General features: G+C 38.1%; 58 protein-coding genes and 3 tRNA genes (2 of these 61 running past the window's edge). 40 read left to right on the top strand and 21 right to left on the bottom strand.

Annotation, left to right across the window (positions count from 1 at the left end; translation table 11 throughout):
• The 3 genes from I6J02_RS19855 to I6J02_RS19845 all read left to right on the top strand — a co-directional run.
• Positions 1–85: the 3' portion of a DUF4401 domain-containing protein gene (locus I6J02_RS19855; RefSeq protein WP_201679496.1), read on the top strand. The gene continues 995 nt to the left of window position 1, outside the view; 85 of the gene's 1,080 nt are visible here — the last part of the coding sequence; the start codon falls outside the window, past its left edge; it ends in the stop codon at positions 83–85.
• Positions 72–566, top strand: coding sequence for a GDYXXLXY domain-containing protein (locus tag I6J02_RS19850; RefSeq protein ID WP_201679495.1), 495 nt, complete (start codon positions 72–74; stop codon positions 564–566). The genes I6J02_RS19855 and I6J02_RS19850 overlap by 14 nt, the downstream gene beginning before the upstream one ends.
• 566 nt (positions 567–1,132) lie before the next feature.
• A complete protein-coding gene (locus tag I6J02_RS19845; RefSeq protein WP_201679494.1) occupies positions 1,133–2,629 on the top strand; it encodes a glycoside hydrolase in 1,497 nt (498 codons plus the stop codon).
• Between the two features lie 92 nt (positions 2,630–2,721).
• On the opposite strand, the gene I6J02_RS19840 is transcribed toward I6J02_RS19845, so the two are convergent.
• Positions 2,722–3,030, bottom strand: a complete 309-nt coding sequence (locus I6J02_RS19840) for a hypothetical protein (protein ID WP_201679493.1) — start codon at positions 3,028–3,030, stop codon at positions 2,722–2,724.
• Positions 3,031–3,394: 364 nt separating this feature from the next.
• Here I6J02_RS19840 and I6J02_RS19835 point away from each other — a divergent pair, with 364 nt between their 5' ends.
• The gene (locus I6J02_RS19835; protein ID WP_201679492.1) at positions 3,395–4,579 is read left to right on the top strand and encodes a hypothetical protein; all 1,185 of its coding nucleotides are present in this window, start codon (positions 3,395–3,397) and stop codon (positions 4,577–4,579) included.
• Between the two features lie 705 nt (positions 4,580–5,284).
• Here the strand turns inward: I6J02_RS19835 and I6J02_RS19830 are convergent.
• From I6J02_RS19830 to I6J02_RS19820, 3 genes are all read right to left on the bottom strand, one after another.
• Positions 5,285–5,833: a GNAT family N-acetyltransferase gene (locus I6J02_RS19830; protein ID WP_201679491.1), complete on the bottom strand. Its 549-nt coding sequence runs from the start codon at positions 5,831–5,833 to the stop codon at positions 5,285–5,287.
• 204 nt (positions 5,834–6,037) lie between these two features.
• Positions 6,038–6,122: transfer RNA gene (locus I6J02_RS19825), tRNA-Ser, on the bottom strand.
• A gap of 91 nt (positions 6,123–6,213) precedes the next feature.
• Positions 6,214–6,741 (bottom strand): YceI family protein, encoded by a 528-nt coding sequence (locus I6J02_RS19820; protein WP_201679490.1) that lies wholly within the window; start codon positions 6,739–6,741, stop codon positions 6,214–6,216.
• Positions 6,742–6,958: 217 nt separating this feature from the next.
• Between I6J02_RS19820 and I6J02_RS19815 the strand changes: the two genes are divergently transcribed.
• Positions 6,959–7,032: transfer RNA gene (locus I6J02_RS19815), tRNA-Arg, on the top strand.
• A gap of 169 nt (positions 7,033–7,201) precedes the next feature.
• Positions 7,202–7,501, top strand: a complete 300-nt coding sequence (locus I6J02_RS19810; protein ID WP_201679489.1) for an antibiotic biosynthesis monooxygenase family protein — start codon at positions 7,202–7,204, stop codon at positions 7,499–7,501.
• 74 nt (positions 7,502–7,575) lie between these two features.
• On the opposite strand, the gene I6J02_RS19805 is transcribed toward I6J02_RS19810, so the two are convergent.
• From I6J02_RS19805 to I6J02_RS19765, 9 genes are all read right to left on the bottom strand, one after another.
• Entirely contained in the window at positions 7,576–8,478 is a 903-nt protein-coding gene (locus tag I6J02_RS19805) for a hypothetical protein (RefSeq protein ID WP_201679488.1), read from the bottom strand.
• A 230-nt stretch (positions 8,479–8,708) separates the two neighbouring features.
• Positions 8,709–9,059, bottom strand: coding sequence for a PKD domain-containing protein (locus tag I6J02_RS19800; protein ID WP_201679487.1), 351 nt, complete (start codon positions 9,057–9,059; stop codon positions 8,709–8,711).
• 116 nt (positions 9,060–9,175) lie between these two features.
• Positions 9,176–11,542: a TonB-dependent receptor domain-containing protein gene (locus tag I6J02_RS19795; protein ID WP_236582189.1), complete on the bottom strand. Its 2,367-nt coding sequence runs from the start codon at positions 11,540–11,542 to the stop codon at positions 9,176–9,178.
• 94 nt (positions 11,543–11,636) lie between these two features.
• Positions 11,637–12,377, bottom strand: a complete 741-nt coding sequence (locus I6J02_RS19790) for a phosphatase PAP2 family protein (protein WP_201679485.1) — start codon at positions 12,375–12,377, stop codon at positions 11,637–11,639.
• Positions 12,378–12,428: 51 nt separating this feature from the next.
• On the bottom strand, positions 12,429–13,715 hold the full coding sequence (locus tag I6J02_RS19785; protein ID WP_201679484.1) for a sensor histidine kinase: 1,287 nt from the start codon (positions 13,713–13,715) through the stop codon (positions 12,429–12,431).
• Positions 13,712–14,386 carry a response regulator transcription factor gene (locus tag I6J02_RS19780; protein WP_201679483.1) on the bottom strand — a complete coding sequence of 225 codons (675 nt, stop codon included), beginning with the start codon at positions 14,384–14,386 and terminating at the stop codon, positions 13,712–13,714. The genes I6J02_RS19785 and I6J02_RS19780 overlap by 4 nt, the downstream gene beginning before the upstream one ends.
• A 182-nt stretch (positions 14,387–14,568) precedes the next feature.
• The gene (locus I6J02_RS19775; protein ID WP_201679482.1) at positions 14,569–14,982 is read right to left on the bottom strand and encodes an EamA family transporter; all 414 of its coding nucleotides are present in this window, start codon (positions 14,980–14,982) and stop codon (positions 14,569–14,571) included.
• Positions 14,983–14,998: 16 nt separating this feature from the next.
• Positions 14,999–16,090 carry a DKNYY domain-containing protein gene (locus tag I6J02_RS19770; RefSeq protein ID WP_201679481.1) on the bottom strand — a complete coding sequence of 364 codons (1,092 nt, stop codon included), beginning with the start codon at positions 16,088–16,090 and terminating at the stop codon, positions 14,999–15,001.
• 50 nt (positions 16,091–16,140) lie between these two features.
• Entirely contained in the window at positions 16,141–16,800 is a 660-nt protein-coding gene (locus I6J02_RS19765) for a hypothetical protein (protein WP_201679480.1), read from the bottom strand.
• Positions 16,801–16,978: 178 nt separating this feature from the next.
• Here I6J02_RS19765 and I6J02_RS19760 point away from each other — a divergent pair, with 178 nt between their 5' ends.
• From I6J02_RS19760 to I6J02_RS19740, 5 genes are all read left to right on the top strand, one after another.
• Positions 16,979–17,461, top strand: a complete 483-nt coding sequence (locus I6J02_RS19760) for a GNAT family N-acetyltransferase (RefSeq protein ID WP_201679479.1) — start codon at positions 16,979–16,981, stop codon at positions 17,459–17,461.
• A 154-nt stretch (positions 17,462–17,615) separates the two neighbouring features.
• A complete protein-coding gene (locus I6J02_RS19755; protein WP_201679478.1) occupies positions 17,616–18,338 on the top strand; it encodes an AAA family ATPase in 723 nt (240 codons plus the stop codon).
• Positions 18,335–19,069 (top strand): YggS family pyridoxal phosphate-dependent enzyme, encoded by a 735-nt coding sequence (locus I6J02_RS19750; protein WP_201679477.1) that lies wholly within the window; start codon positions 18,335–18,337, stop codon positions 19,067–19,069. The genes I6J02_RS19755 and I6J02_RS19750 overlap by 4 nt, the downstream gene beginning before the upstream one ends.
• Positions 19,070–19,082: 13 nt before the next feature.
• Positions 19,083–19,805 carry a glutamine amidotransferase-related protein gene (locus I6J02_RS19745; RefSeq protein ID WP_201679476.1) on the top strand — a complete coding sequence of 241 codons (723 nt, stop codon included), beginning with the start codon at positions 19,083–19,085 and terminating at the stop codon, positions 19,803–19,805.
• Positions 19,806–19,904: 99 nt separating this feature from the next.
• Entirely contained in the window at positions 19,905–20,534 is a 630-nt protein-coding gene (locus tag I6J02_RS19740) for a DUF2306 domain-containing protein (RefSeq protein WP_201679475.1), read from the top strand.
• A 12-nt stretch (positions 20,535–20,546) separates the two neighbouring features.
• Here I6J02_RS19740 and I6J02_RS19735 read toward each other — a convergent pair whose 3' ends face one another.
• Positions 20,547–21,449 (bottom strand): class I SAM-dependent methyltransferase, encoded by a 903-nt coding sequence (locus I6J02_RS19735; RefSeq protein WP_201679474.1) that lies wholly within the window; start codon positions 21,447–21,449, stop codon positions 20,547–20,549.
• Positions 21,450–21,611: 162 nt separating this feature from the next.
• On the opposite strand from I6J02_RS19735, the gene I6J02_RS19730 reads away from it, so the two are divergent.
• The 7 genes from I6J02_RS19730 (at position 21,612) to I6J02_RS19700 (ending at position 28,240) form a co-directional block, all read left to right on the top strand.
• The gene (locus I6J02_RS19730) at positions 21,612–22,184 is read left to right on the top strand and encodes an RNA polymerase sigma factor (RefSeq protein ID WP_201679473.1); all 573 of its coding nucleotides are present in this window, start codon (positions 21,612–21,614) and stop codon (positions 22,182–22,184) included.
• Entirely contained in the window at positions 22,181–23,575 is a 1,395-nt protein-coding gene (locus I6J02_RS19725) for a hypothetical protein (RefSeq protein WP_201679472.1), read from the top strand. The genes I6J02_RS19730 and I6J02_RS19725 overlap by 4 nt, the downstream gene beginning before the upstream one ends.
• A gap of 223 nt (positions 23,576–23,798) precedes the next feature.
• Positions 23,799–24,653 carry a DUF5694 domain-containing protein gene (locus tag I6J02_RS19720; RefSeq protein WP_201679471.1) on the top strand — a complete coding sequence of 285 codons (855 nt, stop codon included), beginning with the start codon at positions 23,799–23,801 and terminating at the stop codon, positions 24,651–24,653.
• Between the two features lie 151 nt (positions 24,654–24,804).
• On the top strand, positions 24,805–25,452 hold the full coding sequence (locus I6J02_RS19715; protein WP_236582188.1) for a Crp/Fnr family transcriptional regulator: 648 nt from the start codon (positions 24,805–24,807) through the stop codon (positions 25,450–25,452).
• A gap of 80 nt (positions 25,453–25,532) precedes the next feature.
• Entirely contained in the window at positions 25,533–26,231 is a 699-nt protein-coding gene (locus I6J02_RS19710; RefSeq protein WP_201679470.1) for a CPBP family intramembrane glutamic endopeptidase, read from the top strand.
• Between the two features lie 94 nt (positions 26,232–26,325).
• Positions 26,326–27,204 carry an aspartyl protease family protein gene (locus I6J02_RS19705; protein ID WP_201679469.1) on the top strand — a complete coding sequence of 293 codons (879 nt, stop codon included), beginning with the start codon at positions 26,326–26,328 and terminating at the stop codon, positions 27,202–27,204.
• 124 nt (positions 27,205–27,328) lie between these two features.
• Positions 27,329–28,240, top strand: a complete 912-nt coding sequence (locus I6J02_RS19700; RefSeq protein ID WP_201679468.1) for an NAD(P)/FAD-dependent oxidoreductase — start codon at positions 27,329–27,331, stop codon at positions 28,238–28,240.
• A gap of 202 nt (positions 28,241–28,442) precedes the next feature.
• Here I6J02_RS19700 and I6J02_RS19695 read toward each other — a convergent pair whose 3' ends face one another.
• The 3 genes from I6J02_RS19695 to I6J02_RS19685 form a co-directional block, all read right to left on the bottom strand.
• Complete coding sequence (locus I6J02_RS19695; RefSeq protein ID WP_236582187.1) at positions 28,443–28,889, bottom strand: putative quinol monooxygenase; 447 nt, start codon at positions 28,887–28,889, stop codon at positions 28,443–28,445.
• A gap of 217 nt (positions 28,890–29,106) precedes the next feature.
• A tRNA-Ser gene (locus I6J02_RS19690) sits at positions 29,107–29,193 on the bottom strand.
• A gap of 124 nt (positions 29,194–29,317) precedes the next feature.
• Positions 29,318–31,447, bottom strand: a complete 2,130-nt coding sequence (locus tag I6J02_RS19685) for an HD family phosphohydrolase (RefSeq protein WP_201679467.1) — start codon at positions 31,445–31,447, stop codon at positions 29,318–29,320.
• A 162-nt stretch (positions 31,448–31,609) separates the two neighbouring features.
• On the opposite strand from I6J02_RS19685, the gene rpe reads away from it, so the two are divergent.
• The 3 genes from rpe (at position 31,610) to I6J02_RS19670 (ending at position 35,832) form a co-directional block, all read left to right on the top strand.
• Positions 31,610–32,290 (top strand): ribulose-phosphate 3-epimerase, encoded by a 681-nt coding sequence (gene rpe, locus I6J02_RS19680; protein ID WP_003006245.1) that lies wholly within the window; start codon positions 31,610–31,612, stop codon positions 32,288–32,290.
• A gap of 326 nt (positions 32,291–32,616) precedes the next feature.
• Entirely contained in the window at positions 32,617–34,884 is a 2,268-nt protein-coding gene (locus tag I6J02_RS19675; RefSeq protein WP_201679466.1) for an aconitate hydratase, read from the top strand.
• 63 nt (positions 34,885–34,947) lie between these two features.
• Complete coding sequence (locus tag I6J02_RS19670) at positions 34,948–35,832, top strand: hypothetical protein (RefSeq protein ID WP_201679465.1); 885 nt, start codon at positions 34,948–34,950, stop codon at positions 35,830–35,832.
• A 62-nt stretch (positions 35,833–35,894) separates the two neighbouring features.
• Here I6J02_RS19670 and I6J02_RS19665 read toward each other — a convergent pair whose 3' ends face one another.
• Both I6J02_RS19665 and I6J02_RS19660 read right to left on the bottom strand, forming a co-directional pair.
• A complete protein-coding gene (locus I6J02_RS19665) occupies positions 35,895–36,731 on the bottom strand; it encodes an MBL fold metallo-hydrolase (RefSeq protein ID WP_201679464.1) in 837 nt (278 codons plus the stop codon).
• A gap of 59 nt (positions 36,732–36,790) precedes the next feature.
• Positions 36,791–37,690: a LysR family transcriptional regulator gene (locus tag I6J02_RS19660; RefSeq protein WP_201679463.1), complete on the bottom strand. Its 900-nt coding sequence runs from the start codon at positions 37,688–37,690 to the stop codon at positions 36,791–36,793.
• Positions 37,691–37,779: 89 nt separating this feature from the next.
• Between I6J02_RS19660 and I6J02_RS19655 the strand changes: the two genes are divergently transcribed.
• The gene (locus I6J02_RS19655) at positions 37,780–38,493 is read left to right on the top strand and encodes a class I SAM-dependent methyltransferase (protein ID WP_201679462.1); all 714 of its coding nucleotides are present in this window, start codon (positions 37,780–37,782) and stop codon (positions 38,491–38,493) included.
• A 34-nt stretch (positions 38,494–38,527) separates the two neighbouring features.
• Here the strand turns inward: I6J02_RS19655 and I6J02_RS19650 are convergent, their stop codons facing one another.
• Together I6J02_RS19650 and I6J02_RS19645 are read right to left on the bottom strand one after the other, a co-directional pair.
• Positions 38,528–39,205, bottom strand: a complete 678-nt coding sequence (locus I6J02_RS19650) for a hypothetical protein (protein ID WP_201679461.1) — start codon at positions 39,203–39,205, stop codon at positions 38,528–38,530.
• A gap of 12 nt (positions 39,206–39,217) precedes the next feature.
• Complete coding sequence (locus tag I6J02_RS19645) at positions 39,218–40,291, bottom strand: NAD(P)H-dependent flavin oxidoreductase (protein WP_236582186.1); 1,074 nt, start codon at positions 40,289–40,291, stop codon at positions 39,218–39,220.
• 634 nt (positions 40,292–40,925) lie between these two features.
• Between I6J02_RS19645 and I6J02_RS19640 the strand changes: the two genes are divergently transcribed.
• From I6J02_RS19640 to I6J02_RS19555, 18 genes are all read left to right on the top strand, one after another.
• Positions 40,926–41,453 carry a hypothetical protein gene (locus tag I6J02_RS19640; protein ID WP_201679460.1) on the top strand — a complete coding sequence of 176 codons (528 nt, stop codon included), beginning with the start codon at positions 40,926–40,928 and terminating at the stop codon, positions 41,451–41,453.
• A gap of 112 nt (positions 41,454–41,565) precedes the next feature.
• On the top strand, positions 41,566–42,477 hold the full coding sequence (locus tag I6J02_RS19635) for a DUF5106 domain-containing protein (RefSeq protein WP_201679459.1): 912 nt from the start codon (positions 41,566–41,568) through the stop codon (positions 42,475–42,477).
• A gap of 5 nt (positions 42,478–42,482) precedes the next feature.
• The gene (locus I6J02_RS19630) at positions 42,483–43,712 is read left to right on the top strand and encodes an MraY family glycosyltransferase (RefSeq protein ID WP_201679458.1); all 1,230 of its coding nucleotides are present in this window, start codon (positions 42,483–42,485) and stop codon (positions 43,710–43,712) included.
• A gap of 15 nt (positions 43,713–43,727) precedes the next feature.
• Positions 43,728–44,690, top strand: a complete 963-nt coding sequence (locus I6J02_RS19625; RefSeq protein WP_201679457.1) for an NAD-dependent epimerase/dehydratase family protein — start codon at positions 43,728–43,730, stop codon at positions 44,688–44,690.
• 2 nt (positions 44,691–44,692) lie between these two features.
• A complete protein-coding gene (locus I6J02_RS19620) occupies positions 44,693–46,219 on the top strand; it encodes a lipopolysaccharide biosynthesis protein (RefSeq protein ID WP_201679456.1) in 1,527 nt (508 codons plus the stop codon).
• Positions 46,216–47,205, top strand: coding sequence for a glycosyltransferase (locus tag I6J02_RS19615; RefSeq protein WP_201679455.1), 990 nt, complete (start codon positions 46,216–46,218; stop codon positions 47,203–47,205). The genes I6J02_RS19620 and I6J02_RS19615 overlap by 4 nt, the downstream gene beginning before the upstream one ends.
• 37 nt (positions 47,206–47,242) lie before the next feature.
• Positions 47,243–48,118, top strand: a complete 876-nt coding sequence (locus I6J02_RS19610) for a GT-D fold domain-containing glycosyltransferase (RefSeq protein WP_201679454.1) — start codon at positions 47,243–47,245, stop codon at positions 48,116–48,118.
• A gap of 43 nt (positions 48,119–48,161) precedes the next feature.
• Positions 48,162–49,160, top strand: a complete 999-nt coding sequence (locus I6J02_RS19605) for a glycosyltransferase family 2 protein (RefSeq protein WP_236582185.1) — start codon at positions 48,162–48,164, stop codon at positions 49,158–49,160.
• Positions 49,161–49,173: 13 nt separating this feature from the next.
• Positions 49,174–50,478 carry a hypothetical protein gene (locus tag I6J02_RS19600; RefSeq protein ID WP_201679452.1) on the top strand — a complete coding sequence of 435 codons (1,305 nt, stop codon included), beginning with the start codon at positions 49,174–49,176 and terminating at the stop codon, positions 50,476–50,478.
• A gap of 36 nt (positions 50,479–50,514) precedes the next feature.
• On the top strand, positions 50,515–51,168 hold the full coding sequence (locus tag I6J02_RS19595) for a glycosyltransferase (protein ID WP_201679451.1): 654 nt from the start codon (positions 50,515–50,517) through the stop codon (positions 51,166–51,168).
• Between the two features lie 57 nt (positions 51,169–51,225).
• Positions 51,226–51,636, top strand: coding sequence for a glycosyltransferase (locus I6J02_RS19590; protein WP_236582184.1), 411 nt, complete (start codon positions 51,226–51,228; stop codon positions 51,634–51,636).
• A gap of 38 nt (positions 51,637–51,674) precedes the next feature.
• Positions 51,675–52,805, top strand: coding sequence for a glycosyltransferase family 4 protein (locus tag I6J02_RS19585; protein WP_201679450.1), 1,131 nt, complete (start codon positions 51,675–51,677; stop codon positions 52,803–52,805).
• Positions 52,802–53,950 carry a glycosyltransferase gene (locus I6J02_RS19580; RefSeq protein ID WP_201679449.1) on the top strand — a complete coding sequence of 383 codons (1,149 nt, stop codon included), beginning with the start codon at positions 52,802–52,804 and terminating at the stop codon, positions 53,948–53,950. The genes I6J02_RS19585 and I6J02_RS19580 overlap by 4 nt, the downstream gene beginning before the upstream one ends.
• A complete protein-coding gene (locus I6J02_RS19575) occupies positions 53,947–55,077 on the top strand; it encodes a glycosyltransferase (protein ID WP_236582183.1) in 1,131 nt (376 codons plus the stop codon). The genes I6J02_RS19580 and I6J02_RS19575 overlap by 4 nt, the downstream gene beginning before the upstream one ends.
• A gap of 12 nt (positions 55,078–55,089) precedes the next feature.
• The gene (locus tag I6J02_RS19570) at positions 55,090–55,560 is read left to right on the top strand and encodes a S24/S26 family peptidase (RefSeq protein ID WP_201679448.1); all 471 of its coding nucleotides are present in this window, start codon (positions 55,090–55,092) and stop codon (positions 55,558–55,560) included.
• Positions 55,560–55,835 carry a PqqD family protein gene (locus tag I6J02_RS19565; protein WP_201679447.1) on the top strand — a complete coding sequence of 92 codons (276 nt, stop codon included), beginning with the start codon at positions 55,560–55,562 and terminating at the stop codon, positions 55,833–55,835. Before I6J02_RS19570 ends, I6J02_RS19565 begins: the two co-directional genes overlap by 1 nt.
• A 1-nt stretch (position 55,836) precedes the next feature.
• Complete coding sequence (locus tag I6J02_RS19560) at positions 55,837–56,937, top strand: nucleotidyltransferase family protein (RefSeq protein WP_201679446.1); 1,101 nt, start codon at positions 55,837–55,839, stop codon at positions 56,935–56,937.
• Positions 56,934–57,671, top strand: partial view of an ABC transporter ATP-binding protein gene (locus I6J02_RS19555; protein ID WP_201679445.1) — the beginning only. The gene runs 888 nt beyond the window's last position; only the first 738 of its 1,626 coding nucleotides appear in the window; the start codon lies at positions 56,934–56,936; its stop codon lies beyond the right edge, outside the window. The genes I6J02_RS19560 and I6J02_RS19555 overlap by 4 nt, the downstream gene beginning before the upstream one ends.

Genomic DNA, 57,671 nt, shown 5'->3' with positions numbered 1-57,671 from the left:
CATGTTACTGATCTCTTCAGGAATTCTATTTCTGGCGCTCTATTTATTTACCCGTAAAAGCCTGACAAAACATGAAAAAATATAAATGGTTTATCATCTTTTTTAATCTGCTTCTGTTGCTGGGGTATTTTACATATTCGATCCAGGCGAAAGAAGAAATATTGAACGAAGGTCAGTTGGTTTTATTGAAGCTGGCTCCTGTCGACCCGCGTTCACTAATGCAGGGGGATTATATGACTTTGCGTTATGCTATTTCTCAGGATATAGATACGGAAACCGAAAAGTTACCAAGAAGGGGATATTGTGTTATAAAAATTGATCAGCATGGAGTAGGGCAGAAGGTTCGCTTCCAACGGGATCCAAGTCCGTTAAATAAGGGCGAATATCTGATTAAATATACATCGCCGAATGAATGGAATATCAATCTTGGGGCGGAATCTTTTTTCTTTCAGGAAGGTCATGCTGAGAAATATGAAAATGCAAAATATGGTGCATTAAAGGTCGATAAAAATGGCAACAGCCTGTTAGTGGGGTTATATGATCAGCAACTTAAAGAAATAAAATAAAGGTAACTCCTGAAGCCATAATAAGTATACATATCCTTAGCTTATCTCAATCTGTTTTTTTTATCTGAAACGAGGGATGGATAAGAAACTATTCGTGAAATAACCCTTTGGAGAATTTTAATATAATCTTTTGGTCTGAAGATTATCATTATTAAACTCTTATCTCTTCTCCTTATTTAAATCTCTTTTACAGTATTGGTAAATAGTTCAATAGTTGTTGAGCTAATTGTTCAGTATCTGCTTTTTTTATTTGAATATTCGTTTGCTATAAGTCTTTTCTCAGTAGTAAGTCCTGAATTTCATTATCTTAAATCAAAGTTGACTGCCTCTGAACCTGCAGAGGCATATGTTCTTCTATCTCCTTAAATAAAGATTAAATAGTTCAATCAGAATGAGTTAATTATTCAATTTTCGAATGTTCATTTCTTTTAGTTTAGCTCTGCATAATTATTATAATACAACCAATAGATTTTGTCAGGTAACAGAGCCGTGTGAATTTTGATCGTTCGGAAAAGTAAAAATAACAGAAATAGTTAGATAAATAACAAACACGAAATTACAAAATTATGAAAACACAAAAATTAAAGATTGCCCTGGGCTTAGCGTTTGCGATGTCGGTACTGGGCAGTTGCGAAAAAAAAGATTTGGTAAATGATAAACTTCCGAATCCGAATGCTCTTGCTCAGACAAATGGAGTTGTGGATGTTGTACTGGACTGGAATCAGACGTACCAGAAGATTGAGGGATTTGGTGCTTTCGGAGGAAGAATAACTCCGTTTTTTGAATCGGGTAAAAGAGATAGTATAATGGAATATTTATGGGGAAATACCGGGTTGCATCTGAATATGCTGAGAGGAAAAGTATTGCACACGTATCCATTCAATCAACAAACTAAAGTGGTAACGATTCAACCTGTAGGTGTGGATATCAATGTAGATGTAAACAGTACGCAATACCAGGCTCTTACAGAAGATCAGAAGGAACAGCTGGGACAATTGTGGATTCTGAAAACTGCAAAACAGCGTCATCAGGTTCCGATCATTTTTGCCAGTACCTGGACGCCTCCATTGTATATGAAAACCAACCCTAACAGTATAAGCGGTAAGTTTTTTAATGGTTTAAACTTTAATACTTCGTCGACTACATTTGCAAATTATCTAGCCGGATTTACGAAAGCTTATAAAGACGCAGGAATCGATTTTTATGGGATTTCTCCAAGCAATGAACCGGAAAATGTATTTTCAGATTGGGATGCTTCCTATTGGAAGCCAAAAAATCTGGGAGAGTTTATTACAAATAATTTAAGACCGGCATTGAATAATGAAGGACTGCAGAGTGTTAAGATTATTTCTTCAGAAAATGCAGCATGGGGTACTGCAAATAGTTTTCTGTCTTCCATGGATAAATCTAAGGTAGACGTATTGGCAGGACATGGTTATGTGGAAATAGGGGATTTGATTTTTGGACAACGTGGTTTGAATCAGAATCCGCAAATATGGAATTATGCAACCGGCAATAAACCGGTATGGGTGACAGAAGCTTCTGACGATAGCGGGGTGTATGATAATACTATGACCGGAGGATTGAAACTGGCTAAAAATATGCATAAATTTTTGGCGGAATGTAATGTGAACTCCTATGTGTACTGGTTAGGTATGCTGGCTATACGAAACAATGAATCGCTAATCTGTACCAACAGTGACGGGACGCTTGATTTTCCGAAGACATATGACGTCATGGGGCACTATTCAAGATTTATTAATTCGGGATATTACAGATTTAAAGCAACCTCGAATGGAGGAAGTAATATAATGGTATCTGCTTATAAAGATCCGGCTTCAGGCAAATTTACATGCGTAGTAATCAATAGTGGCACTACTGCCGCTAATTGTAAGATCAAACTTCAGGGTTTTGGAACAACCAGTCTGCAGAATTATCAGACAACAGATGCAAGCACTGGCCACTGGACTGCAGGTACTGCTGTAAGTGCGGATGCTGCAGGCGAGTTGTCTGTAACCTTGCCGGCAAAAAGTATAACAACATATACCGGAATTAAAAATTAGGCACAGCCTGTTTAGAATTAAAGCTCAGTTTCCCTATAGAAACTGAGCTTTATATGTTTTAGAAAAGCATCTATAGGATAACGGTCATGTAATCACATAGTTTTATTTTTATATTTCAATTCCAGATTAAGGATAATATCCCGCTTTTTACCTTCTACAAGAGATAAATTGCCAACGACAAATACTCCTTTTTTTCCATTCATTTGGTTCGAAATTCCATATACAGTAGATTCATCATCCGGATTGGATGATCCCTCATACCTGTAGAGATAGTCAATCTGATATTCCTCTGTATTTGTATATATTTCTTCGAATTCTACATTATAATCTATAGTATATCCCTTCTCCTGTAGTTTCGCTAATGCGACATCTGCCGTTTCGTAATTGTGTCTGGTTTCCATATTAATATTGATTGTTCTTTTCTAATAACAATCCAGCGGGCTCTTCTGTTTTGATGCCGATAAAATGGTTGTGGAATTTAATATTAATTTTGTTTTATTTTTGATTTTTTATTTGTGTTAATATATTGAAGAAATTTTTTTGTTATTTTCGGGTATTAAATTTCTTTTATATTTTTGTTTTGTAAATTTAACTTTATATTTACGTATTATGTTAATATAAAGTTAAATTCATATGAGGGTTAAATTTAAATTGTTGGCTTTATTCAGTATAGTGTTACTGAGTATAGCGTGTATGAAAGAAGAGCGTGATAAAGTAAGTCAGGTGGAAATGATCGTTATAAAGACTATTTAAATTATTTGCCAGATGAATCTATCAATACATTATATAAGGCTGTCTGTTTTTATGTTATTTGCAGTAAGCCTGATGCTTTCCTGTTCCAGACAGGATATGAATCCTCCTGATAATCCTGAAGAGAGAGGCATACTACTTGAACTGGATTCTGCAAAATTTCCGGTTGTCAAAAAAGATGCTGTAGTAAGGAGTGTATATGATGTTTTATATCAGTTGGATGGTATGCAGTTCTACATAAAATCACGTGGTAATTTAGTTTTACAGAGCTATGGTAAAGGAAAAAATCTGCTTCTGGAACCTATGGCGCCTAATGACGAATCGCAGTTGTTTTATTTTAGGTTTTCTCCTCCATCTTCCGATAATCCTTATATGCTCTACTCTGTAAAAGAAAATACAGCAATAGGTGTAGGCGCATATGCCAGGAATCCTGATCAGTACTTCCCGTTTACCCAACGAACTGGCAGGCCTTCTTCATTTGGTTTTTCATGGGTTCCGGTTTTAAATGCAGAAAGGACGGGTTATTATTTAGACAGTCGGGGTGTATCAGGTACAAGTATGACAGGAGGGAAGCTAAGGCCATTTAATTATAGTATAAAGGCAGAGTACGGTAGATTGTTTATGGGGGAAAGAGACTTTTTGCAATATCTGGATTTTGTATTTATTCCCAATGAGGAGTTTATATTGGAAAGTGTACAGCTGGACACGATAGGGGGAAAAATTACAAATACAGGCCCAACGCGAATTAAATATGGTTTAAGGTTAAATAACAGGTCTACAGAATTCCGGGAAAATGTCTTGCTGACAGATACTATAAAAAGTGAATTTTCAATTAAGGAAACATTTAATGGAATAGGTTTGAAAAAAAATGAAAATGTTGAATTAGAAACTGATATTCAAAGAATTAATTATTCAGCTGGTGTAGCTTTGTTTGGAAAGAGGGAAAAAGTGAAAATGAATTTTGGGACAGCATCTTACCGCAAAGTAATTTTTAACTATCCTATGGAGATTGTTATACCAGCATACTCTTTGTTTTCCTATGATTTATGGATATTAAGACACACTGTTGAATTAAAATACAATGCTGTATATCGAGGTGTCAAATCAGGTAAGATCATAAATGTTTCAGGCGTTTACAGCGGAAATGATTTTTCTAATCCCTTTTTAGAAGTATCTACAAGACCCTATAAAACAAATTAAAGAAGCCAATAATTGTTCAGACAGTTGAGGAGTTAAAAGATGACTGTTTTTTAGACCTGATACAGCTTTATTAATAGCTATATTTTTTATAATTTTAGAGGATTAGCCCCTAATGGTGGAATGGTAATTATATTTTCACTTAAATAAAAGAGTTATTAATAAGATATGAAGAAAATAATATTTAGGTTTTCACTGATTAATATTCTGCTTGGTATTGTGTTGTTTTTGCTTTACAGAGTTGTTATTGATCGATTAAATCCTTCTGATACAACAACTTTGGGGAAAATCTATACTGTTATGGATATTTTCATGCAGATCATTCTGTCCTCAGTTTATCTTGTTGCAATAGCTGTCAGTTCATTATTGTTTTTTCTAAATCAAGTAGACAGAATCAGGAATAATTCTTATTTGTCTTTTCTGACCTTTTCGGGAGTACCTCTCTTTTTTGTTCTTTTCGTAGGTGTTAATATAGCGCTTGATATTCATCAGTATGATATTATACCCTCTTCTATAAAAATGCTGTTAGGCTTTTCAATACTTTATTTGTTATGTACGATTATTGAATTTTTAATTTTCAGATCAAAAATTAAAAAGCTTCAGATGCAGACTGTTCTTCTTGAAAACAAGTAAGAATAGAGAATATAAAAAAGGTTCAATTTAGTCAATTGAGCCTTTGGAGATCATTTAGGTTTTATTCGCTATATTTTATCCATTTAATTTCGAATAAATGACTGTATCAATAAATTTGCCGTTATAGAATTCACTTTCTTTAAAATATCCCTCTTTAACGAAATTGCATTTCTCTAATACTTTGGCTGAGGCTATATTTTCAGGATCAATCAATGCTTCGATCGAATGCAGCCCCATTTTAGTAAAGCCGTAATTAACAACTTGATTAATTGCTTCGGTAATATAACCCTTTCCTTGAAAATCAGGAAGCAGCATATACCCAATTTCAGCCCGATAATGCTCAGACTTAATATGATAATAGCCGATAGTTCCAATCATTTTAGGATCATCTTTTAGTGTAATTGCCCAATTGATGATCTCATTGCTGCCCATTTTTTCATCGACTATTTTTATATGTTCCGAGACTTCCTCAAGTCCTGTCGCTACAGGTCTGGGAATATATTTCATGATCTGCGGATCAGAACGCAGAGCAAATAACTCGTTGATATCATCCAGATCAGCACGTCGTAGTTTCAATCTGTTAGTTTCCAATTCAGGAAACTCGGAGAAATTTACAGTAAGCATTGTTAGTTTTATATTTGTGTAAAGGTATAGTTTTTTGAGTTGCTACTTTACAGTAATCAGGTTTTGCGTGTTTATTTGCGAAGTTTTTAACCAAAAATCTTTTACCGCTTCAGGTTCGAGTCTGTAATTGCTTTCTATGTTTTGGAATCAGAATACGAAGGGATACTGCATAAAAAAACCTTCATCGAAAGATGAAGGTTTTTGCGGAGAGTGAGGGATTCGAACCCCCGGACCTGTGACAGTCAACAGTTTTCAAGACTGCCGCATTCGACCACTCTGCCAACTCTCCGCGACAAAAGTACAAATTTTCTCTATTCTACCAAATAATATTTTACAATTTATGGCTAAAATATGCATTTAATTATGAATCAAGCTGATTATTAGCTTTTTGAAAATTGAATATCACCTGAGATTTTTACCTCTTCACTCACCATTACTCCACCTGTTTCTAATGCCGCATTCCATGTCAGACCGTAATCGCTTCTGTTTATCTTGCCTGAAAAGGTATATCCGACTTTACTGTTGCCCCACGGGTCCACTGCAATACCTCCGAAATCTACATCCAGTGTAATAGGCTTAGTCACATCCTTGATTGTCAGATCTCCTGTTACTGCAAATTCATCTTCTGATTTCTTTACAATAGAAGTCGATACAAACTTTATTTCAGGATAATTTGCGGCATCAAAAAAGTCTCCGCTTTTTAAATGCTGATCGCGTTGTTCATTTTTAGTATTAATGGAATCGGTTTTGATAGCTGCTTTAATTGTAGCTGCAGACAGATCTTCACCATTCCCTTCTAATTGGATTTCAAAGTCCTGAAAAAGTCCTTTTACATTTGAAATCATCATGTGTTTTACTTTAAACTCCAACTCACTGTGAGCAGAGTCTAGATTCCAGATAGTTGCCATATATTTATTTTAATTTTCTACACAAAAGTAAATGTTATAACATATATTTTTGTTTTTTGTATGTCATATTATAACAAAAAAGATAAAGAAGTTGTTCTGACAGGGGATATAAATAATTGCCTTGACAGGCAATGACTTAATATCGGAGCGTAAAAAAAGTATTCATTTTTTTTGGAAATATAGCGGATTTGAGTAGTTTTGCATCACCGAAAGGGACGCGCCCATAGCTCAGCTGGATAGAGCAACGGTTTTCTAAACCGTCGGTCTCAGGTTCGAATCCTGATGGGCGTACAAAAACCCCACTTAACACTACGTTAAGTGGGGTTTTTGCTTTATTATTGTTTTTAATTTTTATTTTTTTTGATCCGATGCCCCTTGACAAGAGGTGAAAAAATAAAAAAGGGAGTGTTATATTTGAGAATTGTATTCCATGAAGCCTATTCATAATTAATCCATTCATATGATTTTAGAAGTCGCTATATTAAATGTTAAACCGGGACGGTCTGATCAGTTCGAAACTGATTTTCAAACTGCAGGTCAATATATCTCTTCAATTGAAGGTTATATCAAACATACATTGAAAAAATGTGTAGAAATTGAAAATCAATATATTCTTTTAGTCGAATGGGTTTCCGTAAAAGCGCATGAAATTGGATTCAGAGAATCTACCCAATATGTAAAGTGGAAGGAATTGCTGCATGATTATTACGATCCATTTCCACAAGTTCTGCATTATGAGGGCGTGATCGACAACAGTTAAAATGGAAGCTAATGTGAGAATCCTGACATTAGCTATTCTGCATATAACCAGGTTCGCTATTTTAAATCTTTGTATTATTCTACTATAATCTTCAATGAATCGGACTGCACGAGTACCTTATTTTTTGTACGTAGATTTTCATCAGGACCAAGCAGTTCTTCTTTAAAAGCTTCCTCATAGGGGTAAATTTTATACTCAAACCGACTTGGAGGTATTGTAAAAATTCCTTTTTCTTTAGCGGTCATTTTCATGTTGAAGATTCGGTTTTTGATATAAAGCTGACCATCCAATGTTGCCATTCGCTTACCGATATCATTTACATTCCAATCATAATTTGCGACATTAAAGTTAGCATCTATCAATTTTTTAAAACCCGGAATACCAACCTCATAGTCAACATTCCCTGAATCAATAATTGCAAATAGAGCTTCAGGAGCTCCCTTTTCCACTAAGTCTGCGGGAGTAAATTTTGAAATCTGAGAAAATTTCGAATATTCGTACAATACGAGCCTGATGGTATCATCAATATTATAGCGATCCTTGTCTGTTTCTAATACCAATTTTACGGCGTCGATGTTCACATCTTGTTTTTCTACAACTTCAATAACTGCTGCGCTACTTTTATAAATCTTTCCAGCTATTTTAGCTTCTATAATAGGGAGATTTGATTTTCCTAATGATCCTGCTTCAAAAGTGATGTCGTAAACATATAAATCACCTTGTGCTTCCATTTCTCTTTCGATCTCTGAACCATCGAGTTCTTCGTATGCATCTTTGGTTGCTGAATGCACTTTAATACTTCCAGTTTCCGGTTTATTCTTAAAGAATAATCTTAACGTAACAGATTTATTCAGTTCGACTGTAGGCTGAAAGACCAACCATATCATCTCATTATCCTGTTCCTGAGAAGATCCACCGCAAAATGTTAAGTTAAATAGTAAAAATAAACATAAAAGATGACGGGTGATTATTTTCATTTTTTAAGTGATTTAATACGTTTATAATCCGTTCAGACATAAATATAATATATTTTTTAGATATGCTGACTGGTTAAACCGCTATCGATAAGTAATCTGGAAATGTGCGGAAGGGATTGATAACAGTCAAAGTTAAGGGCTGGGCTGATGTTCTCTATAACCCATTGACAATAAAAAAGCGATAGGATAGACTATACTCTCATGTCGCTTATTTCTATCTATTTTGGAAATTATTTAACAATCACAGTTTCTTTAACATCGAAGGTACATCCTCCGCTGGTTTTTACAGTTGCAATAGCTGTAAAAGTTCCACTTTGACTATATGTGTGGCTGGAAGTTTTGCCATTAACGACTTGCTGAGCACCGTCACCATAGACCCATTTAACTGAATTATTCAATTGCTGCTCTCCTGAATAAGTTATATTAAAATTAATCAGTTTCGCGTTCTGATCAGAAGAAGAATGCTCCACATTTGTCAAAAAAGATTCGCCTAAACAGTCAATCATACTTTCCTCAACTTTATCACTACAAGACATAATACCTAGAATAGAAAATAGGAGGAATAGTTTCAATAACTTCATAGTTTTTTTATTAATAATAAATTTATATTTTAAACAACAAAATTATAGAATAATTGTTTTATCCAATTAAAATTGATTTTTATTGGATTTGGTTCAAAGTGCTAAGATTATTAAGATTAGAATTTATAACTGTATCCCAATCGTACGACCTGTGTTTCATAGTAATCTTTACTGGTGTAATAAAAAGTATTACCTTCTATAGTCTTTTTAATCACCATAGTATTTAATAAGTCAGTTGCATTTAAAAAGAGTTCTCCTTTTCCTTTTTGGATAGGTTTTTTGATTCCTACATCGACAGAAAACCGGCTTTGTATTTTTCCTTGCGGAATAATATCAGGGGCAAGATAGATTGCTGTTAACTGTGCATCAATTCCTTTTGGCAGATGAAATTTATTATTCACCTTCATCGTACCCGAAAACATACGTTGTTTATCTGCATGAAAGCTGTGTGCAACAGGGTATAGGTTTTCTACAGTAAAGGCATTTATCTGATTGCGATAAATATTTCCATTGATATCTAAGGTATAAGAATCAGATATTTTTTGATGAAACATAGCTTCCATTCCGGAGTTATAGCTTCTGCCTGCATTCTGAAAAATGGCGTAGATCAGATTGCTTCCGGGTACAGTAGTAGATATACGGGAAATGGTACCATCGGCGAAGCGATGATACAGGGCTGTATAAATATAACCTTTGGTCCAGTCACTGCGGTATCCGAGTTCAAAGGAATTGGTAAACTGCGGACGTAAAGCGGGATTACCAACCTTGATAATCTCTGCATCATCATATTTGGGAAATATCCGTATATCTACTTCATTGGGTCTGTCCACTCTTCTGTTGTAAAACAATGAAAGCTTATTTTGGGTATTTATCTTGTATGCAAATCTTACATTAGGAAATGGCTGTGTGTAATTGTATCCGTCACTTTTGTATGTCGGATGCTGAGGGTTTACATCATACTGCAGATTTACATATTCCATTCGAAGACCAATTTCTGCTTCAATCTTTTCGTTTTCAAAGATGTAATTTCCGTATGCAGCAGGGATTATCTCTCTGTAAGTCGCCCAACCACCCGCATTGCTGTCCAATGGCGAATGAAGTCCCGGGATAAAGAGCATATCGGTAGGGATGCGTCTGTGTCTGAATTTCAGTCCTCCCTCTATCCGGCCATATTTAAGAGGTCTTACATAGTCAATATTCAGATCCGTTACCTGTTCATCAGATATCAGTTTGAACGCGTCTTTACCCGTAAACTGAGGCAGGATATTGTCAAAAAAATATTTTTCATCCTCACGATGGAAGGTATAGTTAAGTCCGGCGCTTAATGTATGTCCGGCTTCTTTAAACTTGTGCTGATAGTTCGCCGTAGCCATTACAGTCGTTTTGAGCTCGTCTTCTAAAAATTGCCACAATCTGATCCGCTCAGAAAGGTCCGCATTAAAAAAGGGTTCATCACCGCGGTCTATTATCTTCTCACTACCAAAAAGTCCGGATACAGTCAGTATATTCTGCTCGTTTATGGTCCAATCCAGACCCATCCTTGAAGTAAAGTAGTTTGTATTTCTGTTGCGTTTGGTTTGTTGACGGATAGTAGTACCATCTTCGTATACACGATCTACAAACTCATTTTTATTTAATGTCTGTGTATACAGGTTATCCACTGATACAAAGGCATTGACTTTATTCTTGCGATAGTTGAGGGAAAGAGAAGGATTGATCTTTGGCGTAAACGTATATTGTGGTCGGATGGTCGGCAAATTGTCCTGACGCACCCATAATGCTCCGGCACCGGTAGTTAATCCAATCTTACCATTTAACCCTTCTTTCTTCTCTTTTTTCATAATTATATTGATAATACCCGCATTTCCGTTCGCATCATATTTGGATGAAGGATTATTGATGACTTCAATACGGTCAATAGCTGATGCCGGAATATTATCCAGTCCTGTCTGGCTGCCAAATCCGGTCATAGCTGTCTGCTTACCATCAATAAGAATAGCAACTTTGTCACTGCCTCTCAGCTGTACTTTGCCCTCCTGCGTACTTACTCCCGGCAGATTTTGGAGTACCTGTAATATGGATCCTCCGGTCTGACTCAAATTATCAGCGACTGTAAATGTCTTTTTATCCATCTTTTGACTTATTCCGGATTGTTGCCCCGTTACTGTTACTTCGTCGAGCATCTGTTCATCAGATTCCAGATTTATACTTGCGATATCCAGGTATTCGGAAAGGCTACCTACATACAGATTTTGTTGCAGATTTTTATAGCCCACCAGTGAAATAACCAGTTGATAATTGCCTGGTTTTACATTAGACAAAACAAAACGGCCCTGTTCATCAGAAACAGTTCCTGATACAAACTTGCTATCTGATGATGTGTTAAGGGTTATGGTTACATATGGTAAATATTCTTTGCTGGCCTGTGCTTTTATAGTTCCTGACAGTGTTACCGAACTCACCTGTGCAAAGCTGATGTTCATGAATAGAAATATAAAAATTAAGAATGAAATGATTTTTTGATGCATGCGTTTTGAATTTATATCGTGTCAGAATTAGGAAATGTAAATTTTCATTTTAGTAACTTTCTTCCATATACCGTTTATAGGCTATGGCTTCCTTTTGTTTTTTAGTTAATCTGTAGTGATGTGTCCAATAGCTTGCTTTCATGGATAATATTCCTATGGCAGCACCCACAAGCACATCACTGATGTAATGCCTGTTATTGACCATACGGAATGTACCTACAGAAGCCGCTACACCATATGCAGCATAGGGCATCCAATGAAATCTGTCTTTATATTCTTCACTAAGAAAAGTTGCTGCAGCGAATGCCTGAGCTGTATGTCCGGAAGGGAAGGATTCGTAGTTGGATCCGTCAGGACGTTGTTGATGGATAGATTTTTTCATAATGTAGGTAATACCGACCATAGCAGCTTCACCTTTGATTAGTATTGCTGTCCGGTTATAGAGATCCGTTTTTGAGGCGATTCCTAATCCATCCAGACTGTAAGCGGCAAGGATAGGGGAGAATTGTAAAAAATCGTCTATATGCGTACGAAATCTGGGGATATGCTCATTTCGCTCTTCTACGATTTCATTTTTAAATGATTCCGGGCCATTACTGTTCAGGGCTATACCGGATATAAGTAAAGCTCCCGGAATGTATAGTTGACGGAATTGGAAATGAGATCTTGAGATAGGGGAATTAGATAAGATCTGCGTACTATCCGGTTTTAAGGTACGTTGACTATATTGTGCTGAAACGCTGATACAGATCAGTTGAAGAATGCTGAGAAGCCAGAATCGATTTACCATTGTTTGTTTTTATTACAATGATAAAAGCCAATTTTGAAGAAAATTTGAATTTTAGAAACCTACACGGAAACAATGAAGATTATTGTCAAACTGGTATGTAATATCCCATTTTTGTCTTTTGCATATTTCCTTGATAATCGGAAGTCCGAGTCCGCTTCCTGAGCTTTCGGATGTAGTGCCGGAAAAGCGGTTAAACAACAGATCCTGTCGTAGCGGATCACTACCTGAGTTGCTGACCTCTAAAAACTGAGGATTTAAAGCCAGTGTAATAGTTCCACCTGGCCGGGTATGTCTTATTGCATTGATGATTATATTGTTGACCAGAATTTCGATGAGTGTTCTGTTTCCGCTTTTTATAATCTGAGGACTTATTTTATCGGAGATTGTGAGTTCTTTCTGATCAGCATGTTCCTGCAAAATAAGCAGGGACTGACGGATCATCAGACTTATATCCAGATCTTCCCGATCGTCAAATTGTAAGTTTTCAATTTTTGCCAGTAAAAGTAAGTTTTTATTGATGCGTGCACTGCGGCTTAGGGCCTTATTAATATCTTCAATAATATGGTATTGTTCTTCTGTAAGTTGCTGTTGCTGGAGGAGAAGATCCAGTTTATTTTTCATGATGGCCAGAGGTGTCTGCAGTTCATGTGAAGCATTTTCTGTAAACTCTTTCTGAGATTTGAATACCGTAATATTATGTTCCAGTAGCTTGGTCAGTGCTGCATTCAATTCTTCAAATTCCAGGGTGTCACTCTTATCAAATTCAATTGCTGTTTGTGTATTCAGGTTGAAAGTTTTGAGTTTGGATAATGTACTTCTAAAGGGGGTCCACAATTTAATGGAAAGTCTTTTGTTTAAGATCAGGAAACCTACAACAAGAATAATAAAGAATAATAATGTAACTACTGCAATAGCAATCACGGTTTCTTCTGTCTCTTCCACATTGGTCTCTACTGTAAGCATATATGGCTGACCGTTGACCCTGATTATTCTTTGTAACACTCTGAAACGGTCAATTTCTTCATGATCGGTGTATGGATTTGCTCTGCGGATTGTATATGTACTGTCTGCGGGAATCAGGTTGTCAGTGAACGGCCGAAGATTGGTTCCCGGCTGTATACTGTTCCAGAGTATAATACTCTCGGACAACTTTTGCTGATTCAGCTTAAGTTTATTGAGTTGATTTTCTGTACGATCGGCTACAATTTCGTTATGCTCATCCAGTTCACTTAACCAGATGCCGTCTACCAGGAAATAATAGATCGGAATACTGGAAAGCAATACTACTAATGAGTATATGATAAATGGTTTTATGGATTTACTAAGTAATTTTTTCATCCTTCCCATTTGTATCCACTGCCGTAGATGGTTTTTAGATAAGATCCACTGCGCGCCTCCTGTAATTTTTTCTTCAGATTTTTAATATGGGCATAAATAAAATCATGATTATCCAGCATGTCTGCTACATCTCCGGACAGATGTTCTGCGAGTGTACTTTTTGAAATGACTTTGTTCTTATTCCCGATAAAGTAAAGCAGGAGATCGAGTTCTTTTTTTGTAAAGGGTACGACATGATCACCTACGGATACTGTTTTAGCTAACAGATCGATCTGAAGTTCATTTTGTACAATAATATTGGAATTTTGAAATTGCTTACGTCGTATGACAGCATAAATGCGCGCGACCAGCTCCGACAGATGAAAAGGTTTGGTCAGATAATCGTCTGCTCCGATCTGCAATCCTTTAATTTTGTCATCAAGGGCATCTTTGGCTGAGATAATAATGACGCCATCCTGTTTTTCCTGAGCCTTCAAAGTCTGCAATACATGCATTCCGTTGCCATCAGGAAGCATAATATCTAATAAAATACAGTCATAGTCAAATCCGGCTATTTTCTCCTGAGCCATCTGAAAAGTGGATGCAAATTCACACAGATAACCTTGCTGACTGAGGTAGTCACCAATGCTTTTTGCAAGCTCGTATTCATCTTCTATGATCAGGATTTTCATTTTTTGAACTGCCGGATTGTAAACTATTCCTTTAGTGCAAATTAAACATTCAATTTTGAATTCTTTTTGAATTTGAATAATATGTTTCGAAAATATATAACAATAATCATATCATTTGCTTGCCGAATAATATATACAGCCGCATAAGATTATAATTTTAGTATCTGATATCTCTGGAATCATTACCATATAATGACCAGTGTGCCGGCAACGATGAGCAGACCTCCAACTATTGTTTTAGCATCTGCCGGCTCTTTGAGGAGCCAGAAGGAGAGTCCTATGGCAATTGCTACGCTTAATTTATCAATAGGAGCTACTTTGGAAACATCTCCTGTTTGTAAGGCTTTAAAATAAAATAACCAGGATAAGCCTGTCGCAATCCCGGAGAGCGTGAGAAATAACCAGTTTTCCTTATTGAGAGTTTTTACTTCTTTGATTTCTCCACTCAACAGCACAATGCCCCATGCAATGAAAAGCACAACCAATGTACGGATTGCTGTGGCCAGATTACTGTTGACACCTTTTACGCCGATCTTGGCCAGAATGGCTGTCAGTGCAGCAAAGAGGGCGGAGAGTAAAGCGTAGTATTTCCACATAGCGTTGGTGATTTTTTTAATATAATTTACCTGACTGATCCTGAAGCCGGACTTTGTTTTCTTTTCTGACGTATTTAAACTGATTTCCCTTGTCGTCCCTGAAATCAAAATCTTTGCCCTTCATCCTGCGGAATGAAGACGGATCAGGCACATTTACGATAGTGGCTCCACTGTACACATGATCTTTATCTTTTCCGATGGCAAGATAGAGATTCTGATACGTTGCTGCATCTGCTCCATTTATAATTTCTTCCTGATAATAAACTTTGTTTTTATCTTTTGCGACAAAGAAACTGGAGGAAATAAAGAGTATTTCAAATGATGATGCATCTGCTTCATTTGGATGAAATAGATTTCCATCAACAACAACTTTACTGTCTATACAAAGGACATTATTATGAAGCACGCGTATATCCTTGCTGTTTTGAATAGGTTGTTCGACCAGCTGACTGACATAATAGAGTAAAGTGTTATGATTAAGCAGGATATAATGCTCTGTCAGTGAATCGATAACTGCCGGGACATACTTCGTCGCTTTTACAAGCCTGTTTTCATTGATATAAAGCGTATTCTTATCTGTGGAGAACGATTTATTGATAATCCTGTAAGTCGAATAATCTACTTCCAATGGTTCGTAGTTGTAAAAATAACGGTTTTTATCTTTGGCCCATTGCTGGTTTGGAGCAGCCAGTTTTGTGAAAGTTTTCGGATCAGCAAGACGTACAATGCTCCATTGGTTTCTGTCTTCAGGATTACTTGGCCGGCCTGGTTCGAAGGAATAGTTTTTGGAATAGTACACATGGTCCTTATCTTTAAAGAGGCCATCTTCCAGATAGAATGAAGAATAATCTACCTGCCTTTGTGCATATCCCTTGTAATATATATGTGTCTTATCCTTTGCAACATCGGCCGACAATACTTTAAATGTGATTTTGTCAGCGCCTGTTTCCACAGAACCTCTTTCAAATGAATTACCTCCCGGTATGTAATAAATCTTGCCGGATTTGAGATAGTAATTTTCAGATATGGCATCTACCTGTTCAGCACAGGAAAAGAGCATTCCCAGCTGCGAACATGATATCAGGGTATATAAAATCTTTCTAAACATAGTGAATGCCTTTTAATAGATTTATACAGAAAGTTATCTGCTATAATTCATTATTCTGGAAAACCCGTTTCCGTACTACCGGATGCAGATTCCTGCTGATTGCGTTTTGAATTTCTTTCCATTGCAATTATCTCCAGGACCTCGCTTTGCCCTTCGGTTTTCCTGATCATAAAAAATGAAGTACGTGTTTTTCTGTCATTCCATTGGTAATAGGAGCGCTCTGAATCTACGACCTGATTTCCTTCCTGATCAATAAAGACAGATCCGGATTTGCCCTCCTGATCCCTGTAAAACAAAGGGGATCCGTACTTTTCCTTGAAAACTTTGATCATTTCTTCGACCAGATCCTTTCCGGATATTCTTAATTCATATCTGAAGATAACTTTACTTTTTTTATCATAAAAAACGGAGATTTTTCTGAATTTATGGCTCAGGTCAATGCTGTATAACTCTGCAGGGACATCTTTTTTGAGGGTAAATTCTTCAAAATCAATTTTGGGACCGGAAGCTTTGTTATCATTATCTTTAAGGGACATTCCCCATATTTCCAGTGTCTTATCTATAGTCCTGCCAAAGCGTATATCTGAAAGTGTAGCCATCTGATTGGAATGAGCAGGATTTCTGCCCGGATTTTTATCCGGATATGTATTGCAGGATATTATTAACAATACAAATACCATGCTTACCCATAAATGTGACTTTATCTTCATATACGTTATAAAAAACCGTTTTTCGCTTAATTCTAATCAAAAATAAATTATTGTATCCGTATTTGTTCCGTTTTGTTAAACTCATTTTACTAAACCTGACTTTGATTTAATATACGTATGCATTTAATACATATCTGATAGCTTTTGATATGAAAGAAATTTGTATAAGTTTGCAGATATGATTTTTAAAGTTGCAGAAGAGGCTGATATTGAGGGAATACAGCAGCTGATACACTTAGTTAAAGAAACAGTCTTCATACACACAAATCTGGGATCAGATGAAGAAATGGCCTCGCTGATTTGTGAAAAAGGAAGAGGCTGGATTTGTCTGGTGAGGGGACAATTATCCGGGTTTGCCCTTTTGGATTTAAATGAAAAGTGTATTTGTGCACTATTTGTTCATCCTGAATATGCAAAAAATGAAATGGAGATAAAGCTTTATCGTTTAATGGTCAGCTGGTATTTTGAAAGAACAAAAGACAAGCTGACGCTGCATATAAGTCCAAATTCAACCACAGAAAAATTTTATGAGCTGCAGGGCTGGACCTATGCAGAAAGTTGCAATGCTGGTGAAGTCAGGATGGAATTAAATTATAATGACTGGCAGCAAAGAACATTCTTTAATAGACCTAAATATTCTTTTTCTGACAAGACATCCTAAACACAATACGTATTTCTGCTTCCAGAATCAGTTGCTTGATAAGGCTTTGATTTGGACTATCTGTTTTTAACAAAACTGTACCAGTCGGATTCTCCTCATTAACCCTATTTTTGTATACAAATTGATATTACATACTCTAAACTATCTCTGATAAATGAATATATATGACCTTCTCATAAATGATAAAGAACAGGTTTCCCTGGCAGATATCTTTCTGGAAGATAGCAGCAGACAATCATTTGTTCAACTCATAAAGGAACATACTTATATAGATGAATTACATAAATATGGTCTGCCAGTAAATAATAAGATACTACTTCATGGCAGTTCGGGTTGTGGAAAGACAATGACGGCAAAAGCCATTGCTAAAGAGCTGGACAAGAATATCCTGATCCTGAATCTCAGTAATATTGTATGTTCAAGAATAGGGGAGACTTCACAAAATATCAAACAGGTATTTGATAAAGCCGGCAGAGAAAAAGCTGTCTTGTTTTTGGACGAATTTGATCAGATAGGAAAGGCGAGAGGAAATGATGACAAAGATGTCGGCGAAATGCGAAGACTGGTCAATACGTTGATTCAGCTGATAGACTACTATCCTGAAAATGCGTTGTTGCTATGTGCTACGAATCATGCAGAGATCATTGATGCTGCATTATTAAGACGTTTTCAGTTGCGGGTAAATTTTGAAATGCCTTCCAGAGACGTTTTGGATACCTATTATGATAAACTTTTATCCGCTTTTCCGGAGGATCTGCAATACATTAATCGTAAGTATAATATTTCATTTGCGGAAGCTAAAGATCACACTTTTACCCTTGTAAAAGCGAAACTGATCAATACCTTGGAGGAGAAGAGAAAAAATGTACCGGTATGAATCAGGAAATAATCGATAACATAGCCGTTATACATGACCGCATAACCCGGGCATGTGCGCAGACTGGTCGTGACCACAGTGAAGTCAAACTCTTACTGGCGACCAAAACGGTGCCTTCTGACCGTATAAGAACGGCACTGCAAGCTGGTCATACCCTGATCGCAGAAAATAAAGTTCAGGAGATCAAAGAAAAATACGATGCTTTAAAAGATATTCCGCATGTCAATCATTTTATCGGACATCTGCAGACCAATAAGGTCAAAGATCTGCTGAAATATGATATCACCTGTATTCAGTCGCTTGATCGCATAGAGCTTGCCCAAAAATTACATCAGCGGTTAAAAGCTGAAAACAGGACTATAGAGGTATTCATACAAGTAAATACATCCTTTGAAGAAAGCAAATTTGGCGTGAGTCCTGATCAAGTACTGGATCTGGTCAAAGAAGTTGCCCTGTTGGATACATTAAAAATAAAGGGTCTGATGACGATAGGGCTGCTGAGTACAGAATCCGAAAAGGTCGTTCCATGTTTTCGCCTGTTAAGAGATATACAGCAGCAGATCATAGCTTTGAACATCCCCAATGTAGAAATGAGCGAACTGTCGATGGGTATGAGCGGAGATCTGGAAGTGGCTATTGCAGAAGGTGCAACTATAGTACGTGTAGGAACAGCTATTTTCGGACAGCGACCTACGTCAGATAGTTATTACTGGAACGAAAACGGCAATTAAAATAATTCCTTATATGCATATTCATTTTGTACAGCATGAACTCTTCGAAGCACCGGGAGCTTACCTGCTATGGGCTATCGAACGTCAGTATACAGTTAGTTTTTCAAAGCTGTATGATGGAGACATTTTGCCTGATAAAGTAGATCATATAGACCTGTTGATTGTAATGGGAGGACCTCAAAGCCCGGATACTTCTATTGAAGAATGTTCGTATTTTGATGCTAAGGCTGAGATTCTTTTGATACAAAAATGTGCAGCACTTGGGAAGGCCGTAATTGGAGTTTGTCTGGGTGCCCAGCTTCTCGGAGAGGCAATGGGCGGGGAATATTCACATAGCCCGGAAAAGGAAATCGGAGTTTTTCCGATAAGTCTTACTCCTCATGGTCTGCAGGATGAAAAGATCGCTCATTTTGGTACAGCATTGGCTGTAGGTCACTGGCATAATGATATGCCCGGGCTGACAACGGAAAGCAAGATACTGGCCAGCAGTGAGAGTTGTCCAAGACAGATAATAGCTTATACAGATCTGATGTATGGATTTCAATGTCATATGGAACTTACAGCTGAAGTAGTAGAATTACTGATTACAGCTGATCAGGAACTTCTAACCAGTAACCATACATACCCGTTTGTACAGAAACCAGAGGACATAAGAAGTTATGATTTTATGGAAATGAATCTCAAATTGTATGGTTTTTTGGATAAGCTGATGATGAAATATGCAAACAATGTATAATATCATTATTAAGAGGATTAGATATATCTGAAACCTTCTTGAATTTTGCGTGAAATTTTATATATTTAATTTTTATTCAAGAAAACAGAATTTTTGTAAATGTTTCGTAAGGTTTTATTTATTCTTTTTTGTGTACTTTCTTTGGTCATAGGACTGTATCCTCTTATGTATGCTTTTGTAGAACCCAAGTATACTTTTCTGGGAACCAAAACTCCGGAAATACTTCATAATATAATATGGAAGGCTGCTTTTATGACGCATATTCTTTTTGGCGGGATAGCTCTTTTTATCGGATGGAGACAATTCGGTGCCAAATTCCGTAATAATTATATGCGTCTGCATAAAAACATAGGAAAGATATATGTTGGTTGTGTTGTGCTCAGTTCTATATCCGGAATATATATGGGGTTTTATGCCAACGGAGGTTTGATTTCGTCTACAGGATTTATCAGTTTAGGGATAATCTGGCTGCTTACTACATGTTTTGCGCTCTATCAAATCAGGAAAGGTAATATTACTAAACATCAGCAATTGATGACCTACAGTTATGCCTGTACCTTTGCTGCGGTAACACTCAGGCTATGGTTTCCTTCTCTTATTGCCCTGACTGGAGACCCTGTTAATTCTTATCTCGCTGTAGCCTGGTTATGCTGGGTACCAAATGTTATAGCCGCCTTTTTTATAAATAAACTAAATACCAAAAATAATATTCCTGCAATTGTAAGTTAAAAAAAGTTGTCCTCAACTTATATAAGGATTATCGGGGATATAGACTAAACGATAGCCTTCCTGCTTCAGATTACGGATGGTTACCTCATCCGGTACTGTTTTAAAGATAACTGATACTAATGTCTGAGCTGGTATAATTCTTAGTCTGACCAGAAAATCTCGAAATACTTTTTTACATTTTGTGAGCTTAAATAGCTTAGCATTGTTTTTCAGAGAGATATACTCTGCTCCTTTGAACCAAAAGTTAGGGTTGATTTTCTTAAAGGCGACTAAGCGCAACCCAAGGCCTGCTGCAATTTTTTCAAATTCCCGCTCAGAGACTTTGTACACAAAATTTCCAACGGGTTCATACGAAAATCGGTTTTTCCATATTTTACTCATTATCCTTTTGTTGCTGGCAAACAGATTATGCAGAAACTGAAGGAGTGGCATTTTCGAAACAGGATCCTGAGGTTCCATAATTATTATTCCGGATCGGGCTACCCTTAGCATTTCATACACAGCCATATAAGGTCGCGGGAAATGATGATAGGATTCTTTACACAGGACATAATCAAAGCTTTCATCCGGAAACGTTATCTTTTCAGCATTCTGCGCTGAGCAGGAAGAGATAATACCCTCTTTCTCTGCTATAGTAAGAAAATCAGTATTCAGATCTGTCGCCAATGCTTCATTTCCGGATTTTAAGATGTATTGCGCATCAAAACCATATGCATCACCGACGGTAAGCCATCTATTGCTTTTATTTTTTAATAATGGGTTCAGACACGAAAAGAAAATATCCTGTAACCATACAGAAAGATTGTTTTTATCTGCTTCCCGGTTTCTTTTGTACAGATTTGTTTTCGATTCTGCTGAGGGAAAATGATTATTGTACCATTCGTTGTGTCTTTCATAACTGCTTTTATAAAACATGGCATAGGGTTTTATTATAATTACGGTACTGATTGGCTAAACGTTGGTGAAAAATGCACGAATTGAAAAAAATAAAAATTTTTAAATTTACCCAACGTTCTGCATCTCCCTTACGTAATACTAATATTAATGCAAAGAAAAACTGGCCGCTATATCAATTGAATGAATCTTTTTTTTAGTAAGGATAACAAATTAGTGAAAGGCTGTAAAGCCAATAAACGTCAGGCTCAGGAAGTTTTATACAAGCTTTATTATGAAGATATGCTGCGATTGTGCTTTCGTTACCTGAGATCCGATGACTTAGCTCTGGAAGCTCTGAATAGTGGTTTTCTGAAAATATTTCAGAATATCAATACATTCGATCCTCAAAAGGGGGATTTAGGCGCCTGGATGCGTACAATTATGGTCAGATCCTGTATTGATCTGAGCAGAAAAGAAGCACGGTTTAATCATTCGGCTATTCAGGACGTAGCAGAGGAAGTTTATATAGAACCTGCAGTTTTAGATAAATTATTTGCTGAAGATCTTCTGAAGCTGATAAGGCTGTTGCCAGTCGCTACACAGATTGTGTTCAATCTCTCTGTCATAGACGGATATTCTCATCAGGAGATTGCTGAACAGCTCGGGATTAGTGACGGTACTTCCCGCTGGCATCTCTCAGAAGCAAAAAAACAATTGCGGAACATGTTAAAAAACGCAACAATTGATAACCCTCTGAAAACACCAAGATCATGAAGAATTCAGTATGGTATCATAAACTTTGGCGTGAAAAGTTGAACAAAACAGAGATCAAGAAATCTCCTGATGCCGCATGGGAGGGAATGAAAAATACACTGGATCAATATCTACCTCTGGATGTTCCGGTCGCAGCAAGCTCAGCTGTGTCTGTTGGCGCAAAAATATGGAAATTAATAAGTTATATCTTGCCGGCTGTAGCTGTAGTTTCTACAGTTGCATACGTATATATCCCTGATAAAAAAGAAGATAAATCTCCGGCGGTAAAGACAAAGGAGATGTATGCGGATTCTCTTGTAAGCAGCGTTCAGTCAGAAGCTGAAACGGCTAACACAGAGACAGATAGTAGCATGAATGCAGATCTGTCTCGGATTTCAGACTATCGTATTTCACATGGTGATTTAGGATCTGAACTTTCTACACTTGCTCCTCTGAAAAAAAGTTTTACGGAGTGGCATAGCAATGTTCCTGAGGAATATAATAATTCAGAATATGTTACTACTCCGTTTTCTCCAGGAGATCGCATTGTGCATACGGATAATAATATGCTGTTTAACTATCCGCAAGCCAGAGTGCTGTATAACAGTAAAATAGAGCGGATTTCAGGAAAATCTTTATCAGATATCAAGCCACGTTTAGGATTTAATAGGGAAAAGAGGTACGAAACCGCCCTTGTCGCTGACTATTCATATACGGATAAGGAAAGAAAGAGGAGGGGAGCAAAAGAAAACAGGAAGAATAATATCTACTACAAATCTTCAGGAAGGAATAAACAAGTAAAATTTACACCTCCCGGATCAGTATGGAATCCCTCCTATAACTTCGGATTGGAGACAGGGGCGAATATTGGAACACAAGGTACCAACTTATATGCCGGTGTTTTTGGACAGATAACCTTCAATAATAAATGGGCTGTAAGTCTGGGGCTGAATGCGAATAGTAACCGAAAAGTATCGGGAGAATTTTCTCATCCCAGTTATTTCAGGCCGGACTCTTTAGGCTACTCATTTATGATAAGAGACAGCAGAAAGCTTGCGGCTATAGATATTCCGTTGAAGGTCGAGTACAGGCTTTCAAATCATATTTCGCTAAATACCGGTGTTATTATTGATCTTCCGGTCAAACAATCTTCTAAAATGACCGGATTAGGACCTGTCTACGATGTGCGGGATACACTGCGACATGGTCAGGAAATAAATTCAGCTTTGGCAAACACTAATGCAAATAAAGTAAATATCGGACTGTCGGGAGGAATTACGGTGCATCTCCAAAGATTTGATGTTAAGGGAAATTATCAGGTTCTCAATCCTTACCGTGTCAGTAATGCATTGGGATCTTATAAACCAAATAATGGGTTTTTCAGGGTGGGGATAGGCTACAGATTCAAATAAGGAGATATACATTCATCGAAGACTTTTTTACAGCTCATTATTAGCGAAACCTTCGCCAGTAATAAGCTGTGTGTTACTCTTGGAAATGTCACCAGGGTCGAGGTTTAATATTTGTGCTAACTTTTTTTTATAAAATTTTAATATTTTGGTTAATATATTGAAGATAAAGATAGGGTCTTCTTGATTAAATGTGTTTATTCTGTATCTTCGTGACCAATTTTAAATGAAACATAAAAAACAAAACATGCGCAAAATTTCCTTAATCCTTTTTTTATTCCTTTTTCAACTTTCATTTGTATCAGCTCAGGAAAAAGTAAAAGTCATTTTATTAGGAACTTATCATTTCAATAATCCTGGTAGTGATATGATAAAACATAAAGAGCGAAGTATCTTATCTGAAGAAAGCCAAAAGGATTTAGACAACCTGGTTGACAAAATCAGTGCATCTGTTTATAAACCTGATCAAATATTTGTAGAGAGCTATTTCAGCGCAAAGAAAGAACTGAATACGAATTACCAATCTTACCTGAAAAATCAGTACCACAAGTTCACAGATACGATAAAACGGGAGCGAACGAAAAGGTATTACACGGAAGGTGAAACTTTCCAATTGGGATATCGGTTAGCGAAAAAGTTGAAACATGAGGAATTGTATCCTATTGATAGTTTAATTGAAATGAAGTTTAACATCTTGTTAAAAGAGGTGAATTCAAATCCTGAATTGAAAAAAGAGTTTGATGCGATAAAAACTTCGTTATCTGATAATTGTTTAGAAAAAAGTAATTTGAGTGAGATCTTTTTGTGTCTGAATGAAAAATCAAAATTGGATAATAATCTTGGTTTTTATATTTCATTTGCTAATAAAGTAATGATCAATAACGATTATTTTGGTTCAAATCTGGTTACTGACTGGTATAAAAGAAATTTAATAATGTATTCTAATATTCAAAGCCAGTTAAAGCCGGATACAAAAAGTATTTTTGTTCTTGTGGGTTCGGGACACGCAGCTATATTTAGACAATTTTTTGAGGTTGATAAAAACTTTGAACTTGTTGACTTAACAAAAGTCCTGAATTAAAAAGAGTAAAAGTCTTCTTCAATGAAATTTGGAAGCCCGCTTTAAGAGTGGGCTTTTCTTTTTAATTCAGATGAGACATAGCTATCTCACTTATGTACATATTTAGATAGCTTATTTAATGTATGGACCGTATGGGGATGCAAATTCGTTTATGGCTGTTATATTTGCAGCATATTCTGACGAATATAACAGTCAGAATTTATGTATGCATTTATCTATGGAACATCCTACAGCCGAAAAAATTAAAGAAATATTTGACCCTTTTTACAAAGCTGATATTCATATCTGGACAGAATTTGCAAAATGTGTACAGCTCCGTACATTCGAAAAGAATGAAATAATAAAAGATTACCATAAAACGGAAAGGTACATTAATATTCTTGTTACCGGTTCTGCCGCTCACTTTGTCCTGTCTGAGGAAAAAGAGGTGTGTATCAATCTTTATTATGAGAAGCAAATTTTTAGTGATTATCTGTCATTTCTGACACAGTCATCAACTGTTATCAAGACGCTGGCTCTGGAAGCGTCTGTAATCTGGTCCATAAGCTTTACGGATTTACATGCACTTTATTTAAGGTCTTCGACAGGTGTTTTTATTGGTAAAGCCATTTCAGATTCTATGTTTATCCGTAAACAATCTGAACAGATAAATTTGCTGACACTTTCTCCAACAGAAAGATATCTAAAATTGGTAAGGGAACGTCCCGAAGTCTTTCAAAGAACATCATTGAAGATCATTTGCTCTTATCTGGGAATTACTGCTGAAAGTCTGAGCCGAATCAGAAAAAAAACTTCCTGAATACTTCATTTCTTATCTATCGTCAATTTTTTAGCGGAATCATATCTCTACTTTTGAAACCGTATTCAAACCGATAAAAAATGAAAAATAAAGTCAATTATTTAGCTGTATTAACTTTTTATATTGTAGCTGTTGCCCTTCGTTATCTGACCAATAAAACGGATTTATTAGAGAGCGTATCCAGTAGTTTTATAAAAGTATTGCTACAGGGGGCAGGGCCTGCCATTGGAGCTCTGGTTGTATTTTATGCCTTTAAGATTAAACCTGTACTGACACTCAAAGGAAACTATAAAAACACAATCCTTCCTTTTTTATTATACTGGGGGCTTCCTGTTGTTTTGATTTTAGGCGTTGAATATTTTTTGAAAGGAACGCTTTCCTTTATGGCTATTTCGGCCATTTTAATATACGGACTCTTGGAAGAGATAGGCTGGCGCGGATTTTTACAACGCGAACTAAAACCCTTACCTGAATTTTTGAATATTCTCCTTGTTGCAACATTATGGTTTATATGGCATCTGAATTTTGATATGACATCTTCAAATTTGTTGTTTTTTGGAATTTTGGTGTTGGGATCCTGGGGTATAGGAAAAGTTGCTGATATTACATTTTCTTTACTGGCTGTGTCAGCTATTCATTCGCTTAATAACTTTTTCCCTGAAATGAATACCATTAAAATATGTATTCTGCTGATTTTGTTATCTGTATGGGTCACTGCCCTCGTAATTCGGAAAAGAAACTTAAAGAATAGGGATAGCGAAGAGGTCGTTGCAGCCTGAGTACATAATTTTATCGAATTTTAGATACTTCGTTCTCTGGAAAGTTTTGATGGAAATTACTACATTTACCTGTAATCAATATTAAACATCCTCCATGAAAAACAATAGTATCTTCACGATTTTAATAGCATTCTTTGCCACTCCATTATTTGCTCAGGAGAAACCTGTAAGCGACACATTGATGCTTGCCATTAATGAGCAAAACACCATTTCGGTGAAAGGAATATTTAATGAAAAAGATACACTTAACCTCAATTTTGATACGGGCACTACTGAGCTTGTTTTAACGAACAATACGATAGCCACAAAACTTAAGTCAAAAATTAACCTTTACAATACTGCTTATCCATTACTATTGGGTCAGAATTTGTATCGCACCAAAGTTTATGATGCGCAATTGAGTGGTCACGGAACTGACGGGCGTTTTGGCTGGGATTTGTTTAAAGGCAATGCGGTTGAACTTAATTATGACAAAGGCATAATGGTCGTACACAAGCAATTGCCATTAAATGTAGGTAAAGATAAATCCTATTCAAAGCATACTATTGTTTTCTATAAGGAGTTGTTTTTTATGGAAACACAAATCAGGCAAAGCGGGGTAACCGTAACTGATACTATATTATTTGATACCGGATATCAACGAACGCTGATGCTCAACAGTGATCTGTTGACTGCCCAAAAATTTCCGTACAAAAAAATGAAAGAAATAAAACGTGTGCTGATGAAAGGTGCACAGGGTAACGAAATTCCGGTTGTAACCGCTAATCTGAGTATGTTGAAAATCGGTCGCCACTCCTTAAAAAATATCCCCGCACAAATAGCTAATGCCAATAAACCTTTTAAGGAAAAGGATATTCATGTCTTAGGTAACGAGGTTTTAAAGCGGTTTAATGTTTTTTTAGATTTTCAGGATAACAACATTTACCTCCAGCCAAATAAGTACTACAATCTGGCTTATATTGAAGCGAAGTAATCCATGTTAAATTTTTATCCGCGATTATAAATTGTTTTATTCCTTCATTTACTTCGTTACATTCGTAAAGACATTAGTTATTTTTATGGAGACACAAACGTTTCGTACTTAAAATCAGGAAAAAATGAAAACAGATAAATTGTTTGATGTAATTATTATCGGAGGAAGCTATGCCGGATTATCATCTGCTATGAGCCTGGGACGTTCCTTACGAAATGTATTAATAATAGATACCGGGAAGCCCTGTAACCGTCAGACTCCACATTCGCAGAACTTCCTGACTCAGGATGGAAAAACACCTCAGGAGATATCCCGGATAGCCAGAGAACAGGTGGAACAATATCCAACTGTAGCATTTTATCAAGGCGAAGCTGTCAATGGAGAGAAAACAGATGCCGGATTTATAATAACAACAAGTACAGGAGAGAAATTCAGTAGCCGAAGACTTATTTTGGCCGCCGGAATAAAGGATATAATGCCCGATATAAATGGTTTTTCAGAATCATGGGGTATTTCTGTAATCCATTGTCCTTATTGCCATGGATACGAATATCGTAATGAAAAAACTGGAATTTTAGCCAATGGAGACAGAGCTTTTCATATGGCTTCTTTGATAAATAATCTCACTAAAGATCTTACAATCTTAACATCTGGTCCGGCTGAGTTCGAAACCGAACAAAAAGCAAAACTAGAGAAGCATAATATCCCTGTTATAGAAAAAAAGGTTATCGAAGTCGAACATTTAAACGGACAGATTAGGAATATTGTTTTTGAAGATGGAACGAGAATGGACTTCAAAGCTGTATATGCTGCTCTTCCGTTTGTACAGAATTGTGCTATTGCAGAACAGCTGGGATGTGTACTAACCGAACAGGGTTATATCGAGGTTGATAATCTGCAGAAAACAAATATTGAAGGTGTATTTGCCTGCGGTGATAGTACTTCTATGATGCGTTCCGTAGCCATTGCCGTTAGTTCAGGAAATTTGACCGGAGCAATGGTGAATATGGAGCTGGTTAACGAAACATTTGTTTAATCTGCCGTAAAAAGCCTTACAGGATAGGATAGTTTTGAAGCAGGAGGATTGAGTATACAAAAAAAGAGTCCAATTTGCATTGGACTCTTTTTAATATTGTGAAGGTTGAAAAGGATGTCAGTCGAACATTTGATAGCGCTTTTGACGTTTTTTGATAACCCTGAATAATTGGAAATTCATTCAGAAAAGTATCAGCTTTAATCTAATGCCTTTCCTTTAACTTCTTGAAAATACCGGATGCTGCTTCAAGGTCGATAGCTTCCATATCCATTAGCTTCAACGACTTGACCATGTGCAGCGTGGTTGTCTTGTACTTCTGGAAGTGTTCGGTCTTCAAATGCGCCTGATAGGCTTTTTGGTCTTCGTACATTTCCAATATCCGCACCTGGGTCGGATTATCCTTTTGGTACATCGGAAATATAGCAACAACGCCCGTCTCCAGCCTTACGGATGCTTCTGCTTCGTATTTAAGGATAGCCTTGTATTCTTCCAAATGTTCCGGATGTATCTCGATTTCTGAAATGCGGATAATCATATCCTTTTGTTGGGCAAAGGCTGCGCTAGTCATCCAGAGAAAGGCTACTGCTGTGAGGGCAACCTGTAAATACCGCTGAAAGCTAATGCTGTATTGAAAACTATATTTATCCATATCATGTGTTTTATTTGCTCATTTTTGAAAGTAAGGCTCTTGATATATCTGCCTGTTCTTTTTTTATCACCTTTTCGATGATATCAAATGCTGTTTTCACGTCGGCGGATTCTTATTCCTCGATTACTGAAATCCAGATAATAATTCTACAAGATAAAAAAAGATTGAGTATACAAAAAAAGAGTCCAATTTGCATTGGACTCTTTTTAATGTTGTGCGGAGAGGGCGGGATTCGAACCCGCGGTACCGTTTCCAGTACGACAGTTTAGCAAACTGTTCCTTTCGGCCACTCAGGCACCTCTCCGTGTTTCAACGATGCAAACATAACGCTAATATTTCATTCTGCAAAGCCTCTAAACGCTTTTTTTGAAAAAAAATAAAGAGCTTTTAAATAAACTTCTGAGGTTCAATTTGTTTCTGAAATATAATTAATCAGATTTTTTTTTGCTCAGATCGTAATCGATGCGCACATGGTAAATACTCTTCAACATGGACTTAAATATGCGTGCAGCTTCTGTAATATCTTTCATTGTAATATTACTGTCGATAAACTGGCGTTGAGCTACTTTATGATCGATAATTTTATCGACAAGATCATTAATAGATTGTTCGGTATGTTCCTTCATACTGCGTGAGGCAGCTTCGACCGAATCGGCCATCATCAATACCGCTGTCTCTTTTGAGAAGGGAATAGGACCCGGATAACGGAACAGGGATTCATCTACCAGCTTATCCGGATTGTTCTTGATAAACATGTTATAAAAATAATCTACGCGGGTTGTGCCGTGATGTGTTTTGATAAAGTCTACCACTACTTCAGGAAGCAGATTTTTGCGTGCTATTTCGATTCCTTTGAGAACATGTGATATAATGACCTGAGCACTCTGCTCAGGAGTCAGTTCGTCATGCGGATTGTGGCCTGAAATCTGGTTTTCGATAAAGTACTGTGGATTGATCATCTTGCCTACATCATGGTACAAGGCACCTGCTCTCACCATAAGCGGATTTCCGCCAATCTTATAGATTGCGGCTTCAGCCAGATTGGCGACCTGTAAGGAATGCTGGAAAGTGCCCGGTGCTTTCAGCGATAATTCCCGTAATAACTTGGAATTACTGTTGGTCAGTTCCATAAGAGTAAGGTCAGAGACAATACCAAACAGACGTTCAAAAGCGTATATCAGCGGATAAGCGAGCAGGGTAAGACCCACACTCACAATAAAAGGCGCAATTTCGCTCCAGTATATATTACTGAATGATCCGTTACGCGTCAGTCCGAGACCAATATAAGCAACCAGATATGTTGCTAATATAATAAGACTTGAAATCAGAAACTGTTCCCGTTTGACCAGGGTTTTTATGCTGTAAATCGATACCATTCCGGTCACAAACTGAAGAAACACAAATTCGTAACTGTTAGGGACAAACAAGGCTGCAATAAGGACCATCAGCAGATGTATATTCAGGGCGACACGGGTGTCAAACAAGATGCGGATTATGATGGGTACACCACAGTAAGGGATATAATATAAACTAGGAATTTTAAGATTGACACACCAGGACAGCACGCCCAGCATAGAAATGATAACAATAAATATAATGGTCAGGAGCCTGTTATTATAGTATATGTCTTTGCGGAAGAAATAAAGAAATACCATCAGCAAAGTAATACAGAGGGAAATAATCATAAACTGGCCAAGTACTACGTAGTTCTGATTGCCGCTGATTTTGGCTTCATCTTCATAAACTTTACGCAGGGACTCGAGACGCTGATACGTTTCGTTATTGATGATTTTATCTTTTTCTGCTATCAATTCTCCTTTTTGTACGACACCTCTTGTTGTTGAGATATTTGCGAGAGCTGTCTGTTCCATTTTATTGGTCAGATTCTCATTAAAGATATAATTGATCGTGATGTAATTTTTCAGGAGTTCCAGCAACCACTTTTTATGTGTGATTTTGCCCATTCTGGAAAGGGACAATTCAATATAATTATAAGCGGTCTCGATGGTGTAACTGTCAATTGTATTTTTCTGTTGTGCAATATTGTCACTGACAAGTGTAAAGTTGTACTGTTTGGAAGCGTCCGAAGTATTTCCGCTGTCACCATCTCTGTTTTGATAGCGGTTATTAAGGGATATGACTCCTTTGGAATATATACGGGAAAGAAGATCCGAACCTACAGCTCTGTAATCGGCCATGTTATCTTTGAGTGAGTCCATCTGACTGGTTTGCCATTTTTCAGCCAGGTCCGTATTGAACTGATCGATTTGCTCCTTGGCCGTACTTGTATTCAGGTTGTAAATCGGCTGTATAGTGTGAAGGATGTTTTTGCGGTCGAGATTAAGTTCTTCCTGTGTCTTTAAGACTGCAAAATTATAAGGAGAAATCAGATTGTCGTGATTCCATACTTTACCTTTTTCAAATTCGTAACGGAATCGGGGCTGCTTAGGTAAGAATATGCAGATCAGTACAATAGTCAGTAAGACCATTCCATACTTGATCAGTATTGCATTTTTTTCGGATTGTTCTCGTTGATATTTAATTTTTAATCTCGCCACAGGATGTCAATTTGCTTTATTCAGAAACAAATGTAATTAATATTTGAGTCTTTCGGAGATTCCGGTTTGGGTTTGTCTGCTAATATTCAGTTTTTTGATTAAAGATTCGGATATCCTGCAGACTTCCGTATCTTTGCGGGATATAATAAAATTATAGAATTAATGTCTCTTCAAAAACACCTTATTGCACCTTCGGTGCTTGCAGCAGATTTCGCCAAACTGTATGATGATATTCAAATGGTAAACAACAGTGAAGCAGATTGGTTTCACATTGATATCATGGATGGTGTATTCGTTCCTAATATTTCATTTGGGTTTCCGGTTATGCAGGCTATTGCAAAACACGCAACCAAACCACTGGATGTACACCTGATGATAGTAGATCCTGATCGTTACCTCAAAGTATGTAAGGATTCAGGTGCAGCTGTCATTACGGTTCATTATGAGGCATGTACGCATCTGCACAGAACGCTTGCTGCCATTAAGGAGCTGGGATGTAAGGCAGGGGTAGCGTTGAATCCCCATACTCCTGTTTCTTTATTGAAAGACGTTATTCACGATATTGATCTGGTATGTCTGATGTCTGTCAATCCGGGATTCGGCGGACAGAAATTTATCGAACAGACCTATAATAAAATAAAAGAACTGCGTATGCTGGCAGCCGGAGTCAATGACAACCTGCTGATTGAGATAGACGGGGGAGTAGGGCATCAGAATATCGGAGCTTTACTTCGTGCAGGAGCGGACGTGTTGGTAGCCGGAAGTTCTGTATTTGCTGCTGAGAATCCTACGCAAACCATTGCTGATCTTAAAGCTGTTGATCCGCAATTGCAACAGATATAAGTCTGCAACAGAAAAGATTAATGAAAGAGCCTTTCCGAAGAAAGGCTCTTTTTTTATGAGTTGTTTTATATAGTTAATGATTAATTACTTTGAGGTGATAAAATTGATGTCGGGATTATTAAATCTGTATTTGTTTTAATTCATTGGTAATGAGTATTTTATATTTTTAAGTCTTTTGCTTTATAATTTGTTTAGAATTTTTCCAAATTAAGCTGAGGGGGCTTAAAAGTCATATTTGGCTATGAATTTTTGTATTTTTGTACAAATTTTAAATAAAGCTTATTTCGGTAAGCATTTCTGTTGAAGTAAATTAAAATAATAAACAAATGGCTTTTGATATAGAAATGATTAAAAAGGTGTACAGCCAATATGACGAGCGTATTACTGCGGCTCGCAAAGTGGTGAATAAACCTTTGACGTTATCTGAGAAAATTTTGTATGCTCACTTATGGGATGGTAATGCTTCTCAGGCATATGAACGCGGAACTTCTTACGTTGATTTTGCTCCGGATCGTGTTGCGATGCAGGATGCAACAGCTCAAATGGCCTTGTTGCAGTTTATGCAGGCGGGACGTCCTAAAGTAGCAGTTCCTTCTACAGTACACTGTGATCACCTGATCCAGGCTAAAGAAGGTGCAGAAAAGGATTTGACCCGTGCAAAACAGGAAAGTTCGGAAGTTTTCAATTTCTTAAGTTCTGTATCAAACAAATATGGTATTGGTTTCTGGAAACCAGGTGCAGGTATCATTCACCAGGTAGTACTGGAAAACTATGCTTTTCCGGGTGGTATGATGATCGGCACGGATTCGCATACGGTAAATGCCGGAGGTCTTGGTATGATCGCTATCGGTGTTGGTGGTGCGGATGCATGTGATGTAATGGCGGGATTACCATGGGAGCTTAAATTCCCGAAACTTATCGGTGTAAAATTAACAGGTAAACTAAGCGGATGGACATCTCCAAAAGATGTTATCCTGAAAGTAGCAGGTATCCTGACTGTAAAAGGTGGTACTGGTGCTATCGTTGAATACTTTGGTGAAGGTGCTACTTCTATGTCTTGTACCGGTAAAGGTACAATCTGTAATATGGGTGCTGAGATCGGTGCTACTACTTCTACTTTCGGTTATGATGAATCTATGGAGCGTTATTTACGTGCCACTGACCGTGCTGAGGTAGCTGATGCAGCGAATACAATTAAAGAACATCTTACAGCTGATGCTGAAGTATATGCAGATCCTGAAACCTATTTTGATCAGGTAATCGAAATCAATCTTTCTGAACTGGAGCCAAGTCTTAACGGTCCGTTCACTCCGGATTTGTATACACCGATTTCACGTATGCGTGAAGAGGCTCAGAAAAACGGATGGCCTTTGAAAGTAGAGTGGGGACTGATCGGATCATGTACAAACTCTTCTTACGAAGATCTATCAAGAGCTGCTTCTATTGCTAAACAAGCCGTAGATAAAGGTTTGGTCACTAAAGCTGAGTTCGGAATTAACCCGGGATCAGAGCAGGTGCGCTTTACAGCAGACCGTGATGGGTTGTTGCAGACGTTTGAAGAATTAAATGCGACCATATTTACCAATGCCTGCGGTCCTTGTATCGGTATGTGGGACCGTGTAGGTGCGGATAAGCAAGAGAAAAATACAATTGTACACTCTTTCAACCGTAACTTTGCTAAACGTGCTGATGGTAACCCGAATACGTTTGCATTTGTAACTTCTCCTGAAATGGTTGCTGCTATCGCAATTTCCGGTGATCTGGGCTTCAATCCGCTGACAGATACGCTGACTAACAGTAAAGGGGAGCAGGTAAAACTGGATCCTCCTGTAGGTGACGAGTTGCCAACTAAAGGATTTGCTGTAGATGATCCGGGATATCAGGCTCCGGCTGCTGATGGTTCGGCAGTAGTAGTAGCTGTAAGTCCGGAATCTGACCGTCTTCAGTTATTAGAACCATTTGCTGCCTGGGAAGGTACAGATCTTAAAGGATTGAAACTATTGATCAAAGCTAAAGGTAAATGTACTACTGATCATATTTCTATGGCTGGTCCATGGTTGAAATACCGCGGTCATCTGGACAATATTTCTAATAATATGCTGATCGGAGCTGTAAACTTCTTTAACGAAAAAACAGACTCGGTTAAAAACCAATTGACAGGTGCATATGGTCCGGTTCCGGCGACTCAACGTGATTACAAAGCTGCAGGTATCGGCTCTATTGTTGTAGGTGATGAAAACTATGGTGAAGGTTCATCACGTGAGCATGCTGCAATGGAACCTCGTCATCTGGGTGTACGTGCAGTACTGGTGAAATCTTTTGCCCGTATTCATGAGACTAACCTGAAAAAACAAGGTATGTTGGGACTGACTTTTGCAAATAAAGAAGATTACGATAAAATCCGTGAAAACGATACTATCGATATCATTGGTCTGACTACATTCGCCCCAAATACTCCTTTGACTCTGGTGCTTCACCATGAGGATGGTACGCAGGAAGAGATTCTGGCAAACCATACTTACAATGAACAGCAGATCGGTTGGTTCAAAGCAGGTGGTGCATTGAACATCATTCGTCAAAATCAAGCAAGATAAATTAGTTTATTTGCTTATAATCATACAGCCTGGTACTTTTGTGCCAGGTTTTTTATTATATCAATGAGAAAAATATTATTGTCATTAACTGCCGCTGTATTATGCTTGTCAACGGTATCTGCCCAGGAAATGGCAGATAGAAATTCAGAAATAGGAAAAAGCATTTTTAAAACAAAATATTCAAGAACAGAAAGTAATAAAGGAAAGATATTCTTCCACTGGGGGTATAATTTTTCTTCCTATGCCAAATCTGATATTACGTTTAAAGGACCCGGATATAACTTTACACTACACGATGTAAAGGCCGGAGACCGGCCGACGAAACTGTCAATGACTTATCTGGATCCGGGACGCCTGACTATTCCTCAGTTTAATTTTCATTTTGGTTATTTTATTAAGGATAATTATTCTCTTTCTCTCGGATGGGATCATATGAAGTATGTGGTAGACATTCCGCAAAGAGTTAAAATTTCAGGTTTCATTAATCCGGAAATTTCTACACCGGGTATTCCGACAGGGGATAAAGCCGGTAGTTACAATGGGGAGATGATCACTGTAGACTCCAGTATGCTGACCTTTGAGCATACCGATGGTTATAACTTTGCTGCTTTGGGATTGGAACGATATGACGATATAATCGTCAACAGACAAGGGAAACAGGTGCTGACAATGGAATCAGGGGTAGAAGCTGGTTTGCTTATTCCGCGTTCAGATGTGCATCTTTTTGGTGAAGGTGCTAATCATTTCTGGAATATTGCCGGATACGGTGGAGCTGCAAAAGTTGGATTGCAGTACCGTTTCTACAAAGGGCTATACCTGCAGGGTAGTTTTAAGACAGGATATACAGAATTGACAAATATCCGTACTACAGGTAGGAGAGGAGTCGATAAGGCACAACAGGGAATCTGGTTCTTTGAAAATTACTGGGTGCTTGGATTCCGGTTCTAAGCACAATCCTTAACATTCCAATGCAGCGCATGTTTTAAAAAAACATGCGCTGCATTTTTTTATTAAATATCCGAAAGACGGAAGGTATCTTTTAGTCGTATACCCTTCTCTGTATGCTGCAGTGTACAGCATTCATTAACAGGGTCGTGTTCGAGAAAGAGAATATATTCCTGGTCTGCAATTTCTTCCCAGTAACTTTTACGCTCTTCCATAGTCGTGAGCGGACGTACATCATAACTCATGACATAAGGAATAGGAATATGCCCTACAGAAGGCAGAAGATCTGCCATATATAGGATTGTTTTTCCTTTGTATCGAATCTGGGGCAGCATCATGGCTTCTGTATGTCCGTTAGCCAGGCGGATGTCGATGTTTTCTGTAAGCGCTTGTCCTTCTCCAATAAATTTCAGCTGTCCGCTCGCCTGTATTGGAAGTATGTTCTCCGCCAGAAAAGATGCTTTTTCCCGTGGATTCGGATCAACAGTGGCCCAGTTCCAGTGTTTTTCATTGCTCCAGTATGTTGCATTTGCAAAAGAAGGTATTAGCTTATCTCCATCTCTTACTATGGCACCTCCGCAATGATCGAAATGGAGATGGGTGAGAAATACATCCGTGATATCCTGTCGGTTATACCCCAGTCTGGCTAATGATTTGTCCAGCGTATCCTCTCCGTGCAGATCGTAGTGGGCAAAGAATTTTGCATCCTGTTTGTCCCCTAATCCTGTATCTATCAATATTAACCTGGAGCCTTCTTCTATGAGTAATAATCGTGTAGCCCAGGTACATAAGTTTTTTTCATCTGCCGGGTTTGTACGTTGCCAAAGTGATTTTGGAACAACGCCAAACATTGCACCGCCGTCAAGTTTAAAAAAACCGGTATCAATCGTGTGTAGTTGCATATGCTAAATTTAACATAAATGATTTAACAGATCAAGTAAAAACAGATCGTGTTATTTGTTTATATATTTGATTTTATCTCTCCTTTGTAGAACATCTTGTATTCTGCTGTTATGATATCTGTGAAAACAGATAATGCCGGATGCCGGCTTTCCCGGTCAAAGGCCAATACAGTTTCTGTGTATATCGGTGCAATTGGAAGAGGACTAAAGCGGATCTGCAGATGTTGGGTATGATGCTGTACGGATTGTGGAACTATCGCTGCACCTAATCCGCTGGCAACGAGTTCTAAAATGGATTGCATCGTATTGCATTCATGCAGAACATGTGGGTCAAAACCCAAATAATGGCAGTAGGTTATAAATTGCTGGTAATACTCTGGTGCATACTCTTTACTGTAGGATACATAGGCTAAGTCGCTTAACTTGCCGGCGTCTGTATTAAAATCCTCATTAGTTGCCAGACAGAAAGATTCTTTTAATAAGGTGTAGGTACTAAGCTGATCGGACAGTATGGGAGTGCGTACGATTCCCAAATCCAGTTTGCCATTTTCCAGGGCTGCAACTTGTTTCTGTGTGGATGTTTCGTACAGACATATATGAAGATGTGGATAATGTTCCTTTACGATGTTGAGTACCCGAGCCAGTAATGCTTTAGGAGTAGAGCTGATGTATCCTAATCTGAATGTTCCTGATACAGAATCCTGTATCTGTCTGGCCTTGAGTTTGGCTTTTTCCAGCAGACGTAAAATATCATGGGTTTCTTTTAGAAAGTATGTTCCGGCAGCTGTCAGATTTACGCGTTTGTTATTGCGCTCAAACAAGGTAACTGCAAGTTCTTCTTCCAGATCTTTAATCTGCCTGCTCAGCGGAGGCTGAGATATACATAATCTTTCTGCAGCTCTTCCAAAATGAAGTTCTTCAGCCAAAATAGCAAAATAATGAAGATGTCTTAATTCCATGATACATAAAAGGTATTGATAGTTGATAAAATTAGTATTTTTAAGGTATTATTAATGTCTTTATTTTTGAAATATAAAGGAGAGATCATATGGAACATAAATCAACATTGAAAGAGATAGAAGAGCGTTTTGATCAGGACGTTGTCCGGTTTTCAAATCTGGATACCGGACAACAGACGACTTTGGATGCGCTGTACAACATGGAATTAATTACAGATGGTATCGCTGCCAGTTATAAACAGATCGGAGATGTGCTGGATGTTGGTTGTGGAGCCGGTAATTATCCGGTCAAGCTGTTGTCAAAAGTCAATAATCCTAATATAACTGTGGTTGATCTCAGTCAACCTATGCTCAATAAAGCAGTAGAACGTATACAGCCGCTTACATCGGGACAGGTGGATGCTATCAAGGCTGATTTTCAGACTCTGGAATTTCCGGCAGCGCGTTTTGATGTTATTATAGCAACAGCTGTATTGCATCACTTAAGAACAGATGCAGACTGGAAGTCTGCATTCTCAAAATTTTATCAATGGCTGCGTCCCGGAGGCAGTATCTGGATCTTTGATCTGCTTATTCAGGAGGGAGAAGGTGTGCAGCAATTGATTTATAAAGAGCGTTACGGAGCATATTTGAAAGGACTTAAAGATGAAGCATATCGTGATCATGTGTTTGCGTATATTGAAAAAGAAGATACTCCTCAAACGTTGATTTATCAGCTGGATCTGTTACGTCAGGTTGGATTTAAGACTGTAGATGTATTGCATAAAAATCTTTGTTTTGCTTCATTTGTGGCTTTCAGATAAGAGATCGTATTATCATTTCCGGTGATGCCCGTTTCTATCCGGGTGTCACTTTTCCTTTGTCCTTTCTGACGCATCTGATTGTACTTCCATTGATCTCAAAGTAATCCGTTTCTACCCATTTCCAGCTTTTTTCTTCACGCATATTGTAGCCACTGACTATAAAGCTTACAACTAACTTATCCCCGTCCTTTTTAAAGGATATTTCATCAAATGTATTTTGTACAGTTGCTCCGTCCGGAATAGTAGGACATCCCTTTAATTCTTCCAGAACAGTTTTATCTTCGTTGAACCACTTTTTGAGAAAATCAATATGCTGTTCAGAACACTGATATCCCAATTGAAGGGCGGTCAGTATTTTGCATTTCAGATTACTGCGGTCGTCTTTATAGGGGCCGTCCCACTGGCATTCATTTCCTATAAAAGTCGCTACATAACCTATTGCAGCACGTTCAGGGTCCGAAAGACTTTTTGCAAGATCCTCATTGATCCTGATCATATTGAATGTGTCTTTTAATTCTTCATCATACTGAGGTTCCCGCCATAGAAACTTCTGTTCTGCGGTCTGTGTAGTTTTACTTTTTGCAGCGGGAGCTGGCAACGTGTCTTTTGATATAATTGTGGTGTCAGTATTTGTTTGTGTCTTATCCTGTGCCGGACGTGAATTGCATGCAAGCAGACAAATGGAGATAAGTATATAGTATATATTTTTCATCGATAATATTAATTACACATCTTGGGATTCGACTTCGCGAATCAGGTTACGTAGTATATCTGCTGTAGAAGCTGTGCTGAACGAATAAGGTGACTGACCGACCCATATACTAACGAGGTCAGGATTCTGGCTGGCTTTTGATGCTAACCTCAAAGGTGCGGTCAATTTATTCTGATAAGGATAAGGCAGTATATTTTCGGATTCTTCTGCTTCTTTAGAAAACAGATTACGAATGCCACGGGCATATCTTCCTGTAAAACTGTTGGTCAGGACAACATCCCTGCTTTTCAGCTGTTGTAAGCGTTCTTTTTCAAAGGGTTTTAAGATACTTTCCTGACTCGCGAGCAGCATACTCCCGATCTGAAATCCATGAGCTCCCAATGTATGTGCCGCTCTCAGACTGTTGGCATTATAGATGCCACCTGCGTAGATGACAGGCACACGAACATGTTTTCTTACCTGACTTAATAGAGAAAGTCCACCAAATAAGGGAAGGGGATCATCCAAAAAACTTCCTCTGTGTCCTCCTGCTTCTATAGCTTGGATGCAGATTATATCTATACCTGCGCTCTCTAATGCAAGAGCTTCATCCAGGCTGGTACATGTACCAATAAGTATAGTTTCGTTATGTTTGAAAAGGGATATCGTAGAATCGTCAAGATTTCCGAAGGTAAAGCTTACAACGGGGCATTTTTCCTGCAGAATTACAGCAACCTGTTCATGATAATCGTGGAGTTGCAACTCATCCATGTCCGGAATTTCAACCTGCAAATTATGTTTTCTTGCCAGATCTTGTACAAAAGACCGAACGGTATTATATTTTGAAACGAGCTGATCTGTAACAGGTGGGATAGTGTGTGCAAAGAAATTGACAGCAAAGGGTTTGGATGTTAGTACTTTTGTTTGACGAATAGCTGCTAAACATTGTTCTGCAGTAAGATCTCCGAGTGCCAGCGAGCCCAGACACCCTGCTGAAGAAGCGGCGGCTACCATTTCAGGACTGGTTACGCCTAACATCGGAGCCTGAATAATGGGATAACTTACTCCTAATCGTTCTGTAATCTCATTTTTCCATTTTATAAGCATACGATTCTTTTTAATGATTATTTCCCTGCCGGACGTCAAAATAAATCTGAATAAGTATAAAAACATTACGCTGATTCTGTAAGAACAGTCTGTACTACAGGTATATTTTATACTTCTAAAATTACAAAGAATAGCTTGAATTGAATATAAGAAAACTTCCTGCTTTTTGATTAGAACGTATTGCTTCTGTTTTCTGAAATAATTTAACCTGATATGCTGTACTAGTTTGCATTGCTGACACTATAGTGATATTGATTTATTATGAGGAATAAAATATGTCACGGAGGAGTGTTTTTGAAAATTTATATTGTATTTCGGTAAATTATTTTAGTGCTTAATTGGTGTTAAGTGCTGGTGTATGTAAACTTTTATCTACAATTAATTTTTTGAACGTGTAGATGTCCGTCTACATTGCATTTGACTATTGTATCTGCGAACGTGTTTTTTGAGTTTGTGTGTTTGTTATTTTATTGCCTGAAAGTAAAACTGTCTTGTAGTCTATCTATCTTTGTATTATAACTTTTAATAATCCGACTATATGTAGTGTTTCTGAACACACTTAAAAGTTATTTATTTGATTTGGCACTAACGAACGAAAATCAAGAAAATTATTTATTAAAATAAGTTTAGGGATATGAAGTATTCTTTATTGAACAAACACGATGTCGTGCAAAAAATTGTATCGGGAGAACTGTTATTGAAAGAAGCTATGATTGAGTATGAGATTAAGTCGCAAAAAACTATTATAAGGTGGCTTGACGAATATCAACGTAAGCAACGTAAAGAGGACAACCAAAAGGTAGACCAGGAAAAAAATTGCAAAATATGTTCTGAATTATCATCTCGTATACTGCCTGTAAATCTGCTGAGTAACTTCGAATTAGTAAGGGTGGAAGAAAAAGAGAGGGCCCTGTACTTCTATCTGGAAGAATATGAAAAAGCTCCCAGAGGTTTTGAAAAAGATTTATTGATACCTAAAGGTTTTTTGGATTCTATAATTATTCAGGATTTTCCTATCCGTGGCCAAAAATCTTTTATGTGCCTCAGACGCAGAAAATGGATAGTGGACGGCGATAATCGAATTATCTATAATAAATGGGAGGATTTCAGCACGCTGATAAGAGTTACTAATGAGTTTGGGGAATATATGAAAAGTGAATAAATATTACTCACGAATGAGATATATCAAAAGGAATATGAAATTTACAAGTTTACTCTCTGTTATTTCTCTGGCAATTTCAATGGTTATTTGTGTTTCTTGCGTAAATACCAATATGAAAAATAAAGAGGGGGAAGGTGACATGGGTACTGATGAAAATTCTCCTGCAACATCTTCTGCAGTATCGGGTAAAAGCTTTATTGCTGGTTCGTCTATTAGTCAATTCTGGGACAATTTTGATTTTCATAATGAGCCGATGTATAAGAAAAACGGAGAGCAGGCTATGGCTGATTTTATAGGTCTTTTCCCATCTTCTTCTGACGCTGATATTGAGAATTCAGTCTTTAAGATGTTAAGCAAAGCGCAAAGCAACCCAAAGGCCTTTCTCTTTTTTCAGGAACTGTATCGAAAATATCTTTACGATCCGAATTCTCCTTTGCGGAGTGATCTGTATTACGAACCTGTATTGAAATATCTGATCAGTTCGGATCAGGTGTCTGCTACTGATAAAAGTACCTATAAGCAACTATTAAAAACCGTTCAAAAGAACAAGGAAGGTACTCCGGCCTCACCCTTTTCAGTTACCCTTCAATCAGGCAAAGTTGTAAAGCTGCGTGATATTGAATCCCCTTATCTGTTGGTTATGTTTTATGAACCTGATTGCAACAGCTGTAAAGCCACGATTGCAAAAATGAAAGAAATACCCGAACTGAATACGTTGATCGATCATAAAAAATTATTGAAAGTGCTGGCCGTCTATGCTGTGGGGAATGAAGAAATATGGAAGGATTACTTTTCTGAGATGCCCGCAAACTGGTTGAACGGAATAGATAAAAACCAGCATATCCTTACTCATAATCTCTATGATCTGAAGGCAGCTCCGACTATGTATCTGTTAGACCAGGATCAGCGTGTACTCTTAAAAGATACGGATTTAGGGCATCTGTTATATTTTCTTACTACTAATAACCTGCTTTCATTAAATGCTCGTACCGCTAAATTAAAGCATAGTGACCTTAAAAAATAAGTTAAATGGAAATTTTAATTGTATTTGTTATTCCTTTTGTATTAGCTGTACTTCTGAGTAAGTGGATTATCCCTTACATCATGTTGATTACTTATAAAAAGCGATTGTTTGATCCTGTAGATTCCCGTAAACATCATCAGCGTATTATTCCACGACTGGGTGGAGTCGCTTTTGCTCCTATACAGTGCTGTGTGCTGGTGATCACTTTAGTGGTGATTTACAAAATGGGATCTTATTCGCTGGATCTGAATATTGATGTCAAGTCCTGGATTATTGTCCCGATGCTGATGATGCTGGTTTGTGGTTTGGTTATTCTTTTTTTGGTGGGCATTGCAGATGACCTTATCGGGATGGATTATAAATGGAAATTTATCACTCAGTTGTTCGTTGCCTCCCTTCTGCCTGTATCGGGGCTGTGGATTAACGATATGTATGGTATTCTGTTTATCACCTCCCTGTCTCCATGGGTTGGGATCCCGCTGACCCTATTTGCGGTCGTACTTATTATCAATGCCGTTAATCTGATGGATGGATTAGATGGACTTTGTTCGGGTGCTGTGGCCATAGGTGCTGTTGTATTGGGATCAATGTTTATTTTTTATGGTGCCTGGTTGCATGCCATGTTTGCCTTTATTACAGCCGGAGTGCTTCTTCCGTTTTTCTATTTCAATGTTTTTGGTATTGCGCATCGTCGACGTCAGATCTTTATGGGGGATACGGGGAGTCTGACACTGGGGTATTCCATTGCATTTCTGGCCATCAGCTTTGCAATGAACAATTCTGACATTAAGCCTTTCTCTGAAGGTGCTATAGTCGCAGCTTTCTCTACGCTTATTGTCCCTGTTTTTGATGTGGCCCGAGTGATGTTTATCCGCTGGAGAAACAAAAAGCCTTTATTTAAGCCGGATCGTAATCATTTGCATCATAAGTTGTTACATGTAGGGTTGTCGCATCGTCAGGCCATGCTGGTCATATTAGGTATGGCATTGTTTTTCTGTCTGGTCAACGGGCTGGCCGTACATTACATCAGCAACAATATTGTTGTACTGGCAGATATTGTGCTGTGGATCTGCTTTCAATATGCATTTGATAAAATAGGAAAAATCAAATCAAAAAGGCTGGTAGATGATCGTGCACCGGTATTAGAAAATAAGGGTATTGGGGAAGAAAAAATAGGAACAAGTACAACCTTATACCAAAGTGCAGATGAACCGTTCAGTATGTCTTCAGAATAACAAAAAGATTTAGAGATGAAAATAGTTATAGTTGGAGGTTCCGGTTTTGTAGGAACACAATTGATCGATCTTTTAGTAGAAACTACGGCTTACGAACTTGTCAATATTGATAAGCAGGAGAGTAAAAAACATGCGGATATCACGTATGTAGGAAATGTGCTTAACCGGACTTTACTCTGCAACCGTTTGTCAGGAGCAGACCTGGTGATCTTACTGGCAGCCGAGCACCGGGATGATGTTACGCCTGTTTCGTTGTATTATGATGTGAATGTCCAGGGGATGAAGAATATTTTGGATGCGATGCAGGCTAATGGAATTAAACGTATCCTTTTTACCAGTTCTGTAGCCATATACGGGCTGGACAAAAATAATCCGGATGAGTCTTTTGATGCAGCTCCTTTTAATCATTACGGAAAGAGCAAGTGGGCGGCAGAGCAGGTCTTGCAGGAGTGGTACACATCGCATAAGGACTGGAATATAAATATTATACGTCCTACAGTAATTTTCGGAGAAGGAAACCGGGGCAACGTGTATCATCTGTTGCATCAGATTGCTACCGGAAAATTCAGGATGATAGGGAAGGGGAACAATCAGAAGTCTATGTCCTACATCGGAAATGTTATAGCCTTTATCCGATTTCTGGCAGAGGAGAAAAAGCAGGGCTATAATGTCTATAACTATGTCGATAAGCCGGACTTTACAACGCAGGATCTGGTATACCATACAGGCCGTATTCTGAATAAAAATATTCCAGCTACACATATTCCTTACTGGTTGGGCATGTTGGGAGGATATGGTTTCGATGTATTGGCCTGGGTGACCCGTAGAAAGCTTACTATCAGCTCGGTACGTGTGCGGAAGTTTTGTGCTGTTACCCAATATGATTCCTCCAAGGCGATGTCATCTGGTTTTGTACCGCCATATACGATGGAAGAGGGATTGAAAAGAATGTTGGATGAAGAGTTTGAAAAATACTAAAAATGGATAAACGGCAGTTTTTTATTAATCTGATATCAAATTTATTAAGTGCATTTACAGGAGTAGGTGTTTCTTTTTTTCTAACCCCTTATATCGTTGAAACATTAGGTAAAGATGCTTATGGTTTTTTTCCGTTGTCCAGTAATTTCGTAATGTATACTGGCATTATAACTACAGCATTAAACTCTATGGCCGCCAGATTTATAACAATGAGTCTGGAGAAAAAAGATGTGCAGAAAGTGAACGTCTATTTTAATTCCGTACTGTTTGGGAATTTTATTATTTCAGGCCTTTTCATGCTGATCAGTATTGTTTTCTGTCTTCTTATTGACGTTGCTCTAGATATCCCGGTTCCTTTAGTCTCTGATGTACGGCTACTGTTTATCCTGGTCTTTTTGAGTCTGATTATAAATGTTTCCAGTTCTGTTTTTTCTATAGCTGCGTTTGCTTTGAATCGGCTGGATAAGATCGCTTTTTACAATTTTGTGATCAATATTCTGAAATTATTGGTTACAGTAATTTTATTCTATTTTTTCACTCCGCGGATCTACTTTTTAGGGGTTGTTGTTCTAATCAATGCAGTCTACTTTTTTTATGTTAACTATCGGAGCACCAGAAGATTGTTGCCCGAAGTGCGTATCAGTTTAAGTTTGTTTTCCTGGCCGGCTGTATTTCTGCTGGTTGGTTCCGGGATATGGAATTCGGTTATGAGTTTGTCGAATGTTATTAACACACAATTGGATCTGCTGGTAGCCAACCGTTTTTTTAATGCATCTGGAATGGGACTGTTGTCGCTGACAAAATTTGTTCCTACAGCCATTCAACTTCTTCTGGGGATTGTTGTTCCTGTCTTTCTTCCCGAACTTATTAAAGCATATGCGGCTAAAGATGAGATTAAGTTTAAATCCATTTTATCTTTTTCTTTTAAAGCGGTCTTTCTGATTGTACTGGTTCCGCTGGCTGTATTCTTTGTTTATGGAGAAGAGTTTTTTCATCTCTGGCTTCCCGGACAAGATTATCGTACGCTTTACTATATTTCTATACTAACCTTAATTCCGGTGGTTATCAACTGCACTATTGATACGATTTATCATGTATTTGTAATTACCAACAAGCTGAGAATGGCCTCCTTTTGGGGCATCTTTATCTCCATTGTTAACCTGATCCTTGTTATAATCTTATGTCGCTACAGCCATTTAGGTATTTATTCCATTCCTTTAGCATCCTTGATCACTGGGGTATTGAGCCACGTTACTTTTACCCCTTTATATGCTTCTTACTGTCTTGGAGAAAGCCGCTGGTATTTTCTGCTCCGGATAGCAAATGGTTTATGGGGATTTGTATGGCTTGTGGCCCTTACTTATCTGTGGAAGTATTTAAATGTTATCGCTATAAACTCCTGGCTGAGTTTTGTTGCGAACGTATCTTTAATCGGCGGCGTTCTGTTTATCGTGAGCTTGTTTATGAAATTTGACAAGGATAAGTTGGTTTTGATTTTTCAAAAGTTTAAAGAGCGTTTTAGTTTATGAGAGAAGAAGGACTGCAAGTTTCTTTAATAGTACCTGTATATAATGCCGGGGAAACGCTGGAACGATGTCTGGATTCGATCCTCCATCAATCTTATGTCAGTTTTGAGCTGATTTTGGTTAATGATGGTTCCAAAGATAACTCAGCAGATATCTGTTTAAAATATTCGGAAAAGGATGATCGTATTCGCGTTATACATCAGGCAAACGGAGGAGTAAGCCGGGCAAGAAATACAGGCTTGGATATCGCAACAGGTTCCTATGTTACTTTTATAGATTCGGATGATAAAATTGAAGCCGAATATCTGAAAGAGTTAATGAAATGGAGAGATTCAGATCTGGTCTTGTGTTCTTCAGCAACGTTTCCGGATAACCGTAAAACTATATTTTCCGATGCTGTCTACAACTCTGTAGATGATATTGCCCGATGTCTGAGTAGCACTGTTATTTCAGGATTTACCTATCCCTGGGGAAAGTTGTACCGCAATAGTATTATCAAACGGGAGCAGTTAAGATTTGATTGTGATCTTTTTAGCGGAGAGGATACGCTGTTTAATAATAAATATCTGTTGTATATCCACTCGATAACACTCTCTTCTTATGAAGGTTATATCTATACACAAGGACGAACAGGCCAGTTGTCGGGAAGGGCGGTTACTTCGGGTTATCTGCTTGCCGCATCGACACAAATAAATGCTACCTATTCGGCATTAGAGAATAAGTATCATGTGGATTTAAAATTTGCAAAGTCGGATTTGATTCAATTTTATCTGCACCGCTATATTTCTTCTTTATATAATGAAGGGATCACAAGTATGGCCGGCAAGCTTAAAGATATATGTGAACATGGTCTTGTTCATGAAACATTTTATGAGAATTACCGGAGCCGCAAAGGTAAAGTGCAGCTTATGTTTGACTTTCTGGCGAGGTCAAAATATTATTATTTACTAGCAGTTTTCAACAAGACCGTAGGTCGCTTCTTTTTTTGAAAAGAGTGCCTGCATGTTAATTTTTAAAATATAGAGAATGAAAAATTACCTGATAAAAATATATGTATTGCTGATGTATCCGATAATTAGGTTCGTCTGTCCGTTTCCTAAAATTGCCAGCAATGGTGAGACTTTGGCAAGTGTTATTAAGTCGAAGCGATCTGTTGCCAGATTTGGTGATGCAGAACTTCATATGATTAGTAGTACGGAACATTCTGGTTTTCAGAATCTTGATTCGGTTTTGTCTCAACGGCTGAGAGAAATTTTAAAGAGCAATATGGATAGCTGTATGATTTGTTTAGCCCCAGGTCTGTCCAGTGTCAAAAATTTCGGAGAAGAAGGAAGAAAGTTCTGGAAACATTTTACGGTTTTTCACTACAGGAGATATCTGAGTTATTTAGACTTTGAGCGCACATATTACAATGCAAATATAACAAGGCCATACATGGATTATAAAAATAAAGCTGGTGTATCGGTCTTTTTCGATGGGATAAAAGAATTGTGGAAAGGTAAGCGCGTGTTGCTTGTCGAAGGCAATATGAGTCGTCTCGGTATGGGAAATGATTTGTTTGCAGGGGCTGAGTCTGTTCATCGAATCATCACTCTTTCCAGGCAGGCTTTCTCTTTGTACGATCGTATTCTGGAGGAAGTGTCTGTAGTGGCAATGCAATATGATTTGATCCTTATTGCTTTGGGAGCTTCTGCTACAGTATTAGCCTATGATTTGAGCAAACTGAATGTGCAGGCAGTCGATATCGGTCATATCGATATTGAGTATGAATGGTTTCTACAAGGTGCAACCTCCAAAGTTAAAGTGGAGGGAAAACATGTCAATGAAGTTTCTGAATCGCTGACGGAAGAAGAAACGCAGGATACTATATATCGTTCTCAAATAATCAAAAGTATATTCTGAAATCATATTCCATATAATCGTATTCCCCATTATAATGACACATATGTATAGCCCTTTAGTATCGATTATTATTCCTGTGTACAATGCTGAAAAGACATTACAATACGCCTTTGAATCTATTATGAAACAGACGTATAGGTACATGGAGATCATATTGATCAATGATTGCAGTACAGACGGCAGTGATACCGTCTTGACCCGATATATGGAAATACTAGAAAGCCTCCAGATATCTGTAAAGTATATGATCCATGCTCAAAATCAGGGTGTGTCAACAGCTCGTAATACGGGGCTTAACAATGCCACCGGTGATTACATATACTTTGTGGATGCGGATGATACACTGGATGCCGATGCTATTGAACTTCTTGTCAGAGAGGCTGTAAGGTTTGATGCAGATATTGTGGGATGCAATTGGTATCTGAGTTTTACAAAGAATGAGCGCAGGATGAATCAGCCTTCTTTCAATACCGCCTGGGATGCTATTGAAAAAATCCTGCGCGGTACTATGCGATGGAATCTTTGGTTGTTTATGGTTAAACGTTCGCTTTACGAAAAAAATCAGATTCGTTTTATTGACAGCAAGAATATGGGGGAAGACTTGTTGATGACGATAAGATTATTTAGTTGTGCCGGTGTGGTGTGTTATGTAAACCGTGCACTTTATCATTACAGCCAGTCCAATGCAGAATCCCTGACCCGGGTTTCCTCAACAGATCATATTCCTGATGTCACGACCCATGTCGAAGAAGTGGAGGCTTGTCTTTATGCCAGTGTATATAAAGATATACCGGATTTGGAGAATCTGCTCCGCCATTTGAAGTTACATATAAAACTTCCCTTACTGATCTCCCGGAGAAAGTCAGATTATAATCTTTGGCGAGGTTGGTTTTCAGAAGTCAATGCTTATGCAACAGCTAACCCGAGTTTGTCCTGGCGTATCCGTTTGCTGCAAAGTGCTGCCGTGAAAGGCCACTACTGGTTTTTACGGATGCACTACTATTTGATAACCAGGCTTGTATATGGCGTTTTATACCGGTAAAAGAAATAGTCAGATGGAGGCATTATATACAAAACGAGTTTCTATATGGGCAGGTAGTCTGTGCACCATAGTCATGAGCTGTTATTTTTTTCCTTTTGGTTTTAATTTCTTTATGCCCAAAAGCTTCAATACAAAGATTGGGTTTGCGGTCATAGGCGCTTTAGTGCTTGCTTACAGATGTATTGTGTCCAGAGAAATTGCTATCGATAAGGAACTGATTGCACCGCTGTTTTTTGTGGTAATGTTTAGCCTCATTTGTTTTATTGCAGTAGATTATAACTATACAAGTGACTATACGTACGCGACCTATTTTCTTTCCTTTTTTACCTGGCTTAGTGCTGCGTATAGTACGTATTGGTTTATACGCATCTTTCATAAAAAAGTGACGTTCAAGCTGCTGGTTTTTTATCTGGCTTGTGCCTGTGTGCTACAATGTGCGTTGGCCTTACTTATCGATAATGTAGATGCTGTTAAGCTCATTGTTGATCAATATATTTCACAGGCAACTATTGCTGATTCCGACTTTCTGAATGAAGTGAAACGCTTATATGGAATAGGAGCTGCTCTTGATCCTGCAGGTACCCGATTCTCTATTGTTTTGCTGGCTATAGGTGCTGTATTGGCTAAAGATATTTCGGCTGATAAGAATAAATGGGAGCCTTTTTTTTATTGGGGAGCGTTCTTCTTTATCAGTTTTGTAGGCAATATCATTTCCAGAACGACCATCATCGGCATGTCAATGGGGCTGTTATTGTATCTGATAGACTCTCGAATTGTTGGTTCAGAGGTAAAGATAAGTAGGCTGAGATCTCTGGGCATAATGGTTCTGATATTAGCATGCGCAGCATTGACAGCTATTTACCTGTACAGTAATGATGCTGATATGAAACAACTCCTACGGTACGGATTTGAAGGTTTTTTTAACTGGTTTGAAAAGGGAGAATGGGAAACCGGTTCTACAAATTTACTGATGAATGCCTGGATCTGGCCGCATGACAGACAGGGCTGGATTATCGGATATGGATTATTTGACAACTGGGTTTTTGGAACAGATATCGGTTATTGTCGTTTTGTACTGTATTGTGGCCTTACAGGGATGTTAGCTTTTTCTTTGTTTTTTGTTTGCAATACCTGGGTCTGTAGTTATAAGTTTCCCAGTCGTCATCTGTTTCTTTTACTGTTACTGTTGCTGTGTTTCATAATCTGGGTGAAAGTTTCTACAGATCTTTTTTTGATTTATGCCTTATTATTCTGTTTGGAAAATGAAACGGCAAAAGATTCATATTCAGTTGAAAGCAAGTATAACTATTTCAGCTGAACCGGCAATATCAATGTTTAAAACAGAAAATAAAAAATGAAAATAGTGTATTGTATAAATAATACCTGGTATGCAGGCGGAATGACAAGAGTTCTTGCCAATAAAGCTAATTTTCTGTCAGAAGAGGGGCATGAGGTATTTATTGTGACCGTGGATCAGCTTGACAACCAATCCTATTATCCGCTATCCGATAAAATACAGTATATAGATCTGAATATAAATTATTTTAAGTACGATCAGAAGTCATCTCCGATAAGATGGCTGGGATTCATAAGAAATCTTCTGTTACACAGAAAGCGATTGAAAAGAATTCTTAATGATCTACATGCGGATATTGTCATATCTATGTTTAGAAAGGATTTCTATTTTCTGCCAACAATAAAGGACGGCAGTCGTAAGGTATTGGAGACGCATTCGTCCCGATTCACCTGGCAGTATAACAGACAAAAGAATCGAATATTAGGTAAGGTTCGGGATTTTATAGATATCCGGATTATCAGGAAGTATGACAAATTCGTTGTATTGACCCATGAGGATAAACCCTTTTGGGGAAAACTGAAGAATATAACGGTTATTCCGAATGCAAATACATTTGAACCAGTAGAATCGTCCCGTTTAGATCAGAAAATTGTACTTGCCGTGGGGCGTTACAGCTATGAAAAGAATTATTCAGATCTGATAAAGGCCTGAAGCAGCGTACATCAGCAATTTCCTGAATGGAAACTGAAAATAGTAGGTGATGGCTATTTGAGAGAAACGCTACAAAAACAGATTGATGAGTTGCATCTGAGCCATACTGTCGAACTGACGCCTTCAACTCTGGATATTATGAATCTCTATCTCCATAGTTCCCTTGTTGTGCTAAGCTCCTATTACGAAGGACTGGGTATGGTCTTGCTGGAAGGACAGGCCTGTGGAGTTCCTCTTATTTCCTACGCCTGTAAATGTGGTCCCAGGGATATTATTACGGAAGGCGAGAATGGCTTTTTGGTAGAAGTTGGAGATACAGATGTGTTGTCAGATCGTATCAAAATAATGATCTCTGATGAGGGGCTGCGAGTTAAAATGGGGAAATCGGCCAAAATTCATTCCCGAGAATTCTCAGAGAAAGTCATAATGGAGAGATGGTTAACGCTATTCAAGGAACTGAGTAATTGATAAGGAAATATAGATGTAATGAAAAATAACGGACTATTATGATTATAGTATACTGTATATCAGGAACATTTAACTCCGGAGGAATGGAAAGAGTACTGACCAATAAAGCAAATTATCTGGTACGTCAGGGATATGACATCAGTATTATTACAACAGATCAGAAGGGGCGTAAGCCTTACTTTACTTTAGATCCCCGTATAGATCAGCATGATCTGGGCATAAATTATAAGGATGATCTGGACAAAGGACTGTTGACCAGAGTGATCACATATTTTAGAAAACAGAGAAAGCATAGAAAGGCATTAAGCACTTTGTTGAAAAAGCTGAATGCTGATATTGCAATATCCATGTTTGACCATGACGGATCTTTTTTACATAAAATTAAAGATGGCAGTAAGAAAGTGATGGAGATTCATTTTTCTAGGTTTAAGCGTATACAATACAACAGAAAAGGCGTATGGAAATGGATCGATCTGTTTCGTGCGGCAGAGGATTTAAATATTGTAAAGCAGTACGATAAGTTTGTAGTCCTCACGCAAGAAGACAAAGAGTATTGGGGAGATATACATCATATGACCGTTATACCTAATGCCAACAGTTTTGTGACAGATCAACAGGCGCTTTTGGAAACAAAAAATGTGATAGCTGTCGGACGCTACGATTATCAAAAGGGCTTTGACAATCTGATCCGTATATGGCAGCAGGTTCATCAGGTTCATCCGGACTGGATGCTGAATATATATGGACAAGGCCCATTAAAAGAGTATTTGCAACAGATAATTGATGAATTAAAACTGTCGGAAGTCATCCATTTATGTGCGCCGGTCAAGAATATTGAACAAGAATATCTGAACAGCTCCATGTTGGTCATGACTTCCCGTTATGAAGGTTTTGGTCTGGCCTTAACAGAAGCTCAGACTTGCGGATTGCCCTTGATTGCTTATGCATGTAAGTGTGGACCAAGAGATATTATCCGAAAAGGTTATAATGGATTTTTAATAGCAGAAGACGATGAAAGGAATTTTGCTGAAAAAATAAATCTGTTGATAGAAAACGATAATCTGCGGAGGGAGATGGGAAAAAATGCAGTAGAAATGTCACAACGCTACTCTGAAACAGTAGTTATGCAACAATGGTTGAACTTATTTAACGGGCTTTCAGGTCAATGAAGAAGACAATCGTCATATCGGCAGTAAATCTGGTTGAAGCAGGAACTTTAGCAATACTTAGGGACTGCTTGCAGTATCTCTCTGCTTTAGCCGAAAGCGGGGAATACAAAGTGGTGGCTGTTGTACATAGAAGAGAACTGGCAGATTTTCCGGGTATAGTATACATAGAAACGCAATGGCCAAAAAAACGATGGATCAACCGGATATGGTTTGAGTATGTATCCATGAAAAATATCAGCAGACAGCTGGCTCCGGTGTATCTGTGGTTTTCGCTTCATGATACCTCTCCAAATGTGATTGCGGAGCGCAGAGCGGTGTATTGCCACAGTCCGTTTGCCTTCTATAAATGGAAATGGAAGGAACTGTTCTGGACACCAAAGATTGTTCTTTTTGCACTGTTTACACGGAATATATATGGCCTTAATATTCGGAAAAACCGATATGTTGTCGTACAGCAAGACTGGTTTAGAAAAGCGATGCAAGATTTGTTCGGATTGGATAAGAGACAGATAATTGTTGCTCCTCCCCCGGCTTCCAAAACGTTGGAACAGGTAACAGCAAAAGATTGCAGAGTTATTTTTCCGAAATACTCTTTTATATATGCTGCATCCCCAAATAGTCATAAAAATTTTGAAGTGATATGTCGGGCAGTGGAAGAATTGGGAACCAGATACAGGCACTTAAATTTCAAAGTGTATATCACCGTCAAAGGAGATGAAAATGCCTACGCACGGTGGTTGTATAAGAACTGGGGAGAACGTTTTGACTCGCTGGTATTTGCCGGATTTCTGACAAAGAATATATTACTGGACTATTACCAGAAGTGTGACTGTCTTATCTTTCCTTCCAAAGCCGAAACATGGGGTTTACCTGTTTCCGAGTTTGCAGCCTTTCATAAGCCGATGTTACTGGCAGATCTTCCTTATGCGTATGAAACCGCTTCAGGAAGTGAGAAAACTGCTTTTTTCGATCCCCAGGATTATACCCGGTTAAGTAAATACATGTATAGTCTGATCCACGGAGAGAGTCATTTTCTGAAACCTCTGGCTAAAAAGAATATAGAAATGCCCACGGCAGGTTCGTGGGAAAGTCTGTTTACGATCCTGTTGTCTGCGGATCAGAATGAAATGAAAGAGAGTATATGATGGATAAAATAAACATATTACAAGTTGGCAAATTTTACCCCATTCGGGGAGGAGTAGAAAAAGTGATGTACGATCTGATGTTAGGTTTGTCTTCACAACAGATCTCCTGTGATATGTTATGTGCAGCAACTGAAGATTATCCTGCCGGAAATATTGTCCTTAATAAATATGCTAAAATAATGATCATGCATACCCGGTTTAAGTTTGCTGCAACGATGATTGCCCCAGGTATGATCAGCACCTTACGTAAAATAGCCAGCAATTATGATATCATCCACATCCATCATCCTGATCCGATGGCTAGTCTTGCCCTTTTCCTGTCTGGATACAAAGGAAGGGTAGTGCTACACTGGCACAGCGATATTGTAAAGCAAAAGACACTTCTCAAGCTCTACAGTCCTTTGCAAAACTGGATCATCGGACGTGCAGATCTTATTGTCGGCACAAGTCCGGTGTATGTCCGCCAATCACCTTTTTTAGCACAGGTACAGCACAAGGTAGATTATATTCCAATCGGAGTACTTCCGATCATCGCTGATGAATGTAAAGTATCAGAGCTTCGTAATAAATATGCAGGAAAAAAAATTGTCTTTTCACTGGGACGTCTGGTAGAATATAAAGGATACGAATATCTGATACGTGCCGCAAAGAAGCTGGACAGCAGCTTTCAGATTGTAATCGGAGGCAAAGGGCCATTACAGGATTCCCTTACTAAGCTTATTCAGGAACTTGGAATAGAGGATAAGGTACAACTGGCAGGATTTATATCTGATGAAGAGTTGCCGGCTTATTATGAAGCGTGCGATATCTTTTGTCTGAGTTCTATTCAGAAAACAGAAGCTTTTGCTATTGTACAGATCGAAGCTATGTCTTGCGGGAAGCCAGTCATATCTACGGATATTCCGGGATCGGGAGTGAGCTGGGTCAACAAAAATGAGGTATCCGGTCTAGTCGTTGATATTGAGGATGCAGATCAGTTGACATTTGCAATAGAGGAAGTGTGTGCGGATGAGAATCTTTGGCAAAAATTGCAAAAGGGAAGTAGAGAGCGTTACGAAGCTATGTTTACAAGGGAGTCTATGGTAGAACGTTGTATGAAGCTGTATCAACAATTATTAACAGATTAAGGTCGTTGGGATATGTTAGTATCAGATGAGAAAAAGTACAGAATAGCCAACGAACTATTTTTTGAGCAGGTAAGGCAAATCCTGGGAGAGAGTCAGACAGTCCGTATTACAGTCGCAGGAAACAGCATGCTTCCTTTTTTACAGCCGGAGGATCAGGTTGTTTTGAAAAAAGCAGAGAAAACAGATTTGAAGACAGGAAAGATTGTTTTGGCTTTATGGAATAAATCCTACATTCTGCACCGTATTGTATGGAAAGAAAAGTCTGCCAAAAAAATCAGGCTAGCAGGAGACGGTAATCTGGCTCAGGTAGAAGATGTGCACATGTCCGATATCATAGCTGTAGTTGTGAGAGGCTATCGTGGTGATAAAGAAGTTTGTGTGAATTCAAATCTGCACATGTGTGCAGCATTTATATGGTATAGATTGCGTTTTATACGCCGTGTATATAACAAAATAAAGACTATAAGAGAGGAGATAAAATAATGATGAAATTGAGAACAGATATTCGTTTGAGAAAGATCGGAGAGGAATACATTATAGTAGACCCCGGGCAAGGGATGGCAGATATGTCTAAAGTTTATACCCTTAATGAGACGGCCGCTTTTGTTTGGAATGAACTGAAGGATCTCGAATTTTCAGATGCTACGATTGTAGAGTTATTACTGGATAACTACGATCTGACTCCTGAAACAGCACAAGAAGATGCTAAAAATCTGATTCGGAATTTGCAGGACGAAGGTTTACTGATGGAAATCTGAAATGGTAACGGACAGAATAACAAATGCATTCTTTACGCTTTTGCGTTCCGGTCTCTGGAATACTTCCATTGATCAGGATACTTCATTTCCTTTATCCGATCAGGAATGGGAAGTGCTGTACACGATGTCTGTAAACCAAACGGTAGAAGGAATCGTATTGGATGCATTACAACATCTGGATACCTCGTTTCATCCTCCGAAAACTATTTTGCTTAAATGGGTAGTGAGGGTAGAAAAAGCTGCACAGCATAGTACACTTATGAATAAGGTGATCAATGAGCAATTCGCTTTTTTTCGGCAATACGGTATTGAGGTTGTTTTATTAAAGGGACAGGGGCTTTCTACCTTATACGAGAATCCGGAAAGCCGTATCAGTGGGGATATTGATTGGTATTTTCCTGATCAGAATGATTATGTCAGAGCAAATCAACTGATAGCGGATATGGAGATTGTAATATCCGAAACAGCAGGGTATAGTGCATGCTATTTATGGAAGGGAATGGATATAGATCATCACCAACACATCTTCGATATTCATAATCCGTTTTGCAAATCGTACCTCAGGAAGCTGGAAAAATCAGAATTCAAAAACAATATACATGTCCGGATGGAAGATAGAATCTGGTTGATGCCGGCACCTGTATTGAATATTCTGCAGGTCAATACCCATATCCTGAAGCATCAGCTATCTTTTGGAATAGGTATACGGCAATTGTGTGATGCTGCACGTATTTACTATGTACATCATCACTATTTAGACGGAGCTTATCTTAAAAAGATCTATACTAGAGTAGGAATTATGAAATGGATATATCTGCTTCATGATATATTACACCGGTACATCGGACTTCCGCAAAAATTTCTGCCTTTTGATACTAGACTAAAGCGCTCAGCAGACTGGATGATGCAGGATATTTTGCAGTCAGGCAATTTCGGTTTTCACGATAGCAGGTATCAGGCGGATAGTCCTGCATCTGCAACACGTACAGATACGAAAAAGCGGTTGATAGGCAATTTTATAAAATATGTAAGATATGCACCCATGGAGGCAATCTCCTTTCCGTTGGTACAGCTTTATTCAGGATGGAGAGTTAAACAATGATATCTACAGGTCTGATCGGTTATATCAAATGGGCATCGTCCTTTGCAAAGAGTCAACGCTGGCAGCTGCTGTTATTTTTCTGTCTGGAACTGTGCGCTATATTCTTATCTCTGCTATTTGTTTACTGGTCCAAAAAAGCGGTAGATCTGGTGATAAATAAAGACACTGAAGTCTGGAAACCTGCACTTGTTTTTGCTGTAGGTAGCGTATTGCTGGGATTGCTAACAAGATTGTACGCAGACTGGCTCAATGAAAAAGTCCGTGCAAGGATGTTGATCGAAATCCAGAACAAAATTATTAAATCTCAAATGATGGCAGTGTGGAAATATGTCATGAGATGGAGTACAGGAGATATTCAGGTGCGTATACATTCAGATTGCCAGGAGATCGTACAGATGGTTGGTTACTCCTTTTTATCATGTATACTTACGGTCATCAGGCTCTTTGCTGCATTCGGGTTTTTATGGCTCATGGATCCCATGTTAGCCATACTTATTCTGGCTATTTCTCCTTTGTTTCTGTTTTCAAAAGTATATTTCAGACGCCTGAGAGCCTTGAACGCCCGCCAAAAGCAGACAGAAAGTGAGCTGGGACATGTTGTGCAGGAAAATATCCGTTTTCGGACATCCATACGAGCCTTAGGTATGCAGACGGTCCGTTGGAATAAAGTGCAGCGCAGTCAGGACAAGATTTACAGTCTTAAATTACAATTATTGAATTTTTCTACGTTTTCA

The organism is Sphingobacterium spiritivorum, from assembly GCF_016725325.1.
Classification (GTDB): Bacteria; Bacteroidota; Bacteroidia; order Sphingobacteriales; family Sphingobacteriaceae; genus Sphingobacterium.
This window is presented reverse-complemented; position numbering and strand designations above follow the sequence as displayed.

Excerpts from the sequence above, each read along its gene's own strand:
- I6J02_RS19605 (WP_236582185.1), top strand. The coding sequence starts at position 48,162 with ATGTATAGCCCTTTAGTATCGATTATTATTCCTGTGTACAATGCTGAA.
- I6J02_RS19560 (WP_201679446.1), top strand. The coding sequence starts at position 55,837 with ATGGTAACGGACAGAATAACAAATGCATTCTTTACGCTTTTGCGTTCC.
- I6J02_RS19785 (WP_201679484.1), bottom strand. The coding sequence starts at position 13,715 with ATGAAAAAATTACTTAGTAAATCCATAAAACCATTTATCATATACTCA.
- I6J02_RS19770 (WP_201679481.1), bottom strand. The coding sequence starts at position 16,090 with ATGTTTAGAAAGATTTTATATACCCTGATATCATGTTCGCAGCTGGGA.
- I6J02_RS19640 (WP_201679460.1), top strand. The coding sequence starts at position 40,926 with ATGAAGTATTCTTTATTGAACAAACACGATGTCGTGCAAAAAATTGTA.
- I6J02_RS19795 (WP_236582189.1), bottom strand. The coding sequence starts at position 11,542 with ATGAACATCAGCTTTGCACAGGTGAGTTCGGTAACACTGTCAGGAACT.
- I6J02_RS19575 (WP_236582183.1), top strand. The coding sequence starts at position 53,947 with ATGATGGATAAAATAAACATATTACAAGTTGGCAAATTTTACCCCATT.
- I6J02_RS19730 (WP_201679473.1), top strand. The coding sequence starts at position 21,612 with ATGAATCTTTTTTTTAGTAAGGATAACAAATTAGTGAAAGGCTGTAAA.
- I6J02_RS19790 (WP_201679485.1), bottom strand. The coding sequence starts at position 12,377 with ATGGTAAATCGATTCTGGCTTCTCAGCATTCTTCAACTGATCTGTATC.
- I6J02_RS19705 (WP_201679469.1), top strand. The coding sequence starts at position 26,326 with ATGAAAAACAATAGTATCTTCACGATTTTAATAGCATTCTTTGCCACT.
- I6J02_RS19580 (WP_201679449.1), top strand. The coding sequence starts at position 52,802 with ATGAAGAAGACAATCGTCATATCGGCAGTAAATCTGGTTGAAGCAGGA.
- I6J02_RS19595 (WP_201679451.1), top strand. The coding sequence starts at position 50,515 with ATGAAAATAGTGTATTGTATAAATAATACCTGGTATGCAGGCGGAATG.
- I6J02_RS19850 (WP_201679495.1), top strand. The coding sequence starts at position 72 with ATGAAAAAATATAAATGGTTTATCATCTTTTTTAATCTGCTTCTGTTG.
- I6J02_RS19810 (WP_201679489.1), top strand. The coding sequence starts at position 7,202 with ATGATTTTAGAAGTCGCTATATTAAATGTTAAACCGGGACGGTCTGAT.
- I6J02_RS19650 (WP_201679461.1), bottom strand. The coding sequence starts at position 39,205 with ATGAAAAATATATACTATATACTTATCTCCATTTGTCTGCTTGCATGC.
- I6J02_RS19745 (WP_201679476.1), top strand. The coding sequence starts at position 19,083 with ATGCATATTCATTTTGTACAGCATGAACTCTTCGAAGCACCGGGAGCT.
- I6J02_RS19600 (WP_201679452.1), top strand. The coding sequence starts at position 49,174 with ATGGAGGCATTATATACAAAACGAGTTTCTATATGGGCAGGTAGTCTG.
- I6J02_RS19630 (WP_201679458.1), top strand. The coding sequence starts at position 42,483 with ATGGAAATTTTAATTGTATTTGTTATTCCTTTTGTATTAGCTGTACTT.
- I6J02_RS19710 (WP_201679470.1), top strand. The coding sequence starts at position 25,533 with ATGAAAAATAAAGTCAATTATTTAGCTGTATTAACTTTTTATATTGTA.
- I6J02_RS19670 (WP_201679465.1), top strand. The coding sequence starts at position 34,948 with ATGAGAAAAATATTATTGTCATTAACTGCCGCTGTATTATGCTTGTCA.
- I6J02_RS19750 (WP_201679477.1), top strand. The coding sequence starts at position 18,335 with ATGAATCAGGAAATAATCGATAACATAGCCGTTATACATGACCGCATA.
- I6J02_RS19740 (WP_201679475.1), top strand. The coding sequence starts at position 19,905 with ATGTTTCGTAAGGTTTTATTTATTCTTTTTTGTGTACTTTCTTTGGTC.
- I6J02_RS19840 (WP_201679493.1), bottom strand. The coding sequence starts at position 3,030 with ATGGAAACCAGACACAATTACGAAACGGCAGATGTCGCATTAGCGAAA.
- I6J02_RS19570 (WP_201679448.1), top strand. The coding sequence starts at position 55,090 with ATGTTAGTATCAGATGAGAAAAAGTACAGAATAGCCAACGAACTATTT.
- I6J02_RS19845 (WP_201679494.1), top strand. The coding sequence starts at position 1,133 with ATGAAAACACAAAAATTAAAGATTGCCCTGGGCTTAGCGTTTGCGATG.
- I6J02_RS19645 (WP_236582186.1), bottom strand. The coding sequence starts at position 40,291 with ATGCTTATAAAATGGAAAAATGAGATTACAGAACGATTAGGAGTAAGT.
- I6J02_RS19660 (WP_201679463.1), bottom strand. The coding sequence starts at position 37,690 with ATGGAATTAAGACATCTTCATTATTTTGCTATTTTGGCTGAAGAACTT.
- I6J02_RS19835 (WP_201679492.1), top strand. The coding sequence starts at position 3,395 with ATGAATCTATCAATACATTATATAAGGCTGTCTGTTTTTATGTTATTT.
- I6J02_RS19675 (WP_201679466.1), top strand. The coding sequence starts at position 32,617 with ATGGCTTTTGATATAGAAATGATTAAAAAGGTGTACAGCCAATATGAC.
- I6J02_RS19655 (WP_201679462.1), top strand. The coding sequence starts at position 37,780 with ATGGAACATAAATCAACATTGAAAGAGATAGAAGAGCGTTTTGATCAG.
- I6J02_RS19830 (WP_201679491.1), bottom strand. The coding sequence starts at position 5,833 with ATGCTTACTGTAAATTTCTCCGAGTTTCCTGAATTGGAAACTAACAGA.
- rpe (WP_003006245.1), top strand. The coding sequence starts at position 31,610 with ATGTCTCTTCAAAAACACCTTATTGCACCTTCGGTGCTTGCAGCAGAT.
- I6J02_RS19760 (WP_201679479.1), top strand. The coding sequence starts at position 16,979 with ATGATTTTTAAAGTTGCAGAAGAGGCTGATATTGAGGGAATACAGCAG.
- I6J02_RS19665 (WP_201679464.1), bottom strand. The coding sequence starts at position 36,731 with ATGCAACTACACACGATTGATACCGGTTTTTTTAAACTTGACGGCGGT.
- I6J02_RS19725 (WP_201679472.1), top strand. The coding sequence starts at position 22,181 with ATGAAGAATTCAGTATGGTATCATAAACTTTGGCGTGAAAAGTTGAAC.
- I6J02_RS19820 (WP_201679490.1), bottom strand. The coding sequence starts at position 6,741 with ATGGCAACTATCTGGAATCTAGACTCTGCTCACAGTGAGTTGGAGTTT.
- I6J02_RS19585 (WP_201679450.1), top strand. The coding sequence starts at position 51,675 with ATGATTATAGTATACTGTATATCAGGAACATTTAACTCCGGAGGAATG.
- I6J02_RS19755 (WP_201679478.1), top strand. The coding sequence starts at position 17,616 with ATGAATATATATGACCTTCTCATAAATGATAAAGAACAGGTTTCCCTG.
- I6J02_RS19715 (WP_236582188.1), top strand. The coding sequence starts at position 24,805 with ATGGCTGTTATATTTGCAGCATATTCTGACGAATATAACAGTCAGAAT.
- I6J02_RS19800 (WP_201679487.1), bottom strand. The coding sequence starts at position 9,059 with ATGAAGTTATTGAAACTATTCCTCCTATTTTCTATTCTAGGTATTATG.
- I6J02_RS19615 (WP_201679455.1), top strand. The coding sequence starts at position 46,216 with ATGAGAGAAGAAGGACTGCAAGTTTCTTTAATAGTACCTGTATATAAT.
- I6J02_RS19720 (WP_201679471.1), top strand. The coding sequence starts at position 23,799 with ATGAAACATAAAAAACAAAACATGCGCAAAATTTCCTTAATCCTTTTT.
- I6J02_RS19775 (WP_201679482.1), bottom strand. The coding sequence starts at position 14,982 with ATGTGGAAATACTACGCTTTACTCTCCGCCCTCTTTGCTGCACTGACA.
- I6J02_RS19765 (WP_201679480.1), bottom strand. The coding sequence starts at position 16,800 with ATGAAGATAAAGTCACATTTATGGGTAAGCATGGTATTTGTATTGTTA.
- I6J02_RS19805 (WP_201679488.1), bottom strand. The coding sequence starts at position 8,478 with ATGAAAATAATCACCCGTCATCTTTTATGTTTATTTTTACTATTTAAC.
- I6J02_RS19565 (WP_201679447.1), top strand. The coding sequence starts at position 55,560 with ATGATGAAATTGAGAACAGATATTCGTTTGAGAAAGATCGGAGAGGAA.
- I6J02_RS19625 (WP_201679457.1), top strand. The coding sequence starts at position 43,728 with ATGAAAATAGTTATAGTTGGAGGTTCCGGTTTTGTAGGAACACAATTG.
- I6J02_RS19635 (WP_201679459.1), top strand. The coding sequence starts at position 41,566 with ATGAAAAATAAAGAGGGGGAAGGTGACATGGGTACTGATGAAAATTCT.
- I6J02_RS19695 (WP_236582187.1), bottom strand. The coding sequence starts at position 28,889 with ATGGATAAATATAGTTTTCAATACAGCATTAGCTTTCAGCGGTATTTA.
- I6J02_RS19620 (WP_201679456.1), top strand. The coding sequence starts at position 44,693 with ATGGATAAACGGCAGTTTTTTATTAATCTGATATCAAATTTATTAAGT.
- I6J02_RS19610 (WP_201679454.1), top strand. The coding sequence starts at position 47,243 with ATGAAAAATTACCTGATAAAAATATATGTATTGCTGATGTATCCGATA.
- I6J02_RS19735 (WP_201679474.1), bottom strand. The coding sequence starts at position 21,449 with ATGTTTTATAAAAGCAGTTATGAAAGACACAACGAATGGTACAATAAT.
- I6J02_RS19780 (WP_201679483.1), bottom strand. The coding sequence starts at position 14,386 with ATGAAAATCCTGATCATAGAAGATGAATACGAGCTTGCAAAAAGCATT.
- I6J02_RS19700 (WP_201679468.1), top strand. The coding sequence starts at position 27,329 with ATGAAAACAGATAAATTGTTTGATGTAATTATTATCGGAGGAAGCTAT.